Source organism: Enterococcus lemanii (assembly GCF_016909125.1).
GTDB lineage: Bacteria > Bacillota > Bacilli > Lactobacillales > Enterococcaceae > Enterococcus_I > Enterococcus_I lemanii.
In genome coordinates this window covers 1-48,491 of sequence record NZ_JAFBFD010000022.1, presented here as the reverse complement: position 1 = coordinate 48,491, position 48,491 = coordinate 1, and the positions used below count along the sequence as shown (strand labels likewise).

General features: G+C 35.8%; 37 protein-coding genes, 14 tRNA genes, 1 rRNA gene, 1 pseudogene, 1 CRISPR repeat array and 1 riboswitch. Of the genes and pseudogenes, 8 read left to right on the top strand and 45 right to left on the bottom strand.

What is annotated here, in order from left to right:
• Positions 1-412: 412 nt before the first annotated feature.
• A CRISPR array of direct repeats spans positions 413-777; the repeat unit is 36 nt; unit sequence GTTTTGGAAGCATTCAAATCAACATGACTCTAAAAC.
• A gap of 126 nt (positions 778-903) precedes the next feature.
• From csn2 to der, 6 genes are all read right to left on the bottom strand, one after another.
• Positions 904-1,566: a type II-A CRISPR-associated protein Csn2 gene (csn2, locus tag JOD14_RS07635; RefSeq protein WP_204654236.1), complete on the bottom strand. Its 663-nt coding sequence runs from the start codon at positions 1,564-1,566 to the stop codon at positions 904-906.
• Positions 1,553-1,897, bottom strand: coding sequence for a CRISPR-associated endonuclease Cas2 (gene cas2, locus JOD14_RS07630; protein WP_204654235.1), 345 nt, complete (start codon positions 1,895-1,897; stop codon positions 1,553-1,555). The genes csn2 and cas2 overlap by 14 nt, the downstream gene beginning before the upstream one ends.
• A complete protein-coding gene (gene cas1, locus JOD14_RS07625; RefSeq protein ID WP_204654234.1) occupies positions 1,894-2,760 on the bottom strand; it encodes a type II CRISPR-associated endonuclease Cas1 in 867 nt (288 codons plus the stop codon). The genes cas2 and cas1 overlap by 4 nt, the downstream gene beginning before the upstream one ends.
• Before the next feature lie 2 nt (positions 2,761-2,762).
• Positions 2,763-6,785, bottom strand: a complete 4,023-nt coding sequence (gene cas9 / locus JOD14_RS07620) for a type II CRISPR RNA-guided endonuclease Cas9 (protein ID WP_204654233.1) — start codon at positions 6,783-6,785, stop codon at positions 2,763-2,765.
• A 307-nt stretch (positions 6,786-7,092) separates the two neighbouring features.
• Complete coding sequence (locus JOD14_RS07615; protein WP_204654232.1) at positions 7,093-7,368, bottom strand: HU family DNA-binding protein; 276 nt, start codon at positions 7,366-7,368, stop codon at positions 7,093-7,095.
• A gap of 217 nt (positions 7,369-7,585) precedes the next feature.
• The gene (der, locus tag JOD14_RS07610; RefSeq protein ID WP_204654231.1) at positions 7,586-8,896 is read right to left on the bottom strand and encodes a ribosome biogenesis GTPase Der; all 1,311 of its coding nucleotides are present in this window, start codon (positions 8,894-8,896) and stop codon (positions 7,586-7,588) included.
• A 296-nt stretch (positions 8,897-9,192) separates the two neighbouring features.
• On the opposite strand from der, the gene JOD14_RS07605 reads away from it, so the two are divergent.
• The gene (locus JOD14_RS07605; RefSeq protein WP_204654230.1) at positions 9,193-10,890 is read left to right on the top strand and encodes a methyl-accepting chemotaxis protein; all 1,698 of its coding nucleotides are present in this window, start codon (positions 9,193-9,195) and stop codon (positions 10,888-10,890) included.
• A gap of 33 nt (positions 10,891-10,923) precedes the next feature.
• Here the strand turns inward: JOD14_RS07605 and rpsA are convergent, their stop codons facing one another.
• From rpsA to JOD14_RS07580, 5 genes are all read right to left on the bottom strand, one after another.
• Positions 10,924-12,129, bottom strand: coding sequence for a 30S ribosomal protein S1 (rpsA, locus tag JOD14_RS07600; RefSeq protein WP_204654229.1), 1,206 nt, complete (start codon positions 12,127-12,129; stop codon positions 10,924-10,926).
• Positions 12,130-12,285: 156 nt separating this feature from the next.
• Positions 12,286-12,966 (bottom strand): (d)CMP kinase, encoded by a 681-nt coding sequence (gene cmk, locus JOD14_RS07595; protein WP_204654228.1) that lies wholly within the window; start codon positions 12,964-12,966, stop codon positions 12,286-12,288.
• Positions 12,967-13,026: 60 nt separating this feature from the next.
• Positions 13,027-13,590 (bottom strand): SAG1386/EF1546 family surface-associated protein, encoded by a 564-nt coding sequence (locus tag JOD14_RS07590; RefSeq protein ID WP_204654227.1) that lies wholly within the window; start codon positions 13,588-13,590, stop codon positions 13,027-13,029.
• Between the two features lie 80 nt (positions 13,591-13,670).
• Positions 13,671-15,053, bottom strand: coding sequence for a RecQ family ATP-dependent DNA helicase (locus tag JOD14_RS07585; protein ID WP_204654226.1), 1,383 nt, complete (start codon positions 15,051-15,053; stop codon positions 13,671-13,673).
• A complete protein-coding gene (locus JOD14_RS07580; protein ID WP_204654225.1) occupies positions 15,047-16,057 on the bottom strand; it encodes a helix-turn-helix domain-containing protein in 1,011 nt (336 codons plus the stop codon). The genes JOD14_RS07585 and JOD14_RS07580 overlap by 7 nt, the downstream gene beginning before the upstream one ends.
• Positions 16,058-16,088: 31 nt before the next feature.
• Between JOD14_RS07580 and JOD14_RS07575 the strand changes: the two genes are divergently transcribed.
• Complete coding sequence (locus JOD14_RS07575; protein WP_204654224.1) at positions 16,089-16,313, top strand: ferredoxin; 225 nt, start codon at positions 16,089-16,091, stop codon at positions 16,311-16,313.
• A gap of 96 nt (positions 16,314-16,409) precedes the next feature.
• Here the strand turns inward: JOD14_RS07575 and JOD14_RS07570 are convergent, their stop codons facing one another.
• The 14 genes and pseudogenes from JOD14_RS07570 to JOD14_RS07505 all read right to left on the bottom strand — a co-directional run bounded on the left by JOD14_RS07570 (position 16,410) and on the right by JOD14_RS07505 (position 30,209).
• Entirely contained in the window at positions 16,410-17,003 is a 594-nt protein-coding gene (locus tag JOD14_RS07570) for an ECF transporter S component (protein ID WP_204654223.1), read from the bottom strand.
• A gap of 164 nt (positions 17,004-17,167) precedes the next feature.
• Positions 17,168-17,296, bottom strand: a riboswitch (FMN riboswitch).
• Positions 17,297-17,360: 64 nt separating this feature from the next.
• A complete protein-coding gene (locus JOD14_RS07565; protein ID WP_204654222.1) occupies positions 17,361-18,092 on the bottom strand; it encodes a pseudouridine synthase in 732 nt (243 codons plus the stop codon).
• A 31-nt stretch (positions 18,093-18,123) separates the two neighbouring features.
• Positions 18,124-18,699: an SMC-Scp complex subunit ScpB gene (scpB, locus tag JOD14_RS07560; RefSeq protein WP_204654221.1), complete on the bottom strand. Its 576-nt coding sequence runs from the start codon at positions 18,697-18,699 to the stop codon at positions 18,124-18,126.
• Complete coding sequence (locus JOD14_RS07555; RefSeq protein ID WP_204654220.1) at positions 18,700-19,449, bottom strand: segregation/condensation protein A; 750 nt, start codon at positions 19,447-19,449, stop codon at positions 18,700-18,702. It lies immediately after the preceding gene.
• Positions 19,450-19,465: 16 nt separating this feature from the next.
• Entirely contained in the window at positions 19,466-20,356 is an 891-nt protein-coding gene (gene xerD / locus JOD14_RS07550) for a site-specific tyrosine recombinase XerD (RefSeq protein WP_204654219.1), read from the bottom strand.
• An 83-nt stretch (positions 20,357-20,439) separates the two neighbouring features.
• Positions 20,440-20,906: pseudogene (gene fur, locus JOD14_RS07545) on the bottom strand (ferric iron uptake transcriptional regulator).
• An 84-nt stretch (positions 20,907-20,990) separates the two neighbouring features.
• Positions 20,991-21,857 carry a CvfB family protein gene (locus tag JOD14_RS07540; RefSeq protein WP_204654218.1) on the bottom strand — a complete coding sequence of 289 codons (867 nt, stop codon included), beginning with the start codon at positions 21,855-21,857 and terminating at the stop codon, positions 20,991-20,993.
• Positions 21,858-21,882: 25 nt separating this feature from the next.
• The gene (locus JOD14_RS07535; protein WP_204654217.1) at positions 21,883-22,206 is read right to left on the bottom strand and encodes an AzlD domain-containing protein; all 324 of its coding nucleotides are present in this window, start codon (positions 22,204-22,206) and stop codon (positions 21,883-21,885) included.
• Positions 22,199-22,903 carry an AzlC family ABC transporter permease gene (locus JOD14_RS07530; protein WP_204654216.1) on the bottom strand — a complete coding sequence of 235 codons (705 nt, stop codon included), beginning with the start codon at positions 22,901-22,903 and terminating at the stop codon, positions 22,199-22,201. Before JOD14_RS07530 ends, JOD14_RS07535 begins: the two co-directional genes overlap by 8 nt.
• Positions 22,904-22,979: 76 nt before the next feature.
• Entirely contained in the window at positions 22,980-24,983 is a 2,004-nt protein-coding gene (locus JOD14_RS13550) for a cell division site-positioning protein MapZ family protein (protein WP_204654215.1), read from the bottom strand.
• 288 nt (positions 24,984-25,271) lie between these two features.
• Complete coding sequence (rpoD, locus tag JOD14_RS07520; RefSeq protein WP_204654214.1) at positions 25,272-26,381, bottom strand: RNA polymerase sigma factor RpoD; 1,110 nt, start codon at positions 26,379-26,381, stop codon at positions 25,272-25,274.
• 34 nt (positions 26,382-26,415) lie between these two features.
• A complete protein-coding gene (dnaG, locus tag JOD14_RS07515; protein WP_204654213.1) occupies positions 26,416-28,260 on the bottom strand; it encodes a DNA primase in 1,845 nt (614 codons plus the stop codon).
• 177 nt (positions 28,261-28,437) lie between these two features.
• Positions 28,438-29,076 carry a lysozyme family protein gene (locus JOD14_RS07510; RefSeq protein ID WP_204654212.1) on the bottom strand — a complete coding sequence of 213 codons (639 nt, stop codon included), beginning with the start codon at positions 29,074-29,076 and terminating at the stop codon, positions 28,438-28,440.
• A 128-nt stretch (positions 29,077-29,204) separates the two neighbouring features.
• The gene (locus tag JOD14_RS07505) at positions 29,205-30,209 is read right to left on the bottom strand and encodes a nucleoid-associated protein (protein ID WP_204654211.1); all 1,005 of its coding nucleotides are present in this window, start codon (positions 30,207-30,209) and stop codon (positions 29,205-29,207) included.
• Between the two features lie 196 nt (positions 30,210-30,405).
• Here JOD14_RS07505 and JOD14_RS07500 point away from each other — a divergent pair, with 196 nt between their 5' ends.
• The 5 genes from JOD14_RS07500 to JOD14_RS07480 all read left to right on the top strand — a co-directional run bounded on the left by JOD14_RS07500 (position 30,406) and on the right by JOD14_RS07480 (position 33,807).
• Positions 30,406-31,032, top strand: coding sequence for an NfeD family protein (locus JOD14_RS07500; RefSeq protein WP_204654210.1), 627 nt, complete (start codon positions 30,406-30,408; stop codon positions 31,030-31,032).
• Entirely contained in the window at positions 31,032-32,030 is a 999-nt protein-coding gene (floA, locus tag JOD14_RS07495; RefSeq protein WP_204654209.1) for a flotillin-like protein FloA, read from the top strand. Before JOD14_RS07500 ends, floA begins: the two co-directional genes overlap by 1 nt.
• 5 nt (positions 32,031-32,035) lie before the next feature.
• Positions 32,036-32,500: a hypothetical protein gene (locus tag JOD14_RS07490; protein WP_204654208.1), complete on the top strand. Its 465-nt coding sequence runs from the start codon at positions 32,036-32,038 to the stop codon at positions 32,498-32,500.
• Between the two features lie 94 nt (positions 32,501-32,594).
• Positions 32,595-32,867 carry a hypothetical protein gene (locus JOD14_RS07485; RefSeq protein WP_204654207.1) on the top strand — a complete coding sequence of 91 codons (273 nt, stop codon included), beginning with the start codon at positions 32,595-32,597 and terminating at the stop codon, positions 32,865-32,867.
• 271 nt (positions 32,868-33,138) lie between these two features.
• The gene (locus JOD14_RS07480; protein ID WP_204654206.1) at positions 33,139-33,807 is read left to right on the top strand and encodes a hypothetical protein; all 669 of its coding nucleotides are present in this window, start codon (positions 33,139-33,141) and stop codon (positions 33,805-33,807) included.
• Positions 33,808-33,886: 79 nt separating this feature from the next.
• On the opposite strand, the gene JOD14_RS07475 is transcribed toward JOD14_RS07480, so the two are convergent.
• Positions 33,887-36,322, bottom strand: coding sequence for a hydroxymethylglutaryl-CoA reductase, degradative (locus JOD14_RS07475; RefSeq protein WP_204654205.1), 2,436 nt, complete (start codon positions 36,320-36,322; stop codon positions 33,887-33,889).
• A 180-nt stretch (positions 36,323-36,502) separates the two neighbouring features.
• On the opposite strand from JOD14_RS07475, the gene JOD14_RS07470 reads away from it, so the two are divergent.
• Positions 36,503-37,657 carry a hydroxymethylglutaryl-CoA synthase gene (locus JOD14_RS07470; RefSeq protein WP_204654204.1) on the top strand — a complete coding sequence of 385 codons (1,155 nt, stop codon included), beginning with the start codon at positions 36,503-36,505 and terminating at the stop codon, positions 37,655-37,657.
• Between the two features lie 51 nt (positions 37,658-37,708).
• On the opposite strand, the gene JOD14_RS07465 is transcribed toward JOD14_RS07470, so the two are convergent.
• The 19 genes from JOD14_RS07465 to rrf all read right to left on the bottom strand — a co-directional run.
• Positions 37,709-39,718 (bottom strand): KUP/HAK/KT family potassium transporter, encoded by a 2,010-nt coding sequence (locus JOD14_RS07465; RefSeq protein ID WP_239576138.1) that lies wholly within the window; start codon positions 39,716-39,718, stop codon positions 37,709-37,711.
• Between the two features lie 228 nt (positions 39,719-39,946).
• A complete protein-coding gene (locus tag JOD14_RS13545) occupies positions 39,947-45,244 on the bottom strand; it encodes a rhamnogalacturonan lyase family protein (RefSeq protein WP_204654203.1) in 5,298 nt (1,765 codons plus the stop codon).
• A gap of 65 nt (positions 45,245-45,309) precedes the next feature.
• Positions 45,310-45,966: a hypothetical protein gene (locus JOD14_RS07455; protein WP_204654202.1), complete on the bottom strand. Its 657-nt coding sequence runs from the start codon at positions 45,964-45,966 to the stop codon at positions 45,310-45,312.
• 7 nt (positions 45,967-45,973) lie between these two features.
• On the bottom strand, positions 45,974-46,459 hold the full coding sequence (locus tag JOD14_RS07450) for a signal peptidase I (protein WP_338031681.1): 486 nt from the start codon (positions 46,457-46,459) through the stop codon (positions 45,974-45,976).
• 621 nt (positions 46,460-47,080) lie between these two features.
• A tRNA-Gln gene (locus JOD14_RS07445) sits at positions 47,081-47,152 on the bottom strand.
• Positions 47,153-47,159: 7 nt separating this feature from the next.
• Positions 47,160-47,232 (bottom strand) — tRNA-His (locus JOD14_RS07440).
• Positions 47,233-47,298: 66 nt separating this feature from the next.
• Positions 47,299-47,383 (bottom strand) — tRNA-Leu (locus tag JOD14_RS07435).
• A gap of 18 nt (positions 47,384-47,401) precedes the next feature.
• Positions 47,402-47,472: transfer RNA gene (locus JOD14_RS07430), tRNA-Cys, on the bottom strand.
• Positions 47,473-47,487: 15 nt separating this feature from the next.
• Positions 47,488-47,559, bottom strand: a tRNA-Gln gene (locus JOD14_RS07425).
• Positions 47,560-47,569: 10 nt separating this feature from the next.
• Positions 47,570-47,642, bottom strand: a tRNA-His gene (locus JOD14_RS07420).
• A 2-nt stretch (positions 47,643-47,644) separates the two neighbouring features.
• Positions 47,645-47,718: transfer RNA gene (locus tag JOD14_RS07415), tRNA-Trp, on the bottom strand.
• A gap of 17 nt (positions 47,719-47,735) precedes the next feature.
• Positions 47,736-47,816 (bottom strand) — tRNA-Tyr (locus JOD14_RS07410).
• 4 nt (positions 47,817-47,820) lie between these two features.
• Positions 47,821-47,893, bottom strand: a tRNA-Phe gene (locus JOD14_RS07405).
• Positions 47,894-47,925: 32 nt separating this feature from the next.
• A tRNA-Asp gene (locus JOD14_RS07400) sits at positions 47,926-47,999 on the bottom strand.
• Between the two features lie 2 nt (positions 48,000-48,001).
• Positions 48,002-48,074: transfer RNA gene (locus JOD14_RS07395), tRNA-Val, on the bottom strand.
• A gap of 14 nt (positions 48,075-48,088) precedes the next feature.
• Positions 48,089-48,160: transfer RNA gene (locus JOD14_RS07390), tRNA-Glu, on the bottom strand.
• Positions 48,161-48,172: 12 nt separating this feature from the next.
• Positions 48,173-48,261 (bottom strand) — tRNA-Ser (locus JOD14_RS07385).
• 48 nt (positions 48,262-48,309) lie between these two features.
• Positions 48,310-48,383, bottom strand: a tRNA-Asn gene (locus tag JOD14_RS07380).
• Positions 48,384-48,396: 13 nt separating this feature from the next.
• Positions 48,397-48,491: ribosomal RNA gene (gene rrf, locus JOD14_RS07375) — 5S ribosomal RNA — on the bottom strand; the annotation flags it as partial.

Here is a 48,491-nt window from a genome sequence, read left to right as displayed (position 1 = left end):
GTGGCCGCTAGATTTGTTCATCACGCAAGAAATATTCAAATTAAACTTGCGACCTCGCATGTTTTTCAGAACAGTTTTTGGAAAATAATGAGGAACATTCAGCAGATGCGGTTGTATTCCTACTAGCAAAATGACCTTCTCCCTATGAAAAAAAATCGTTTTTAGCACCAAGGGGGGAGTCTGTCTATTTTTGGCCATTCTACGCAGAAATTTTTCTTTACTACTCAATTTTCTTGTATCTTTTCTCTATTTTCTTTTAAAAGTTTTATTTTTTTATGTTCAAGGGTCAAAACGAGTCATTTTGACCCTTGGATTGTTCTTTTTCTAAAAGTATGAATAATTCAGGATTTTTAGTAGTGTTTAAATTAACATGGCTCTAAAACATTAACTGTTTCCAAAATGGAAAGAGTTCGTTTTTAGCGCATTAAAATGAACATGACTCTAAAACGGTAGTAAGATCAAACTTCCTTCTTTCATGTTTTGGAAGCATTCAAATCAACATGACTCTAAAACGCTAAAGCTAACTCAAATTCGGTAAACGAGGTTTTGGAAGCATTCAAATCAACATGACTCTAAAACGGCGCAGAAGATTGACGGCATCGCGGTCCAGTTTTGGAAGCATTCAAATCAACATGACTCTAAAACCCGTTTTGATGAAAAGACATATAGTATTCGGTTTTGGAAGCATTCAAATCAACATGACTCTAAAACTGCTAGTATGATTATAACCACTCAACTATAGTTTTGGAAGCATTCAAATCAACATGACTCTAAAACCTCGTAGATTTTTTTGAGATTTCGTAATCGCATCATTCGCCCATAGCAAAGCTTCAGATTTTCTGCTTCCTTTTCATAAAATAATATAATTGTTATTTAATTTTCAAAGAACATCAATTTATATTATTACTCCTCTGGAACAAACAAAAAATAATCTTTATCTAGCGCATATTGTCTAAAATCATAAACGCTTTTCGGTTCAATAAATAACACATCGACGTTTAATAAAGAAATAAAATCCAACAACTCGCTTACTTCTGCTTTTGAAAAATAGGAGCATACGTTAATAAAAACTAATAATGTTTTTTTGTATAAATATTTATATACCTGGACAATCTCAAGGCTTTTTTCAAATAAAGTTTTATAACTTGTTTGCACTTTAACCTCGTACATTTTAAAAAAGTTATACATCGTTAAATCTGAACAACTTAAGTTTAACTCATGATTAAGTAATTCCATAGATAGAATTTCATTTAATTGTAACGAAATTTGCTCAATTTCTGATTTTAGTTGTGGATTATCATTAATTTGCTTTTCTAAATCACTATAAATTGATTTTAACATACTAGAAGAATTAAAAGTATAATTCATGATATCTGTTATGACCATCAACTGACTTTCTTTAATTTTTATAAATTTATTATTATAAAACTTTATCTCTCCATCTTCTTCATATTCAAATATACTTTGCGCTACTTTTGAAAATATATTCGGATCTTCTAATACTAGAATTGTTCCTTTATTCAAAGAAACAGATTGATCTAGTAATTCAAAATTAAGATTCATCATCCATCTCCTCTCCTAAAAAAATAATTCTTTTATCTGAATTAGCAATACAATCATCTCTTACACCATTTAAATAAATCATTCGAGCAAATTGTTTCTCAGTTACTGTTAATAATGTAATATTGCCCTTTTTAGGATTATTTCCATTTAGACGGTCTATCATCGCTTTATTCGCACTATCATTCAGTAATAGCTTACTGTAAACCGAGAATTGATGCATAATAAAGCCTTCGCTTAGTAAAAAACGTCGAAATTTTCGATATGCTTTTCTTTCGTCAGCAGTTTCAGTCGGCATATCAAACATTAATAACATTCTCATGTATCGATAACTCATAGCCTAAAAATAGGTATTCTTTCTTTTTCATTATTTAAAGCTTTTATTACTTTTTTGGTATAGTCGCTGACAATATTTGTTAAATACATTTCTTTTTTTCCATAAATATATCGATTATCGAATAATGAAAACAATGCACGCTTCATTATTGTAAAGGATTTATTCTTATTATCATAAATAATTTGATCTACTAATGGTCGAAATGGTTCCATAATATCACTAGCAAAATTAAACTCATTGAATTGATTGGCATGTTTCAATCCAAGTTGTGTCACACAACCTGTTCGAACGATTTCTCTAGCAAACATGCTTAGAATCAACGTGTAACCATAATTTAATCCTGCATTAATATCATTTTGATGTTCTCTAGAAAAATCGTTACCAAACAACGTATTAAAATATATTCTAGCAGCATGCCCTTCTCGATTCGTCGGGTCATAAAGTTCTAATTCTTCATGTAAAACAACTAAAGAATAAGCTTTTTCATCGAATACTCTTTGGTTTAAATGTAATCTTTGATTGGTTATTTTTTGAGAAATGATTTCTGTCCAAACAAACATTTTTCGATCTTGGGGCCAAGAAATCTGTCGTGATAGTTGTAAACTACTATCATGTTTGGCATAAAAAGGCAATAACTTTCCGATGGGCAAACGTTTATCGTCACAAAATAAAATTAAAATGTTTTCATCAATTAATCGTTTAATTAGCATCGTTGTAATTGTGATGTCCGTTGTCTCTAACAATAATACATCGATTTCAGACAAATGAATTTGTACCGTTTCAGCAGCATTTTTAAAAATTAAATGATTGTTTAAATAAGATAATTTAGAGTGTGTGTTTACAACTACTGTTCGCCATCCCATAATTATTCTCCTAACTTTATTCTCGTTTCATAAAGCCCGGTAATTGACTGATAGATAACATCTGCTTGCCAGAGTTCACTTATATTGTTATAACGACTTCTTGAAATATTCTCTCCGAAAAACTTGAAATCAGCTGGTGCGCCTCTAAAGGTAAACGTCAACAAATTGATCATCGACTCAGCAATTATTTTAGGGTCGCTATTTTTATTTTTCTCATAAAGTACTTTTATTTTTTGTAAATTTTTATCTGCTAGTATATACTCTTGTGAAAAATCCACAATATAGGTTAACACATCTGCAAATTGTGTCACGTGTTCGTTTACATAATCGTAACTTGTTTTACTGGCTATCTCATCATAATGCTTTGCGTGATAAAGAAGGGTTGTTAAATGAGCAGGCAATACGAATTGATTGGCTTTTTGTGCTTCCGACCCACCCGATAAAAACCTTCTTCGCCCATTGTCAAATGAGTACAATGAAAATTTTGGTAAAATTGCCTTTACTTTTGGATTTCGGTATCCCTTACTCATTAAGTAATCTGTAGAATTTTTTTCAAAAGCCACTTGATCCATTATCGGAATTCCAATAATTATTTTAGTTGGTTTATTATTTTTCCCTTTTTCATAAGTAAATGCAACGTTATAAGCAAATGTCGGTGTGTTGAAACCTCCATATTTTAGTGGATCTAAATTATTTTTCCGACGAATCAATTTCTTGGATTCACCTTTCGGCAAAATTGTTTCATTTGAAAAACTTCCCTTTTGGACTTCTACTTTTTTGACAATATTCATTTGATTGTAACTTAAAACTTGTTTAATTTTAGCTAAATCTTTTTCTTTATTCCACAGAATTTCACCATTTTGATTAACAATTGGGGTATTACTTGTAAAAAATCGCATAATGTTAGAATAAAATTCTTTTTTTGCTGTTGCCTTATTTTCTCGGTGAGAATTAAAATGTTGGTATTCACCATAAACTAGTTCGGGTTTTAATTTAGGATAAACTGCTAGTAATGTTTTAGCAACAACTGCGTTTAAATACGCGTCATGCGCATGATGATAGTCATTTACTTCTCGAACTTTATGAATAGAAAAGTCTTTTCTAAAACGACTAACTAATGAAGATTTTAAGGTAACAATCCCGACTGAGCGAGCAACTTCATTCTCTTGGTTCACTTTTTTATTAAAGCGGGCATCTAATATTTGTGCGACGTGTTTCGTAATTTGTCTTGTTTCAACTAACTGACGTTTAATAAAGTTTGCTTTATCGTCTTCAGTTAATCCTCCTCTCAAACTTTTTGTTAAATTATCATACTTCCGCTGACTAATTAATTTAGATTCTTTTAGTTTTTTCCAGTAAGGCTCCATCTTTTTAACAACATCAATACTTGGTACATCATCTAATTTCCCTCTATTTAAAGTCGAGCTCACTAAAACCATATTATCCAAAGAGTTATCTGTAATAAAACTTTGTGGAATAATGTGGTCTATATCGTACGATGAGAGAAAATGAATATCTAAATCATCACCGGTATACATATCTTTACCATTTTGTAAATAATATAAATATAAACGATCCGTTTGTAAGTCTTTAGCGTCAACTGGATATTGTTTTAAAAGACTACTTCCTAATTCTTTAATTGCTTCTTCTAAATTTTTCAAACGAGTTTTTGCGTTTGCTTTTCCTTGTTGGGTTGTTTGATTTTCTCGAGCCATCTCTATCACGATATTTTCAGGAAGGTACCCCATAATTGCAATGATTTCATCTACTATTTTAATGCTTTGTAAAATTCCCTTTTTTATTGCTGGACTTCCAGGTAATTCTCTTACAATTTCTACTAAATCGGTCTCTATCTCAATTTTTTGTGCTCCTTGTATAATTTCCTTAAATGATAAATCATCATCGTTAATCAATTGCATAAAATTACGATTTCTATTGTTACTTACATCATCATCATTTATTAAATAATCTAAAATTGTTTTGTTGGTACGTTTATCTCGGATACCATAAATTAATTTAGCTGAAAGTCGTCCCCATCCCGTATATTTTTTTCTTGATAATTCTTTAATAATATTTGGAGAAAGTCGTTCTTTATATTTTTCTAATTGCTTTGAAATCATTTTACGGTCTTCAAATATTGTTATTATTTTTATTATTTCTTCTAGTAATTCTACATTTGAATTATCTTCGAGGATTGCTTCCATTCCATTAACTTTCTTCAAATCATGATAAGTTCCATAATTCGCATTAAACGATTCTTCAATACCATTGATTGTTGGATTTTGAAGATGATACTCATTTTTTAAAAAGTTTTGTAGTTTAACTTTCGTTATTTTTCTTTCAACTTTAAATAATTTATTGAAAATGGCTTCTTTTTCAAAACTAGAAAAGTTATTTACTTTCCCTTGATCATCAATATAAGTAACTTTTGTTAATTCATTAAAAATCATATATTTTTGATAAATCAAGCTATTTTTTGGTAACACCTTTTCCTTTGGTAAATAAGTATCGCGATTCGTCATTCTTTCAATAAATGCAGTTGCCGAAGCTTCATAATCTACTACTTTTTTTATATTCAAAGGGGTAATTTCATCCTCTGTTTTTCGAACAAGCCAAGAAAAATCGCTTTGGTTGTTTTTATCCAACGGCCCAATATAATACGGAATACGAAATTTAAATAACTCTATAATTTCTTGTTTATTTTTAGCCAACAATGGATAGTGCTGGGCTTGATTCGTCAAAATTGCCTCTAGCTCCGATTGATGTATTTGTCTAGGTATCACGCCGTTATCAAAAGTACGTTGCTTTCTTAAAAAATCTTCTTGCTCTATTTTTTGAATAAAATATTCAGACTGAGGTTGATTAATCAAAAGTTTTTTTAAATAGTCATAAAAATCACTTTGTTTAGTTTTACCATCAATATAACCAGCATAACCATTCTTTTCTTTATCTGAAAAGATATTGTAATACTCATCAGGTAAATAAATTTTTATCCATTTTTTTAATTTTTGCAAATCTACTTGGTGGTTCTCATACCGATCAATCATCGATGCAGATAATTTTGCATTTGTTCCTTTATCTTCAACCGTTAAAATTCCACCTAATACAATTGCATCATATAAGTTTTTTGCGTCAGAAAAGATTTCCAAGTATTCTTCGCCAATTATTTCTAACAACTCAGCAATATCTTCCTCATAAGATTCTTTTGGAATTTCTAGATCAAATTTATCAGTTAAATCAAAAATCTTCTTAAAATTGACTTTTAAACCGAAGATTAACTTTAAATATTGTCCAAAAACACCGTTATTTTTTTCACCTGGAAACAAGGCTAAGACTGCCTCTACTTTTCTTGTGCGTGATATTTTTTCTTTTGTAATATTTTCAATAGAAATATTATCATTTAGCGCACCAATTAAACTACCATCACCTTGGAAACAAAATACTTTATTATATGTTTGGATGAAGGTGGAGAATAATTCGTCAATCGAATGCGATGAATCTGCTAAGTTACCCTCAATTAAAAAATGACCTCTAAATTTAAGTATGTGCGCACAAGCTAAATAAACCAAACGCAAGTCTGCCTTTTCATCGATATCAACTAACTTCTTCCTTAAGTGATAAATTGTAGGATAATTATGATTATAAATTACTTCTTCCTCTACCGTTCCAAAAATAGGATACTTAGAGTTTCGTTTTTCATCCTCTACTAAAAAACTATCTTCTAACCGATGGAAAAAGTTTGAATCTGTTTCATTCATTTCTTCAGAAAAAAGGGATTGCAATTTTTCTAATCGGTTGTGACGCCTTTCGTATCTTCTTCGCGTCGTTCTTTTTAGCCTCCGCGCTTCAGCTGTTGTACCTTCTTCAAATAACCTTACTCCCCAAAAGTTTTTCTTCATTGTCTTTTTAGGCGTATTACCAAAAACTTTCATTTTCTTTGATACAAGATTATAGTCATCATAGACTACTGCATACCCTACCGAGTTTGTCCCAATATCAAGTCCTATCGTGTAATTTTTCTTCATTGCAATCCTCCTATTTTCATTTAATATATATAACGCTTGCATTTTTAATGGTATCTGTTAAAATGAATTTGTTGGTAGCATTCAAATCAACATGGCAAGTTAAAATAAGGTTAATCCGTAATCAACTTTTTAAGTGGCACTGTCTCGGTGCTTTTTTTTCGTTCTTTTTTACACTCTTTTGTTGAAGCGCTTACTTATTGATAAAATTATAACATATATTCTTTTTAATTGAATCTTTTTCACATTTATTCATACAAAAAGCCCTTGTTACTACAAATTTTTGTAATAACAAGGGCTTTTAACTGTCTTATTTAACAGCGTCTTTCAATGCTTTACCTGGTTTGAATGCAGGTACTTTGCTTGCAGGAATTTGAATCTCTTCACCAGTTTGAGGGTTACGTCCTTTACGTTCTGCGCGAGTACGTACTTCGAAGTTACCAAAACCGATCAATTGAACTTTTTCACCGTTAGCTAAAGCTTCTTGAATTGTTGAAAATACAGCATCAACTGCTGCAGTTGCATCTTTTTTAGTTAAGCTAGTCGCTGCTGCAACTTTCTCGATTAATTCTGCTTTGTTTGCCATGGATGGTTTCACCTCCTGAATTATGTTTTGATGTCTCACATCATTACAAAAATTGAGTGGTCCAATTTTTGTAATAAATATTGACTGAACCCAGCAATATTCTGATATAACGTTATCACATGAACCTTATAATATCAAGGGTTTTCGCTATTTTTGCACTTTTTTTTTCGATTTAATTATTTCCTTTGTCAAAGCGTAAAAAGTATGGTAAAATCTATTATTTTCTTCTACGTGGAATAATTCGAATTGGTGTTCCTTCAAATGTAAAAGCGTTACGAATTTGATTTTCTAAGAAGCGCGAATAAGAAAAGTGCATTAACTCTTCTTCATTCACAAAAATGACAAAGGTTGGCGGTTTTACAGCTACTTGAGTGGCATAAAAAATCTTCAAACGACGGCCTTTATCTGTTGGAGTAGGGTTAATTGCCACTGCATCCATAATCACATCATTTAAGAGGGCTGAAGGAATACGCATATTTTGATTCATGCTAACTTCTTCAATTATTTCAGGTAACTTATTTAAGCGTTGTTTAGTGAGCGCTGAAACAAAGATAATTGGAGCATAATCTAAATACTGGAACTCATCTCGGATTTCTTCTTCAAATTCCTTCATCGTATTCGTATCTTTTTTAACCATATCCCACTTGTTTACGACAATAACCATCCCACGACCTGCTTCATGGGCATAGCCTGCAATTCTTTTATCTTGTTCACGAATCCCTTCTTCGCCGTTAATTACAAATAAAACGACATCTGAACGTTCAATTGCACGCATCGCACGCATCACGCTGTATTTTTCGGTACTCTCATAGACTTTCCCGCGTTTACGCATTCCAGCAGTGTCAATCATGGTAAATTTCTGACCACTTTCGCTAACAAACTGAGTGTCAATCGCATCACGTGTCGTACCTTCAATATCAGATACAATGACTCTTTCTTCACCTAAAATCGCATTAATTAAAGAAGATTTTCCGACGTTTGGACGACCAATTAAACTAAATTTAATAACGCCTTCTTCTTCTGGTTCGATTTCGGTACTAAAATGCTTCACTGCTTCATCTAAAACATCCCCTAGACCTAACCCGTGACTTCCAGAGACTGGATACGGTTCGCCTAAACCAAGTGAATAAAACTCATAAATTTCTGCCCGCATTTCTGGGTTATCAACTTTGTTTACTGCTAGGATGACCGGTTTTTTACTTCTGTGTAAAATACGGGCAACTAATTCATCAGCGTCGGTAATTCCTTCTTGGCCACTGCCGACAAAAATGATCACGTCTGCTTCTTCAATCGCAATTTCTGCTTGGTGCTTAATTTGCTCCATGAATGGCTCATCGCCTAAATCAATTCCACCTGTGTCAATAATACTAAATTCCTTGCCTAACCACTCACCAGTGGCATAAATACGGTCTCGGGTTACGCCAGGTGTATCTTCGACGATCGAAATTCGTTCACCAGCAATTCGATTGAATAAGGTCGATTTCCCTACGTTTGGACGTCCGACGATTGCAATTGTTGGATTTGCCATAATTTTCCTCCATTGTACTTTTGTACTTTTATTTTCGATTTACTGTTTGATTATTAGTCTTCACTAGTTTTACAAACTTTCAACTTACCTAGTTTAACGAATCAAAAGCTATCTTGCAAGTTTTTCGCCAAAAAGCTTCTGAAAAAAATAAATATAATGTGCAATTAATCACAATATATCTTGAATAATATCTTTTTCTACCGATATATAAACTATAACTATTATTTATAATTTCACACCAAAAGGAGTCGACAAATTATAAATCGAGTTATTTAAATCTAAAATGAGGTGTAAAAATGGGAAAAATCTTTGTGTTCAAAAGTGTAAAAGCCAAAATGTTGATGGGTTTTTCAATTGTCTTATCTTTAATTTTCTTTATCTCAGCTTACATATTTTTTATATTGTCAGCAAGCAATGGTACCGTCAATAATGTTTTAAATAAGGAGCTCCCCTTATTAATTGCAGATGAGCAGTTGGTTATTAATCTTCATAGTCGGGTGAGTTCTGCACGTGCCTATGTGTTATCAAACAACCCCAAAGACAAAGAACAATTTATGCTCGATTCAGAAGCTGCAGAAGTGATTCAAAATCAAATTTCAGCTTTAAATACTTCTGAAGAATTCACAAAATTAAAAGAAGATACAATTGATTGGCGAAACGCCGTTATCAATCAAGTTTTTTCAGAAATGAATAACAATAACGTCACCTTAGCAAGCGAGAATTTACTAAAATTAGAAACACAAGTCCAAGATTTAATTACGCGCTACAATGACACCGCGGTTAACCGTGAAAACCATATTATCGACTTAGAAAAAAATATTTTACGCGATGGAAAAACAACTTTAATTGTCATGAGCACGACTAGTATCATCGTTATTATTTTGGGAATTGGCGTAGCTCTTCTAACTGCTCGCTCAATTGTAACGCCTTTGCAAGTCGTTACCAAACGAATGGGATTCATCGCACAAGGGAAACTAAATCTTCCTGAATTAGAAAATCCTTATAGAGATGAAATTGGTCAGTTGATCGACTCGACCAATCAAATGACTGCTTCGACGCGCCATTTATTAAACGAAATCAATCAAGTCTCTCATACCGTTACCCATCAAAGTGATGATCTGACTCACTCTTCTATAGAAGTAACACAAGCTAGTGAACAAGTAGCTACTATAACAGAAGAATTAGCCTCAGGCGCTGAACTACTGGCGCGCAATGCATCAAATTTAACGAATACGATGCTTTCGTTTACAGAAAAAATTAACGAAGCCAATACAGAAGGTCAATACATCCAAAATTCATTCCATGAAATTCTTACTTTAACGCAACAAGGGATTGACTTGATGAACGCTTCGACAAAACAAATGAGTTTTATTGACGAAGTCGTACACGCATCAGTAGATAGAGTAAGCAAACTAAATAAAGACACGGAAGAAATCTCACAACTTGTTTCCGTTATTCAAGAAGTCGCTACCCAAACAAACTTACTAGCGTTAAATGCAGCGATTGAAGCAGCTCGAGCAGGAGAACATGGGAAAGGTTTTGCTGTGGTCGCAGAAGAAGTGCGCAGTTTAGCAGAACAATCGTCTAAACATGTCGTTAATATTACTGAAATTGTTGGACGAATTCAAAACGAGACGAGCAATGTTTCTGATTCCTTAAAAGAAAGTTATACTGAAGTTGAAAACGGTTCAAATCAAATCCAGTCAACCAATCAAACTTTTTCATATATTACGCAAGCTGTGACAGAAATGGTTGAAAGAATTAATCACGTTTCAGACAACCTTACAAATATTTCAAACGATACTTCTATTATTAATGAATCGGTTGAAGAAATTGCGGCGACTGCACAAGAGTCAGCAGCAAGTGTTGAGGAAACTTCTGCTTCAACAGAACAAACAAACGCTGCTATGCAAGAAGTTGCGGCAAGCTCTGAAGAACTTGCGAAATTGGCAGAACAGCTAAACGCTCTCGTTAATCAATTTGAAATTGCATAGAAAAAGACGACTGAGAAATCAGTCGTCCTTTTTTTATTCTTGTTCTTTTAATAAATCGCCTAAAATATCGCCCATTGTAAAACCTGTTGATTCTTCAGGCATTACAAAAGTTTCTTCGACTTCTTTAACCACTTCTGCTTCAGGTTTTTCTTCTAAAGCTTTAATACTTAAAGCAATACGGTGTTCTGTAGGATTCACCTCTAGAACCTTCACTTTAACTTGATCGCCTTCTTGCAGCACTTCATGTGGTGTCGCGATATGTTTGTGAGAAATTTGTGAAATATGAACTAACCCTTCAACACCTGGGAATACTTCGACAAATGCGCCAAAACTCGTTAGGCGTTTGACCGTGCCATCTAAAACTGAATCAACAGCTGCTTTTTCTTCAATATTTGTCCACGGTCCAGGCAATGTATCTTTAATAGATAAAGAAACACGCTCTGTCGTCGGATCAACAGATAAAATCGCAACTTGAACTTTATCACCAACTTTTAAGACATCGCTTGGTTTTGCAATATGCGCATGTGAAATTTCTGATACGTGCACAAGGCCGTCCACGCCGCCTAAATCAACGAATGCGCCAAAGTCAGTTAAACGAGCAACGGTTCCCTCTACTTGATCGCCTTCTTTAAGCGTAGCAAGTAAAGCATCACGTTTTTCAAGTTTTTCAGCTTCAACCACTGCTTTATGAGATAAAATTAAACGATTTTCTGAAGGTTCGATTTCAACAATTTTGAAGGTCATTGTTTTGCCTTTATAACTTTCGAAATCTTCTACGAAATGGTCTTCAACCATTGATGCTGGGACAAAGCCACGAACGCCACAGTCAACAACTAAACCACCTTTTACAACATTCGTTACAGGTGCTTCAATAATTTTACCTGCATGGAAGTCTTTTTCGATGTCTTCCCAAACTTTTTTCGCATCTAAGCGACGTTTTGAAAGTAGGTAGCTTCCATTTTCTTTGTCTTTACCGATGGTGGTAATTACTACTAAATCAAGGATATCACCAATTTTTACCAATTCGCTAATTTCTTCTACTGGTAAAGTTGATAATTCTTTTGCTGGAACAACACCTTCTACACCAGCTCCTTCAATTCCCACGATGACTTGCTTGTCTTCAATTGCTAAAACTTCTCCTTTAACAATATCGCCAACATTCACCTCTTTGAAATTGCTTAAAGCAGCTTCCATTGTTTCGTTCCCTAATTCTACGTGCTCTTTGTCAAATTCTGTCATGACGAGTGTCCTCCTCTACCCAACATTCATTTATTAACAACTACTATTACTAGTTTATGCTATTCTAATGAAAAAATAAAGCGATTTCTCATATTTTCATTAAAAAAGCCTGTTTTCCTATAAAATACTAGGAGAAACAAGGCTTTTTTTATTTGACTATGCAAGATTCTTTATTTTTTCGGATACAATTTGTTTGATACATTGAACGACTTCGGTAATTGATAAACCGGTCGTATCCACTTTGATTGCATCTTGCGCTTGTTTCAAAGGCGAAACAACGCGTGTTGAATCTAAATAATCGCGTTGTTCGATTTCTTTTTTTAATGTTTCAAAATCTGTTCTTATTCCTTTTGAAAGGTTTTCTTTGTAGCGGCGTTCTGCTCTTTCATCAACACTAGCTACTAAAAAGATCTTTACTTCAGCAGTTGGTAAAACGGCTGTACCAATGTCGCGGCCATCCATCACAACGCCACCATTTTCAGCAATTTTTTGTTGCATCTCAACTAGTTTATGTCGAACTTTTGCCCAAGCAGAAACTTCTGAAACGCCATTTGTAACGTCTGGTTGGCGAATGGCTTGTGTCACTTCTTCTTCGCCTGCAAATACCTTCTGACCAGATGCTGTTTGCTCAAAGGTAATTGGATAGGTATTAATTAAATCAACTAAACCTGCTTCATCTGAAAAAGCAATCTTTTTTTGAATAGCTAAATAAGTAATGGTCCGGTACATTGAACCGGTATCGGTATAAATATAGCCATAGTCATTCGCTAAGATCTTAGCGACAGTGCTTTTGCCTGATGAAGCCGGGCCATCGATTGCGATGTTTACTTTTTGCATGGTGGTTCCCCTTATCTAACTTAATCTCTTTACGTGAAAAAAAACCGCCGAAACGGTTTTTTAGCGAATTCTTACACTTTGACCCGGGTCAAAATGGAAATTGTTCTCGTTCATACCATTTAAACGATATAATTCTTCTACTGAGATCCCCGCACGACTAGCGATTGCATTGGGACCTTCACCAGCAAGAACTTCAATATATTCAGCAGTGTCGTTATTTTCTGTTGGGCTTTGATTGTTTTGGTTTGCGTCAACATTTTGCGGCTCTGTTGATTCCTCAAATTCCGGCTCACTTACTGATGCTGAACTTTCTTCAGCTGTTGAATGACTCTCTGAAGACTCTGTTGAACTTGATTCAATGGTACTGCTAATTGTTGTTGTTGGAGTTGTTTCTTTTGGTGTCACTGGTTTGTTTTTTTGGAATAGAACCCAGGCACCGGCACTAATCGGGATCGCAGCAATTAAGAAAATTAAAATTAACACCGTTGTTAAAAACTTTGTGTTGCTTTTCTTTTTATTTCTTTTCCCTGAGCGAGTGTATTCTTCACCCTCATCATAAATTGGCTGTTCCCATGGTTCATTTACTTCATTTTGGTCTTGATAATCTTTATTTCTTCTGCTCAAAATTCAAACCTCCTAGTATTCCTTCAGTAGCATTATACCACAGGAAACTTGCTTATGTCTTAATATTTTACTAAGGTTTTTCAGTCTGAAAACATTTTTTTCAAAATCTTTTGCCAATTTTCTAGATTTTTTTCATTCTTCTTTTCTTTAATTGGCATATCTGGTAAATTCGCCTGATGATAATCACAACAGTTGGCTTCTTCTTCGACGATTTCCCCTAAGCAATTCATTAAATATTGGCGGCGGCAAGTTGAACAGGTGACGTAATCGTGCATCTGTTTTAATTTAGAAGCTTTTAATGATTCGTTTTCCTTTAGTGTTTTTAAAAAGACTTCTGAGCCTTCTAGTAACGCTTGTTGGTGCCATTTTTTTGACAAATCATCGCCCAATTCGATTTGATCGTCTGCCAGTTTCATTTCAAGCATTTGGCGATTTTCTCGATTCATTTGTTGAAAATAATAATGAACTTTTTCATCACCTGCTTGATAAAGTAAAATCGCATAGCTTTGTAATTGGTCTCGTCCTGCTCGCCCGATTTCTTGTAAATAATTTTCAATCGTATCAGATAAGTCATAATGAATCACGTAGCGAACGTCTTTTTTATCAATGCCCATTCCAAAAGCATTGGTCGCAATTAAAAATTGGAGCTTGCCACTTTGAAATTGGTATTGTAACATGGAGCGTTGCTGATAGTTCAGTCCACCATGATAGTAAGCGACCGTATATTGCTCTTTTAAGAGTTGATAGAGTTCTTCGACTTGTTTTCGAGTCGCACAATAAATAATTGTCGCACCTGTAATTTTAGGTAATAATGCTTGAAGCGTTACTTTTTTATTCGTCGTTTCTTTCACAAAAAGGGCGATATTTTTTCGATTCGCAGATTCACGAAAGATTGCATGTGTCGGGTGTAAAAGTTGTTGCTTTATATCTTTTTCGACTTCCTCTGTAGCGGTTGCGGTTAGAGCTAAAGTTAATGGGTTACCCAAAATCTGCTTTGCTTGCTGAATATTTCGATATTCTGGTCGAAAATCAATTCCCCATTGTGAAATACAGTGGGCTTCATCTACGACTAGTAGTGCAAGCTTGGTTTGTTTTAAAGCAGCTAAAACAGCGGGTTGTTGCAACATTTCTGGACTTATAAATAAAAACTTATAATAAGCCAGGTAATCAAGGACATATTGTTTTTCAAAACTATTTAAAGTGGAATTTAAAGCCGTCACCTTTTTCTCGCCATTTTTTTGTAAAGAACGAACTTGGTCTTCCATTAAAGAAATTAAAGGAGAAATCACAACAACTAAACCTGGCGTTAAATAACCCATTAGCTGATAGCATAAACTTTTCCCTGTGCCCGTTGGTAAAATTCCAAATGTGTCATGTCCTTGAAGGAGCGATTCAATAATTTCTTTTTGATTCGGGCGGAAAGTCTCATAGCCAAAATATTTTTTTAATGCTTTTTCTAACATACTTTCCCTCGTTTCATTTGAATTTGATACAATCGTAATTCAAAAAATGAAATATTTTCTGATAAGGCGAGTTCTTTATACGCATATTCCCAAGAATTTTCCGGTAAATTAGCTAGCAATTGATAGGCAGTAGGCGTTAAGAATTGCGAGTAAGGAAACGTTTCATCCATGAGTGCCCACTCTAACAAGTGGTCGTTTAATGTGCTTTGCTTTATTTGACGTTGTTGACCGATTTGCTCAAGGGTTAACCCTTTTTTGTATAGGCGTTTTGTTTGTAACGCACTTTGGTTTTTATTCTCTTGTAAAATTGGGGCAATAAATTGAGCCATTAAGAAAGTTGGCTGGTTTTCTAGTACTTTAAAAAATGGATGAAGCCTCGCTGAAATTGCTAAGCGCGTCCAAGGCTGCCCCTGTTGTTCTTCAGGGAGCAATTGAAAAAAGACTGCGCCACTCGTTTGATAACCATTAAAGCTCCGTGCGATAAAATTGGCCGTATCATTGGGTAATTCGCTTAAAAGCATTTGAAGTTCTTCATAGATTGTCTGACGCAAATTACTATGGTGTTGTTTTACAAAAAAACGCGTACGATTTAAGTAATAGGGCGAATTTTCTAAAGGGAGGTACGCTTTACTCTTGCCATAGTAGGACGCTACTTGAACTAAAAATTGGATTAAACGCCAAGTCTGCGCTTCTTTTTTTCCATAATTAAAATAATCGATTTGATCAAAAAAAAGAATTTCTGATTGGTCTACTTCTAATTGGGCACGGTAACGCAATTCACCACTTTGTATTTTTTCAAGTTTCCCTTGAATCATTAGTTGCTCTAAAATTCGCCTATAATCCTCTTCTTTCAATTCAGGAAAGCTACCAAAAACAGGCAGTAGATCATTAAAAAAGGCATAACTTAAAATCGAAGTGCTTCGGCGACCAACGAGGATATGATACGTGGTCGTTGGCTTTAACTTGTGCTTTCGTTGAAATAAAGCTAAAATAATTGTATCCATCAAATCCTCCTATGAGAAAGTAGTGATTTTTTTGACTCAACTTTGTAAAATTGTTCCCGAACGTTGTATTGCATGTGGACTTTGCAATGTCTATGCTCCCCAAATTTTTGATTACGATGAAGAAGGAATTGTTTTATTTACCCAAAATAAAAAGGCTCATCAACAGTTTATTCAAAATGAGCAAAAAGAACAAGTCTTGCTTGCCTATAAAAAGTGTCCAACGCGGGCTATTTTATTAGAAGACCTTTCTTCTTAAGATACGAAAATACTTGATTTTTTGATCAATAGATTTTAATTTATTAAACAAAAAATAGCCTCTTTCATTTGAAGGAGGCTATTTTTTACTGTCTGATTAAAATGTTTGGTGATGACTAATTTGTTTTTTTCTAGCTAACCATGGAAGTAGTTTTGCGTGTAAAACAAGGAAAACAGCACTGACCAAGGTCCCTTTTAATAAGTTAAATGGTAAAATCCCAATAACAACATAATTTGCTAGTGACATACCTAAAAATTGGTCTGCTGTCACGCCAAAAAAGGTTAGATATAGCGGTGTAATCACAAAGTAGTTGGCAATCGCCATTACAATACTCATCGCTAAAACACCGTTAATTATTCCAAAAATTTTATTTGTTTTTCCGTGGTCTTTACGGAAAAAATAATAAATTGGTAAGGTAAAAGTAGTAGTTGCTATAAAACTTGCAACGTCCCCAACTAAGTTTTGTGGGGAAAGTCCCGTTAAAGTAGTGTGCAAAAGCGAACGTAAAAAGGCTGTTGCAACGCCGGCGAAAGGACCAAATAAAAACATGCTCAGTAAAACAGGGATATCGCTGAAATCAACCTTTAAAAAAGGAAAGAGTGGTAAAATTGGAAAGGAAACAAATTGCATAACCAGCCCCATTGCAGCAAACATCGAGATTGAAACCATTTTTTGTACTTTGTTGTTCATTGTAAAATCCTCCTAGTGTTTAGGAATCATCTTCATGAGGATTTGTTTTGCTTAACATTCGTCTTAGCCTCGTTTTGAATAAAAAACATTCAAAAAAAGTACCCTATTTCTCCACAGGGAAAAATAGGGTACTTGGTTAACAAAAATTAAGCAACTCAAATACGCCCTATCTTCTTCCATCCAGACTATACTGTCGGTATCGGAATTGCACCGATTCAACTTTTATTCCAAGGAACAAAAGGTCGTGGACTATTACCACCGGTCGGGAATTACACCCTGCCCTGAAGACGAACCTTATATTTTTTTTACAACCTTATTATAACTGCTTTTGTGAAAAAAGCAACTAATTTGTTTTATTTATTTTTTCTTAACTTTTTTTGCTAGTTCTAAAAGTTGACTAACTTCTTTTTTATTCAGCTCTCGATATTCGCCTGGTCGAAGTCCTGCTAAAGTTAAATGACCATATTTTTCACGTTTTAATTTCTGAACAGGAAGGCCGACTGCTTGTAACATATTTTTAACTTGGTGGTTTTTCCCTTCATGAATCGTTAACTCGACAATGCTTGTTTGTGATTTAGCGTCATTAGATAAGATATTGAATTTAGCGGGTGCCATTTTCACTCCTTCATGACGAATTCCTCGGGTAAGTGGTAACAGCTGCTTATTTTCAGCTTTTCCTTTGACTTTAGCTACATAAACTTTATCGACTTCATATTTGGGATGCGTCAATTTTTGCGAAAAATTGCCATCATTTGTTAACAGTAATAATCCCGAAGTATCATAATCCAGACGTCCAACTGGGTAAATTCGTTTCGTCACATTTGGGAAATAATCGATGACAACTTTGCGGTTCTTATCATCAGATACTGCTGAAATAACCCCGCGTGGTTTGTAAAATAAATAATAAACAGGTTCTTCTTGGTAAATCGGTACATTATCGACTTCAATTTGATCTTTTTCACTGACTTGTGTACCTAATTGTTGAATGACTTGCCCATTGACTTTTACTCGACCAGCTAAAATATATTCTTCGGCTTTGCGTCTAGAGGCGATACCTGCGTGCGCAATCACTTTTTGTAATCTTTCCATTTATGAGATTCCTCAATTCTTTCTTGTATTATCATTCTTCGATTTGATTCAAACGATCAAAGAATAAATCAGTTGGTAAATCATCGGTTAAATCGGCTTCCATTTGTTGAATATCGGGTAATTCTTCCAACGATTTTAAACCAAAATAATCCATAAAATAAGGCGTTGTACGGTATAAAATCGGGCGTCCCGGTCCTTCTACGCGACCGCCTTCTTCAATTAACTGCAATGCACTAAGTCGTTGCAGTGCACCTGACGCCTTAACGCCGCGAATTTCTTCAATTTCAATCCGTGTGATTGGTTGTTTGTATGCAACAATTGCTAATGTCTCAATGGCTGCTTGAGAGAGCCGATTAGACATCGGCGACTGAGCATAACGTTTTAACAAAGGCGCACAATCCTTTTTGGTTGTCAAAATAAACTGATTGCCGACTTCAAGAATTTGTAAAGCACGTGTCTCGTCTTCGTGGTAACTTTGATTTAGTTCTTGAATTAAGGGATAAACTTGAGCCGTTGGTAACTCGAGTAAGTAACCTAGTTCTTCAAGCATCACTCCTTCACTTCCGACTACAAATAAAACGGCCTCTAATTCACTAATTTTTTTCATCTAAACACCTACTTTATAAAGCATCATTTCATGTTGGTTATCGATTTGTTCAACTCTTATTTCTTGTTTTTTCATTAATTCAAGTAAAGCTAAAAAAGTGAGAACTATTTCTGTTTTTGTATAATGAATAAGTAACTTTGATAACGGTAAGCCTTGGTCTTTGCTGATGTGGGCCAGTGTTTTTTTTACCCATTGCATTTTTTCTTCAATGGTAGTCTCTTCTGCTGTAATGGTTGTTTGGCTTGGTTGCGCAAATTTTCTTTTTTCTAATAGCGAATGAAAAGCTAAAAATAAATCAATCGTTGTTAGTTGATTTTCTTTTAAGGTGGGGATTTCTTCACTTTTATACGCCTCTACATTCATAGGCTCTTTTGAATAATAATTTTGACGTTCTTCGGCTTTTTCAACTAAACAATCCGCCGCATACTTGTATTTTCGATACTCCAATAGTTGTGTAACTAGCGCTTCTCGAGGATCTTCTTCGTATGCCTCTTCTAGATCATCGTATTCAAAATCATTCGTCGGTAGGAGCATTTGACTTTTAATTGCCATTAGCGTTGCTGCCATCACTAAATATTCCCCCGCCAAGCTAAGCTCAAACTCTTTCATCGCACGAATATAGTGCATGTATTGATCCGTCACTTGTGCAATCGGTATATCATAGATGTCTAATTCTAGTTTTTGAATTAAGTGTAGCAGTAAGTCTAGTGGCCCCTCAAAAACAGCTAATTTGATTTGGATTTCTTGCATAAATTCTCCTTTAATTCTAAGCTCTTGGAAAATATTGTTTGTATACATCCGTCATACGCTTTTTGGTAATATGTGTATAAATTTGAGTTGTAGAAATATCAGCATGGCCTAATAACTCTTGGACCGTTCTTAAGTCCGCACCATTTTCTAGTAAATGGGTCGCAAAGCTGTGACGCAACGTATGAGGGGTAACATTTTTATTGATCCCCGCTAGCTGTACTAATGCTTTTAGATTTTTCCAAATGCCTTGGCGAGTCAAGCCTTTCCCTCGTTGATTCACAAACAAATGGGTTTCCCCAGGCTGTTTTGCGACTAGTAACGGTCTGGCTTCTTCTAAATAGCATTCTAACCATTGAATCGCTAAATCACCTAAAGGCACAATTCTTTCTTTATCGCCTTTTCCAATTGTTTGTAACAATCCCATACTTAAATGCAAATCTTTTAATTCTAAGCTAATTAACTCACTTACCCTCAATCCCGTTGCATATAAAACTTCTAAAATTGCTCGATCACGAATTCCGAGTATTTCTTGTGTATTTGGTGTTTCGATCAAGCGTTCCACTTCTTTTAAACTTAACGTATCTGGTAGCCGCTGTGATTTTTTAGGCATTTCGATATGTTGCATCGGATTATGATCTGTAAAACGTTCTTGTCGCAAAAATTGATGAAATTGGCGTAAACTTGTAATCATTCGTGTAATCGTTGCTGAAGATTTCTTTTCATCTTTTAATTCTTGTAAAAAATCAAGAACTGTTAAGCGTTCCACGGCTTGCCAAGTGGTCACCTTTTGTTTTGTTAAAAAAACCAAATACCGTTCTAAATCTCTTTGATAATTGCTTCGCGTGTTTTCTGCTAATCCACGCTCAATTGTTACATAGTGTAAGTAGTCGGTAATTTCTTCTTTCATCTAATCCCCCACTTCTAGCACCTTATCATACCAAATTTTACAGCGTTCGAACAGTTCCGAACACTAAAAAAACCAAATTGACTTTACTTAGCCAATTCGGTTTTTCCATTTTTTTGACATTCTTGGCAAATTCCATGGAAAGTCAAGCGATGATCCTTCACCAAAAAATGGTACTTCGATTCAACAATCCTTCAACTTCACCTAGCAGATCTTCTTCAATTTCTTCAATACAGCCACAATCTAAGCACAATAAATGATGATGAAAATGTGTTGCCCCTTCTTTGCGTAAGTCATATCGGGCAACGCCGTCATCAAAGCTAATTTTGTCAACAATTTTAATATCGGTCAAAATCTCAAGTGTTCGATAAACCGTTGCTAACCCAATATCTGCATTTTTTTGTTTTACAAAAAAATAAATTTCTTCTGCGGATAAATGATCTTTTTCATTTTCTAATAAGACCAAAAGTGTGACTTCCCTTTGCGGGGTTAGTTTAAATCCAGATTCATGGAGTTGTTTTTTCGTTTTTTTCAACGCTTCTTGAATGTTCATTTTCCCCCACCTTTTTATAATAATTCTAAACTAGCTTTTTTCTACTTAAGAACTATTATAAAGTAGATAGGCTAATTTAACAAGTTAGTCGTTTGTCTTTTTTATCAAACGAGTGATGCCATCTTTTTGCTCAATCAAACGTTGCTTCATCAAATTCCCAAGAGCTCGTTTAAATTGACCTTTGCTAATGCCAAACATTTGTTCAATTTCAGCTGGTGTTGATTTATCTGTGTAGGCCATTTCATTTTGGGGTGCTCGGTTTAAAAAGGCTAAAATCATCGCGGCATCGTCTCCAATTGCTTCATGCGCACGAGGTTTTAAAGAAACATTTAAAACACCATCTGGGCGAACACCTATTACGCGACCGGTTACTTTCTCTCCTAAACGCGGCTCTTGATAACGTTCTGATGGATGCACAAAAGCAATATAATGGTCCTCTGTTAATAAATAACTACCTGCTAATTTCAAACGAAAGGCTGTTCCAGAAATATCTTTGTTTAACAATGCTTCATTCCCAGGTTTGCTCAAGGCTTTAAAGTATTTCTCGTCGGCAATGGTTCCCCATAGTCGGTCTTTTTCATCGACTTTTAAAGCAATCATTAGTTGATCGCCTTTTTTTGGCCATAATTCACGCATAATAGGTAATTCATCAAGGGAAACAGCAACATCTTTATCTGGTAACCCTATATTAACAAAGACACCTAAATCTCTTCTTGTATCCGTCACTTCTCCAAATGCATAGTGGTCTTTGCGACTTTGCGGGAAATTGGTGGTCATACGAAATTCTTGTTTTTGATTTTGATAACCAAAACCTTCAACCATCTCTCCTACTGCGTGGGTCCCTTCTGTTTTATCTAACTTAAAAGTAATGCCATTTTTTTGCACAAAATAGGCTTGGTCATTTTCATCAATGATCATTCCTTTAAAAATAGATGCAATTAATTCATTCATTTACATTCCTCTTTCTTTTCTCGTTTTACCAAATAAGGCGGATAATGGCAATCGCAATAATCCCCGTTGTGACAATTTTCATTAAATCTTTTGTATAATAGCCAACGAACGCCGTTGGAACACAAGCCAATGTTTCTTGTATTTTTAATTTTGGTAGTGCTTGATTTTCTGTATAAAGCAAGCTTTGCATAAGTAACGCCGCTAAGATGCATAGTGGCAAATAGTCCAAAAATTGACGAAACTTTGGCGAAAAATTGACTTTACGTAAAAAAGCAAATGGTAAAATTCTAGGAAACCAAGTCACTAAACCACTTGCTACAATTAATAATAAATAACTTTTATCAGACATTACTCAGCCCTCCTACGATAGACCCAAGCAAAGTAGCACCAATCACAGCAACTTCAGGTGTCGTCCACCACGTTAGAAGATAAACACTCACTAAAACGGTGGTTAAAACTAAGAGTGTTTTTTTTGTTTGGCGTTTCATTTCGACTTCGGCTTGAAATAAGAAAAGGCCTAAAAACATTGCAACTAAAGCAAAATCTAAACCAAATGTCTCAGGATTCGTTACAAACCGACCAAAAACGCCTCCTAAAACGGTGGCTACAATCCATACTAGATAAGCCAGTAAATTTAACCCATTCATCCAAGCCAAGCTAATTGGACGATTTTGTCGTAAGTAAGTTGTGAGTACACCGTAAGATTCATCGGTTAGCAAGGTACCAACACCAATATTACCTAACAATGAATACTTTTGAAAATAGGGTGAGACGGATAAACTCATGAGTAAATGTCGTAAATTAACAAAAAAAACAGTAGCAACAATGGATGAAAAAGGGGCTTGAATTGCTAACATCCCACAGATGATAAATTGCGCGCTTCCTGCATAAACAATCAAAGACATCAAAAAGATTTGCCAAACAGATAGCCCAATCCCTTTTCCTACTACTCCCATCGCAAAGCCTATCCCTAAATAACCAAAGATCGTTGGTACACACGCGCGTACGCCATCCATAAAGGTTGGCTGTTTTTCAATCTTTTCCAATAAAAAACCCCCTTATTTTCTGATAGTTTATTGAAACTATCATACCGAAAATAAGGGCGACACTCAAGTTTTATTCTTAACCATTACCATTTCCTTTATAAAAGCCGGTCTTGGCGTTGACTGTCACTAAATAATAGGGCATTTCACTTTGTGGTATCCCTTTTAATAAACTCGATTGATTACTTGTTGCGTATAAATGATAGTAACCTTCACCATTTTCAATTCGAACAGGCTCTAAAATAAAACCACCTGCAACAACATATCCTTTATTTATGACCGAAGTAATAAACGCATCATACACACCTGGTGCCCATTGCCAAGCTGGATTATTGCCATCCGCTAAGTCACTTGGACGAGTAGAAATAATTGGTTGATGGTTACGATTGGTCGGTGTATTCGGGCTTAGTATTTCTTGCCCTTCATTTTGGGTAAGAGCTAGACTTGCTTGTTGTTGTGCGGCAGCTGCTTCTTCCTCTGCTTTCTTTTGTGCAGCGAGTTGTTTTTCTTTTTCGGCTGCCTCATAAGCAGTAAGCGCCTCTTCTACTGGCTGTAACTCTACCAACAAGGCTTCTTTCATCGGGCTTTCAAATAGTTGCTCGACTTCTTTTTGCGCGCTTACCAGTGTTTCTTTGTTGAACTGATCGGTTAACTGACCTTCTTTGACTGTTTCGCTTATTCTTTCGACGGCATCCCGCGCACTTTGTACTTGTTGATACTCAATTTTTGCTCGTTGCAATGCTTCATTGACTAATTCTGCAAAGGGCGTTGTTTCGTTTAATAAACTTGTAACAACTGGGGTTTCATCTTTTATGTGAACATCCTTCATTAACTCGTCACCCACAACGATTGGTTGCGTAAAGTATTGGTTTACCGTTTCAATCAGGGTCGCTTTTTGATAGGTAGTTGCACTCAGATTTTCTAAAGCGGGATAAGCTTCTTCTGTTTGATATTTTTTTAATGCTTGCCTGATTTCTTTGACTTCACTTGATGTGACACCAGGTTTTAAAAACTCTTGTTTATTATCTAAAAAGAGTTGGTTCAGTTGCGTTTCTAGCTCGCCAAGTTCTTCTTTTGTTTGTAAAGCAATCGCTTGTGCTGCTTGGGCTTTGGCTTGATAATCCGAGTATAGCCACCAACTACCGGCTGCCAAAAGGACACCTGCGATACCAATAATGTAAAAAGGCTTTTTACTTTTAGAAGGCGGCAATTTTTTTATTGCTGCTGGTTCGGTAAATTTTGTTTGCATTTGTGTTTCTTCTGTTACTTGTTCGGATTGTTCGATTTTTTGCTCATGTTGCTTAATCAAGGCCACTGCTTTTTCCGCTTCACTTAACTCAGAGGCAGTGTCATTTATTCTTTCCTTTGGTAGTGCTTCTTCAAGTGATACTTGGCGTTGGTTTAAAGCAAGAGCTTCATCTACCACTTCTTCAACAGTCTCTTTCGCAACGGCTGTACTTGAAAGATTCGCTTGACTGGCGACTTCGGCAGACTCACTAACAACGAATTCTTCAGGCGTAATTTGTGCTTCATCGGCAACTAAATGATCACTTGTTTGTTCATCAGCTACTTCATTTACCTGCGCTACAACATCTTCTTCTACTAAGTTTTCGATTTCTAACGCTTCAAAAGAACGGACATTTGGCTCATCTGCTTCAGGCATGGTCTCTTTTTGTTGCTGACTTTCAATTGCTGCAATTAACTCCTCTTCGTCAGCCCCTTCTTTGTGACGACGAATATACGCAGATAAAATCGGATTCTCTTCAAATGGTTCTTCGATTGCTTCTTTCATAATTGGTTCAATCGGCTTGCCTTTTTCTTTGATGAAAATAGAGGATTCAATCTCTTTTGTTGGCATGTCATCTTCCATCGTCTCATGAAAATGTTCGATAACGGAACCTAAAGGAACTTCTTCAAAATTTGACCAATTGATATCATCGTTCGTCATTTCTACGTGATTATTCTCTTCTTGACTATCAGTTTCTTGTTTTAAATTTTCTTTGTTTAATTCTGACCCACAATTCGGACAAACAAGTTGATCTTGGATGGGCTCAAAATCACAATAAGGACATTTTTTTATCACTAATTTGACTCCTTTATGTTTCTAAAGTTCAATCTACCACAATTTAAAAGGTTTACCAAGCAAAATTCGATTACGTTTTTATTAAAATTATTTATTTTTATACAACGACGAACCAAATCGCTGTTTATTTCACAAAAAATGCTCTCATTTGGTTTAATTTAGAAGTGCTTATTTCTAATGCTAACAAGAAATTTATTATCCTTTGCCGTTGACTTCGTTAAAAGCATCGAACGCTTTCATTCTCGGGCTCAAAAAAGAAAACGACTCAAAAAAGTCGCTTTCCTCATTTTATTCTAAAAAGTCTTTTAATTGTTTTGAGCGAGATGGGTGGCGCAATTTACGTAACGCTTTGGCTTCGATTTGACGAATCCGTTCACGCGTCACACCAAAAACTTTCCCTACTTCTTCTAATGTTCTTGTTCTACCGTCGTCAATCCCAAAACGTAAACGTAAAACATTTTCTTCACGATCGGTTAAAGTATCTAAGACATCTTCTAATTGTTCTTTTAACAACTCATAAGCAGCATGTTCTGCAGGGCTTGTCGCGTCCTGGTCTTCGATGAAATCTCCTAAATGAGAATCATCTTCTTCACCAATTGGCGTTTCCAAAGAGACCGGCTCTTGTGCAATTTTTAAAATCTCACGAACTTTTTCAGTTGGTAAGTCCATCTCTGCTCCAATTTCTTCAGGCGTTGGTTCGCGTCCTAAGTCTTGTAGCAATTGACGTTGAATCCGAATTAATTTATTAATTGTTTCTACCATATGCACTGGGATACGAATCGTTCTAGCCTGGTCAGCAATCGCACGCGTAATCGCTTGACGAATCCACCATGTCGCATACGTTGAAAACTTGAACCCTTTACGGTAATCAAATTTTTCAACAGCTTTCATTAATCCCATATTTCCTTCTTGAATTAAATCTAAAAATTGCATGCCACGACCAACATATCTTTTAGCAATACTTACTACTAAACGCAAGTTCGCTTCAGCTAAGCGCTGTTTAGCTTCTTGATCGCCTTCTTCAATCTTTAAAGCTAGCGCCACTTCTTCTTCCGCATTCAATAAAGCCACACGTCCGATTTCTTTTAAGTACATGCGAACAGGATCATTGATTTTCACGCCGGTTGGTGCAGATAAATCTTCATGGGCTGCACTTTCTTTTGCCTCTTTTTCGTCTTTTTTCAAGCTAAAGACAGAAGGCTCCCCTTTTTCATCGACGACACTGATACCAGCGTCTTCAATTTTTTGAATTAGTTTTTCCATCGCTTCTGCATCTAAAGCATAAGGCGTTGCTAATTGGTTCGATAATTCATCATAAATAATTTGACCTTTGATTTTGTTTTCTCTAATAAACTCCGCCACTGCTTTATCATAAGGTAATTTTGTTTCTTCTGACATGAGAGAGATCCCCCTTTTTTAAAATAAATTTCGACTACTGCACTTTTTTTAAATATTTCGTTAAATTCAGAATCTCTACAGCTAGCTCTAATTCGCGTTGTTGATTCCCCATTTGACTGGCCATTTGTTGTTCCAATTTTTTTTGTTGAATTTCTTCTTGAACGCTGGCGTTTTGAATGACTTTTAACAAATCACGAAGCTCTTGATCGCTACTTTCTTCAGGAACTTTTAAATTCTCAATTTGAGCAACTAAATAACGTAAATTTTCATCTTGAAGAAAATCAAAAAACTTTGCAATTTCAAAAGAAGACTCAATGGCTATATACGTATCAAAGAGCACGTATAACTCTTGGTATTGTTCTTTAGGAAAACTAATATCAAGGTTTTTAAAACGTTGATTAAAGCCTTCTTCATGAAACAAACGATATAACAAAACCTCTTGCGCTTTCTCTACTTGGGTTTTTCGCCGATTTTGCATCGGCATAATCGGTTGTGCAATCACAACTTCTGGTCCTGGTTCTTGTTGTTTTTCTCGTCGTTGTACACGGTGTTGCTGCTTCAATTGCCGAAATTGTTGTTGAAGCACCTCACGACTCACTTGAAATTCCGTTGAAAGTTGCGTTAAATAACGATCTTGTTCAATCAATGAATCGACTTCGACTAATTCTAATAATAGAATCTCTAAATATTCCAGCTGTTCTTTTTCATTGGATAAATTTCGATTCATTCGATGATACGCTTGTTTAAACGAAAAAATTGTTTCCCGGCCGTGATTCGCTAAATTTACAAAAGCTTCTTGTCCATATTTACGAATGTAGTCATCTGGATCCAGACGTTCAGGAAAACTCAGGACACTTAATTCTAAACGACTCGTCTCTTTTAATAATTCAATCCCACGATTGGTTGCTTCAATCCCAGCGGAGTCACCATCATAACTAAAAACGAGCTGTTTCGTAATTTTTTCAATCATTTGAACTTGCTGTTGTGTTAAGCTGGTCCCCATCGAAGCGATCCCATTTTTCACCCCTGCTTGCCAGGCGGCCAAAACATCCATGAAGCCCTCAAATAAATAAACTTCACTTTCTTTTCGAATAATGCTACGGGCCTTATCAAAGTTAAACAAAACTTCTCGTTTGTTAAAAATCGCTGTTTCAGGTGAGTTTAGATATTTTGCCTGATTCTCACTTGAAGTATCTGGTAAATCTAACCATCGACCCGAAAACCCAATCGTTTTTCCTTGTGCATTACGAATTGGAAAAACCACACGTTGATAAAAGCGATCCAGTAACTGACCATCTTCTCTTTCGACAAACAAGCCAGACGAAGCAAAATGTTCTTTAGGTAGTTTTTCATTTAAAAAAACCTTCTCTAAAAATTCGCGTTGAATCGGTGCAAAACCAATTTGAAATTCAACGATGGTTTCTTCTGTTAAGCCCCGTTCAAGTAGATAATCCAACGCAACTTGCCCAGCAGTGGTGTGCATCAATAAGTGGTGATAAATCTCAGCTGCTTTTTCGTGAAGAACGATTAGTTGGTTGGTCGCTGTGGTTGACGTTTTTTCTTCAATGTGATTAAAAAACTTTTCTTCAACAGGAATTCCCTCTAGTTCAGCAACTCGTAAAACAGCTGCATGAAAAGGCAATCCTTCGATTTCTTCAATAAAACGAAAAACATTCCCACCACGTCCACAGCCAAAGCAATGATAGAATTGCTTGTCTTCAGCAACGGAAAAGGAAGGCGACTTCTCATTATGAAAGGGGCACAACCCCACATAATTTTTACCACCCGATTTTTTTAGTTGAACATATTGCCCAATAATTTCAACAATATTCGTCCGACTCCGAATCTCATCAATCACTTGGGTAGGAATTCTAGCCAAGTACGTTCACCTCCTGCAGATTATCTTAAGAAGGCTGTCTATATCGGAAAAAAAACGCACTAATCGAAATCAGCGCGATTTGAAAGTAGACAGTTTTTCACATGTTTCATTGTAGCACAATTTAAGAAATTTTCAAGTCTTTTGCATTATAGTTTTCACAAACAAAAGCGCTCGTCTTTATTGCAGAAAAAACTGAAAAAACTTCACTTTTAATTGATTCCAAGCAACAATATCTGCATAAAATAAATTCCCACCATTATGATATAAATAACCACCATTATAAATCAATGACGGAATCTTTATATAACGATACTGCGCTTGTGTCGTGTTCCCTAAAAAAGGAGCAAGCACATCTCGTGAATATTCCTCTGCTAAAGGAATGTCATTTTTCCCGCCACGATTGGCTATATAATAAATATAATCTAACCCAAAATTATAGGCTTGAATGGCAGTAGCTAAATCCACCTTTTCTTCCTCCGCCAGTGCCAACGATTCTGCTAAATAAGCAACCCCTTGATTAATACTTTCTTGTGTGCCCTGAATAAAACCAACTTCACCAAAAGCACTCTCTGAACTTTGCATCGGATCTGAGCCTTGTCCTTTTGTTTCTGTATAAATAATAGCCAAAACTAAATCATGGTAGGCCGTCAGCCCATATGTTTGAGTTGCCTGGCGTACTTCTTGTTCTAGTTGAGTAACTTGTCGATAAATTCGATAATTTTTATAAAAAAGATAACTTCCTAGTATTAGGAATAGTAATAAGAAAAATTGCAAACTTTTTTTTAAGAAACGTCTTTTTTTTCGTCTTTTTCGCATCGCCTTCCCCCTCATATCATCGATTAAAAACTAAAAGCCATTTGCTTAAATTTGGTGTTGGTCATTAAAGTTACTTTACTACATCATGATTTGCTTTGTATCAAAAACAAGCAAATCATGAGAAAAGCTTAAAGTTTGTTCACAATATCTTCTACATTTTTGATTGTTACAGAAAGCGTACCATCGGGATTGTTGATAAATTCAATGAGGTCAGGATTACGATACACCTCTAAAGGAACAATCAATTCAATTCCGTTAGAGAGTTTTAACTTCTGTTTACCAAATTTCTTCTCAGAAATTTCTTTGACCTCTTTTACTAACGGTGCTTGTGTGTGCACACCTTTTTCGGCAACTTCTTCTTGAAATGCTAATTTAGCTGAAATATTTTCTTTAAAAACTTTTTCGGCAATTTCGGTTGTATCTAAGTATCCTGAATCTTCAATCGTTTCAAAAACCGCCTCTTGGACGTTAGCTAACACATCGAATGTTGGTGTTTCAAATTTTTCACTCATTTTTTTAGCCACTTTTTTTATCACTCGAATATTTTCATCTAAAGAAGGTAACGGCACCGACTCAATGACTTCCGTGGAAAAATAAAAACGTTTTTCTCCAGAAAAGACTTGTTTCATCTCGACTAATTCATAGGTCAAATTCGTTAAGTTTATGGTAATCCCTTCATCGGCTTTTTGTGTTTTGCCACCTAAAATTGCTCGGTTTAAAATTAATTTGTTCAATAAGCCTTGATCTACCATTTCAGTAAAATGCGTATACTCTTCTTTGTACTTCACTCGAAACCAAGCAAGTTGTTCTTTAGCATCTTCCTCGTATAAAACAACAAAAACGTCACTATTTGGCGCTTCTTCACTTTCTTTGTAAACTTGATACCAATGACCAACAAGTAATTCACTAAAAGCAATAAAGTCTTTCGCCACTTTTGGCAGCATTTCAGCAACTGGGGAGGCTGGAGCTAAGGTACCTGTTTTCGTTTGCGCACTTGATATTTTTTGAATTTTTTTGGTTAAATATTCACGAATATAGTCATTCGTTAAATCCAGTTCGACTTGAGAGTAAACCGGATCACCGACCTCTCGATCAATTAGATGCATGACTGCTTTTTTTAAATAAATGTCCATTTTATTTCTCCTTTTTTATGCTTTACCTGTTTCTATCAAACCATTGACGGCATGTTCTATTATACTCAAATTCGTGTGTTTTGAAATATTGAATCCTAAAATCACTTTGCCAAAGTCGCCGCAAATCAAATGACATCAAGGTCATAAGATGTTATCATTAATAATAGAAACACCAAAAAAAGAGGAGGAGGTTTTGATGGAAGGTTTATTATTAGCAGCGGGATTTATTGGCTTAGTCATCGCTTTGCTTAGCCCGTGGACAAAAACGGGGATTTTACTTGCCTTAACAAGTTTTTATTTTTATTTAGACGTATTAGCAATCGAAGAATGGATTCCTTTTGCTTTATTTACTTTGGGAATCTTGCTTATTATCTTTGAATTTCTCATTCCTGATTTTGGTTTTGTCGGTATTTTAGGTGGAATTTTACTTTTTTTAGGCTTATACTATACGACTGGCAATTTCTTTTGGGCGATTCGCGATATGAGTATGGCGATTATTAGTTCTGCTGCAGTTGTGATTTTTTTAATTCGCAGCCAATACGCAACGAGTCGACTCTCTCGCTTTGTGCTACACACGAATCTAGACGTCGATAACACCATTGTTATGGAAGAAAATCCCCTTGAGTTAGTCCCTGGATTAAGCGGGGTTGCCCAAACCCCCTTACGACCTTCAGGAAAAGCAACTTTTGGCAAAAAAGACAGCCCACTTTATGATGTTTTAAGTGCAGATGGCTTTATTGCTTCTGGTTCTTTTATTGTCATTGAAAAAATCGAAGGTAGCAAAATTTGGGTAAGAAATTTAAAAATGGAAGGTGATTATTAATGGCTTATATCCCTGTCGCAAGTGTGATTAGCGTGGTGATTCTCGCATCAGTTGTACTATTTATTTTGGCATTGTTCTTACGTTTTGTGCCTGTTGGTTTGTGGATTACCGCTTATTTTTCTGGCGTAAAAGTCAGTATCGGAACTTTAATCGGGATGCGTCTTAGACGGGTGAATCCCTCGCATATTATTCAACCACTGATTAAAGCAACAAAGGCTGGTCTCATCCTTTCAACAAATGAACTAGAGGCCCACTATTTGGCAGGTGGGAATGTTAACCGTGTCATTGACGCACTAATTGCTTCTCAACGCGCGAATATTGATTTGGTCTTTGAAAAAGCAGCGGCCATTGATTTAGCTGGTCGTGATGTGTTTGAAGCCGTTCAAGTTTCTGTTAATCCAAAAGTGATTGAAACACCAAATATCGCTGCCGTAGCCAAAAACGGAATTGAAATTATCGTTAAAGCCAAAGTAACTGTTCGAGCAAATATCGAACGATTAGTCGGTGGTGCTGGTGAAGATACTATTATTGCCCGTGTGGGTGAAGGAATTGTAACCACGGTCGGCTCTTCTGAAAAACACGAAGAAGTTTTAGAAAATCCTGATTTAATTTCAACGACTGTTTTAAATAAAGGGTTAGATTCAGGAACGGCTTTTGAAATCCTATCGATTGATATTGCGGATGTGGATGTTGGTCGTAATATTGGTGCGCAACTTCAAACGGATCAAGCAGAAGCGGATAAGAAAATTGCTCAAGCGAAGGCGGAAGAACGTCGCTCAATGGCGATTGCCGAAGAACAAGAAATGCGTGCACAAGTCCAACGTATGCGCGCCAAAGTCGTTGAATCTGAAGCCGAAGTACCCTTAGCGATGGCTGAAGCTCTGCGAACAGGTAAACTTGGTGTCATGGACTATTACAAAATGCAAAACGTTGATGCAGATACAAAAATGCGTGCTTCGATTTCAAATCAAGCAAATCCTGCAAAAGAAAACGAGTGATTTAAATGGAAATTTTGACCGTTCTTTCACTTTTTTTTGAATTATTGGTTGATTTCTTACCATTTATTCTCATTATTATGATTACAACCAGTCTAAAAAAGATTGCACAAAATCAAAAAAAGAGCGCTGCTAAAGTGGTCGCACAAAAAAAACAAGAAACAGACGACCTTGTCAAAAGAGGCAAGAATTTGTCAGAAGTTTCCAAAGGGGAGCATCCTCAAACGAGCTTCGTTTCTAAAAAGAAACAGACGACCTTGACTCAAAGAAGAAATCAGTCAAGATCGCTAGAAAAACAACCGGTTGAACGCCCGTCAAGTGCTTCCACCCTCGTTCCACCAGTTGCTACACAAAAAATAACACCGCAGCCAATACCAGCGCCTCACGAAAAACCGGTATTAGCGGCCGACACATTAGTGCAAGCAATGATTTACAAAGAAATTTTAGATAAACCTTTAGCCTTGCGCGACTAATTGTTATAGTAAACAGGCGGATGAATTTTTTCATTCGTCTGTTTTTGAGTTATTCTCTGAATTTTATTATTTTCATGAATGGAGTGAGTAATCGATGGATCCTTTAACGAGACTTGATCATTTATCGCCAAAAATCCGAATCGCCCTTAGTTCTGATTTTATTTTTTTAGTTTTTCCTGATAAAGTGCAACATTTCCCGGCACGTAACTTTGGTCCAAAAGAAACAAAGCAAGCCTTACATGAACGCCTTGGTCAGAATTATAAATTGACGACTTGGCAAGGTTGTGTCGTTGCCTACTCAGCTGTGCCAGAAATCATTGCAATTTTACCTCGTTTTAATAAAATTGCAGAACTTCAAGACCTTTGAATTCTTAGTCTTTTTTCATTTTATTTACCATCTTCTAACTTTTCAAGACTTTTTCATGAAAATGACTTTCATTCTTGTTGTTTTTTGCATATAATCAAAAAGGATTGAATGGGAAATTTTGCCTAAGTAATACTTGGCACTTGCCCCTCTCGTTAAACAAAATCTATGCTATTTAGGTATTTTTTTTTTTGCAAATAGTACGGATGAATTCAAAAAGAAAGGAGCGAAGAAACGTAAATCCAGCAATTTACGATTCTTCACAATTTGAACAATGAAAAAGAAAAAACTGGCTAAGTTAAAACAACAATTTAGACCTTCTTTTAAAAATGCACAACAAATGCTTTTAACAGAAATGGAAAAACAAGCGCTCATTTTATTTGAGATGCCTATTAAAGCCTATATTAAACCGACTAACCAACAAGAGGTTGCTTTAGAATATTTAGGACAAACAACACGTGATTCCATCGTCACGATGCCTATAGACGAAAACTTCATAAATCTTATCAAGCAAATTCAAGCACTTGAAAAAGGGGTTTTAGAACGCTCTAGTAAAAATCTTATCACCGATGTCGCGAGTTATTGGTTAAGTGAGCCGCAAACAACGGTGAAAGAAAATAGTAAAACCGAAGATAAAAAACAAGTCGAACCGTTACTTGAGACCGTAACAACCGACATTGACGACACGGATAACTCCACCCCTGAAGCAGATGCCCTTGCCCTTTTTAAAGAACAAATGGCTGCCTTTCCTAAATTTTTTGTCGTTGAAGAAACAGGTACGATAAAATTAATAGAAAAAACGGCAAAAGAAGAGCGTCTTTTAGCAACCATTTCGAGTGTTACGCCCAATACATTTACGATTGAAACAGCGCTTGAAAGAAAGTATAAATTAAAATTAGAAGTCATTCCATTAATTGAAGCTTTTGCCAAAACAATCGCTTAATTTATTAAAATTTTGAACCCCTCTAGGAAGATCATCACTCCTAGAGGGGTTCTCGTTGTGTTTTTCGTAACTTTATAAGCTACTGACGTATGGCTTGTAATATTTTACGTGCATTTTTTTCATTCATCACTTGGTCTTTTAATGCACTTGCGACTTGTTGAACTTCTAGTCCTTGAGCACCAACTGATAAAGCAAGTGAACGTGCTTGCAAGGCCATGTGCCCTTGTTGAATCCCTTCAGATACTAGTGCCCGTAATGCTGCCAAATTTTGAGCTAAGCCAACTGCTGCCGTAATTTGGGCAAGTTTGGTGGCACTATCAATTTGTAATAAATCGAGGGCTGCTTGAGCTTTCGGTAAAACACGAGTCGCTCCACCTACACTTCCTAAAGCAAGTGGAATTGTTAATTCTCCTTTTAAGCCTTCTGGAACAACCGTCCAAGTGCTTAATCCTTCATATTTACCGTGGCGTGCTGCATAAGCATGAATACTGGCAGAAACTGCTCGAGTATCATTTCCTGTCGCTAAAACAAGTGCTTCAATTCCATTCATGATTCCTTTGTTATTTGTTGTTGCTCGATAAGGATCAAGTTTAGCAAATAAAGAAGCGTGCGCTATTTTTTCAGCTATTTCTTTGCCTTTACTCGGATCTTTTTCTTTCGATAATTGTTCAAATGAGATCAAACAAGTGGTCGTCACGAGGGATTCTGTTGCATAATTACTTAGAATACTAAATAAGATTTCTTCTGAAAACCACTCGCGCAGTAAATTTGCGACACCTTCTAAAATCGTATTTAATATATTCGCACCCATTGCATCTTTTGTATCAACAATTAAATCAACTGAAACGTAAGACGGTGACTCTTTAAACAAACGCACTTCTAACGCCTTTACCCCACCACCACGCTGAATAATTGATGGATAAACTTCGGCAGCACGTTCAAAAATCGCTGCTTGTTTTAATTCAATTTGTTTTTTTAATGCTTGACTGTCTTGAACATTCATTAAGACAATTTGCCCACGTAAATACTTTTCTGGCATGGTACTTGTAAACCCACCATTTGCTAACGCCATTTTCGCTCCGTTACTACAAGCAGCTACTACGGAAGGTTCTTCTGTTGCTAAAGGAATCACATAATCTGTTTGATTTATTTTAAAATTTAAAGCGACACCTAGCGGCAACGAAAAATCACTGATTTGATTTTCAATTAAATGATTCGCTATTTCTTCAGATAATCCATTTTCAGCAAAAGTTTCTTTTGTTTCTTTCGTAATTTTTCCTTGTTGAAAGAGCCTTTCTCGGCGTTCCTTAGGTGCTAACTGGTAAAATTTCTTTTCCGATTCAAATGAATATTTCGGCCTTTCTAACAGGATCGCTAAACCTAATCCCCCTCCAACACAAAGAGAAGCGACTGCAAATCGTCCATTCACACGTTGCAATTGATTCAGTGCGGTCGTAACAATTCTTGCGCCACTTGCTCCTATCGGATGTCCTAAAGAAATACCGCCTCCTGCCATATTCACCTTACTTGAATCAAGGCCTAATTGTTGCTCAACGACTAAAGAAGTTGTCGCAAAAGCTTCATTAATTTCAAAAGCATCAATTTGCTCTTTAGTCAGTTGATTTCTCTCTAGTAATTTAGTAATGGCAGTGATTGGTGAAATTCCCATAATGCTTGGTTCAATCCCTATTTCAACAATATCTTTTATCGTTGCTAAATAAGGTAGATTATTATTTTCAGCAAATTCTTTTGAGGCCAATAAAACAACAGAAGCCCCATCATTAACCGTTGAAGCATTACCTGCTGTGACTTGCCCTTCTTCTTTAAAAACTGGGTTTAAAGTAGCCAACTTCTCTAAACTTGAATGTTTCCGAACGCCTTCATCTTGCATCACTAGGTTGCCTTCGTTATCTAAAACAGGGACAATCTCTGCATCAAACCAACCATTTTCTTGCGCTCGTGCTGCTTTTAAATGCGAATTCAACGCAAATTCATCGGCTGCTGTTCGTAAAACATTGTATTGTTCAGCAACATTCTCAGCCGTTAATCCCATATGTTTCCCACTAAAAGCATCGGTCAGGCCATCGTGAACCATAATTGGATTGGGTTGCGAATAACTACCAGTTTCTTTATTAAAATAACTATAATAAGGCGCTTGACTCATGCTTTCTGTCCCACCAGCGAGTACCACTTGTGCTTTCCCAAGTTGAATCGCTTGCTGAGCCAATGCCAACGCTTTTAACCCTGAACCACAAACTTCATTTACCGTCATTGCCGGAATTTCGACTGCTAGGCCACTTTTTAACGCAATTTGGCGCGCAGGATTTTGACCAACTCCAGCTTGTAAAACATTTCCAAAAATAACTTCATCTATTTTATCTTCAAATGACGAATGGCGTTCTAAAAGCGCCTTCGTTACGACAACGCCTAAATCTACTGCACTTAAGTGACTGAGTTTCCCTCGAAATTTCCCGATTGGCGTTCTTAAAGCATCAATAATTACAACGTCTTTCACGTAGTCACACCTCCTATTGAACTATATCATTCTTCTTATAAAAAAAAAATAGACTTTTGCTTGAAAAATCCCCTTCATTACAATTTTAAAACAAAGTTTAAAATCTAAACAATTATTCCCCACAAATAACAAAAATATGGTAAATTTAAGGATACAGAGTTTTAGAAGGAGAATGACACAATGAATGTTGGTATTGATAAAATAAATTTTTATGTTCCACCTTATTATGTAAATATGGTCGAACTTGCACAAGCGCGAGCGGTTGATCCTAACAAGTTTTTAATTGGGATTGGTCAAAGCGAAATGGCCGTCAGCCCAAAAACACAAGATATCGTAACTTTTGCCACAAATGCTGCAAAAGAGATGTTAACAAAAGAAGATTTAGCATCCATTGACATGATAATTGTTGGAACTGAATCAAGCATTGACGAATCCAAGGCTTCAGCCGTCGTTTTACATCGACTTTTAGGTATCCAACCTTTTGCCCGATCTTTTGAAATTAAAGAAGCTTGCTACGGAGCAACTGCAGGCGTACAAATGGCTAAAAACCACGTTGCTTTAAACCCAAATAGTAAAGTCCTTGTCATTGCTTCAGATGTTGCTAGATATGGACTAAAATCTGGAGGCGAACCGACTCAAGGCGCCGGAGCCGTCGCAATACTTATTAGTCAAAATCCTCGTTTGCTTGTTTTAGAAGAAGAAAATCTCTCTTTCACCCAAGATATTTACGACTTTTGGCGCCCCATTGGATATGATTATCCTTTAGTTGATGGACCTTTATCAAATGAAACATATGTACAAGCATTTCAAAAAGTTTGGCAAGAATATCAAAAACGTTATGAACGAACACTCAAAGATTTTTCAGCTTTTTCCTTCCATATACCCTATACTAAAATGGGGAAAAAAGCCTTGTTGTCAATTTTAGAAACAGAAACAAGCGAAGAACAAACGCGCTTACTCGAACAATATGAAGCCAGCATTTGTTACAGTCGTCGGGTTGGCAATCTTTATACCGGTTCACTTTATTTAGGATTCATTTCTTTACTTGAGAATTCAAAGACCTTAAAAGAAGGGGATCGAATTGGTTTCTTTAGTTATGGATCAGGTTCTGTCGCCGAATTATTTAGTGGAAAATTAGTTAAAAATTACCACGAACACTTAAATACACAAGACCATCAAAAGTTACTTAATCAAAGACAAGCACTTTCGATTCGTGAATATGAGCAAATGTTTGAAGATTCTTTGGATATTCACCAATCGGCTACTTTTGCAGACCCAACCCCCTACAGTATTATAAAAATCGAAAACACAATCCGAGAATACCGCGAAAGCTAAAGTAAAAACCGACGAGCTAGAAAAGCTCTGTCGGTTTTTGCTTTAGCTAAATTAGCTCCGTTCAATTAAGTGTGTTTTCTTTGGTTTTCCAATGACTAAAGGAACTTTTTCTCGTCTTGTTTCACTATATTCAAGTCCAAACCATTTTTCAGGCGTCGTCGTGTGTCGTTTAATAAATAATTTTGTACCGATTATTTGACGCTCCCAGTAAGTTAATTCAGTATTATTTGAAAGGACTTCTTCAATTAATACAAATTTAAAGTCGCCTACTTCACGACCAGGCGTAATGGAATACCGTTGTGGTTGTTTGGCTAAACGGCCATCTTTCATCAAGTCATGAATAATTTGACGAATATAAACATTTACTTCTTGATTTACACGAAAACCTAAAAAAAGTTTTACTTTTACAATAAAGTCCGTTCCCATTGTGTCTACACTAAATTCTTTTGTAAAAGGCTCGTCGGTCACGACTACGTTAATAAACCAATAAACCTTCGCTCGTTTTGGCTGTTTATCTAAAATTGAATATAAGAATTGCCGTCCAATCATATCGCCTTCTAATTTCGGCACTAAAAATACAACATTCGTTTGAAATAATGGAATTGAGTCATCTTGGTGTAATGCAGTTAACTGAGGTAACATGTCACGCAAACTAACTTCTTCTGCTTCACGCTCTTGAATCGCATTGCTCCGTTCCCAAATCACCATCACCAACAAGATAACCAGTGCCATAAAGACCGCTACAAAGCCACCATGAAAGAATTTTGCCGCACTTGAGAGGAAGAATATAAACTCAATAATCCCAAAGAATAACGTCACACAAAGTGAAAAAAATTTGTTATGTTTTGTTTGGATTAAATAAAAGTACAATAAAAAAGTCGTCATTAACATCGTCACAGTAATTGAAAGACCATAAGCCGCTTCCATTTTCGAAGAAGTTCTAAAAGTTAAAACAACTAAAGAGCAAGAAAACCATAATATAAGATTTACGGTCGGAATATACATCTGGCCAATTGAAACACCAGGATACAAGATATTCAATCTTGGCAAAAGTTTTAACTTCATCGCTTCAGAAACAAGTGTAAACGATCCAGATAGTAATGCTTGTGAGGCAATCACTGCTGCAATTGTCGCAAAAGCAACACCAACAACTAGCCAGCCATCGGGTAAAATTTTAAAAAACGGATTTAAATGCTCGCCTACATAACTATTAGGCATGTGAACAGCTCTTGTTAACCACGCTGCTTGACCTAAATAATTTAGTAGCAAACAAATTTTTACATAAGGCCAACTCACATGAATATTGGTTTTTCCAACATGCCCCATGTCTGAGTACAAAGCTTCTGCCCCAGTTGTTGCTAAGAAAATATTTCCCAAAATTAAAACACCTAAACGATTATTGGGATTTAATAATAATTTAAAGGCGTAGACTGGATTAAATGCACGAATCACACTTAAATCTTCCACAAAGTTTAATACGCCAACAACTCCCAAAAAAGTAAACCAAAAAAACATAATGGGACCAAATGCTTTGCCGACAAAATCTGTTCCAAACCTTTGCAAACCAAATAAAAACAATAGGATGAGCAAAGTAATCATTACGATAATATTTTGGTTCATTCCAAATGCTTCATAAAAGGCCGGAATCCCCCTTAGTCCTTCTATTGCTGTCGTAACCGTCACAGCTGGCGTCAATACCCCATCAGCTAATAAAGCAGCACCACCAATCATTGCTGGAATAATTAAAAATTTACCTTGCTTGCGGACTAGCGTATACAAAGAAAAAATCCCACCTTCTCCATGGTTATCCGCATTTAATGCAATTAGTACATACTTAATGGTTGTCAGTAACGTCAATGTCCAAAAAATTAGCGAAACAGTTCCTAATATAAAGCTCTCATCTAACGTTGAAAGCCCCCCATTCCCCTCAACAATCGCTTTCATTACATATAAAGGACTCGTGCCAATATCACCATATACGACTCCCATCGCTACTAACAAACCGGCTATAGAAAGCTTGCTTTTCTTATTCATTTTTTTGGCGCCCCCTAATTTTTTCATCCTAAAAAAACCCCTTTAGAACATGGTTTTTTTATTTATTTTTTGCCAATGGATGTATTATCGCCATTATCATATTTAAGGTCAACAAGAAAAATCAAATCGAAAATTAAAAATTCATTTAAAAAGTTGATAATTACAAATAAGAAATAAAAAAAGTGAATAAAACTTGTTCAATAACAAGTTTTATTCACTTATAGTATCTTTAAATTCTTAAGACGATTTTTCTCTTTACTTTGTTACTCGTAATGTAAAGCTTGCTGAAACACCTGAATTCGTTGTTACAGTAATTTTAGTCGTTCCATCTTTCACAGCTGTAATTAAGCCATTTTCATCAATTGTTGCAAACTCGTTACGACTTGATTCAAATACTAATCCTGTCAAATCAGCATTTACTGGTGTTGCCGTTGCTTCTAATTGGAGTGTTTTTCCTTTTTTCAAAGTTTTAATACCAGAAAAGTTTAAAGTAAGTTTCTCTACAGGTTTTGAATCAGCAGTTTTAATTGAAACAGACTTAGACAAGTAAGAGGTACGGCCGTTCACTTTTGAAGAAACAGCATATTGGTAATTTGTATTTGAAAGTGCTGTTTTATCCTCGTATACATAGCCTGTTGCCGTTTTGGTTAATTGATCGTTCGTTAAATCAGCGATAATTGTCTTTTCCTCTTTATCTTTTTCCCAACGCCAAATTTGATATCCTTCAATATCGTGGCCATTTACACCATCAGAAGCTTCTGTAAAGTTTACAGCAACTACAGAATTTACTTGTTCAAGAGAAACGTCTGCTGTAATCACACCTTCACTTAATAAATAGCTAGTATGTGGCGGTTGATTGTATGAAGTATTTTGCCATGCTAAACTTTCTCTATATTGTAAATCTTCTAATAAAGTTGGAATTACATAATCTGTTGGGATTGTGGTAGAATAAATTCTAACTTTACTATTATCATCAGCTACTCTTAAAACCATTTCTTCACGCCAATCCCCAAATAAGTCTCCAGAAATTCCTGGATTTCCTTTTGTACCATTAGAAGTATATGCTTCTGAACTATCAAATAAAGTATTTTGTTTTTTATTTTCATAATCCCATTTATAGATGCCTGTTGATACTGGAACATATCCTTCTTTTTCATTAAACACATGGTCTTGAATTTCTCTTAATAGATCCCCATCCCAGTACATTAAACCATTTGCAGCAGGATTTCTATCAGATAATTTTACTAAATTATCTAAAGTTGAAGTTGTTGCATACACTGCGCCCTTATTCGAATTCCAGCTTGGATTACCATCTTCTGGATTAAATTCGGCTGGAGCAATTGACCAAAATTCAGCACCAGGTGACGTCGGGTCAATATCAGATGCAGCACCACGTCCTGTATCGCGACCAGTATTATAAGCCATTAATTCTTCTCCAGTCGCTGCATCAGAAACGACCACATGGTATTTAGCACTTGCATTTTCTTTTACAGACATCAATTCTAACCCATCCCGTTCAGGTAACCAATCTCCTAAATGCATGGCATCTCCATGTCCTAATTTAGTATTATAAAGAACTGTACCGTCATGATCAAAAGTAATAGAGCCAAAAAGAATTTCGTCTTTACCGTCATTATCAACGTCCGCAATACTCAAATTATGGTTTCCTTGGCCCTCAAACTCTTTTCCTGCTACATCTGAATCGAATTTCCATTTGATTCTTAAACTATCACCAATACCATCATCATCTGTATCTGCTAAATAATAAGCTGTTAAAGCTGTCCTAGTATAATATCCTCTTGCCATTACAGCATATGGTGCTTCACCATCTAAATAAGCTGTACCAGCCAAGAATCGATCCACTCGATTTCCATAACTATCTCCCCAAGCGCTTACATTTCCTCTTGCTGGCTCATAGCTAGTTGTTCCAACGATAGTTCCGTCTTCACCATTAAACATTGTGAAGTATTCTGGGCCCTCTAATATGTAACCAGAGCTATTGCGATAATCATGTTTTTCGCTAATTTTATTTGTTGGTAAATTAGCTGCATTGGTTGCTCCTACATATCCAGTTTCCGTTAAACCTATATCTGTTCCATCGCTACTTTTATAAGTTGTTGTTCCATCTGCTGTCTTAACAGCAATTTCAGCTCGTCCATCACCATCATAATCCCAAACCTGAAATTGAGTATAATGAGCACCGGAACGAATATTGACACCTAAATCAATCCGCCATAATAATTTTACATCTCCTGTACCAAAATCGATGTCATAACCATCTAAAAATGTTGTTCCTGTATAGCCACTTTTAGAATTATCTTGCCCACCAGCATCCCATTTGACAACTAACTCCAGTTGCCCATCGCCATCGAGGTCACCCACAGACATATCGTTTGCAGTGTAACTAACTACATTTCCATTTGGCATTTGTTGATCTTCAGGTTTATACAATTGTAATTCTAAATATTGATTATTCCATGTTTTCGTTTCGATTATATTTAATCCTAATTCTAGATCATTTGCACCAACTACTTTATAAATATCTTCGCTAGTGCCGCCTTCATCAATCCAATTGGTATCGATAATTTTTGAAGCAATTAATTTTTCTCCACGATAAACATCGTATGTATTTCCTTTTGGATCTTTTGTAAAACTTCTCCATGAAAGATACACGCCGTTTGAATACTCGTTCCCTTTTTCATCAGTTGCTGAAACAACTGTTTCACCGCCTTTGTTACCAGATAAATTAATGGCCGTAACACCACGATCAGTTAGCGTTTCAGCTGCTGTGGCGACAGGTTTACCTTCTAATGGCTCCACTGCCAATTGCTCAGATATTTCGCTAACCCCTCCACTACTTTTCCCTTGTACTTGATAATAGTAAGTATGATTTGCTAATAGCGATTGGTCAGAATCTGTATAAGTTGGTTCAGATACTGTGGCAATATTTACAAACCCACTATCTGATTTGTTTGATCGATAGACAATATACTCATTTGCTCGTTCATCTTGATCCCAAATCAAAGTCTTTTCAAAATCTTTAGCCACTGTTGCTACTAGATTCGTTGGTTTTTTTGGTATCTCAGCTGAATTATCAAGTGCTTCAACAATTACATGATTGCTTTTAGCTGTTTCTGTCCCATCAGCCATGACAGCTGTCATATAGTATTGATAGATTTCTCCAATTGGTGCTATCATTGAGCGACAAGCTAATTCGTTAGACTCATATTCTTCAGCAGTAAAAGATTTAATTTCTTTAAAAATTTGATCTGTGTCAGATTTCCCATAAATGCGATAAGATACAGCACCTTCGACAGGGTTAAAGCCTATTAAAAAAGATAACTGATTCCCTTCTATATTTTTTTCAGATACCGAAAAACCACTTGGAGCTAATAGAATTGGTGTAATCTCAACACCATTAAAGTAAGGATTGGGTCCAACAATTCCAACATTTAATTGACCATCCTCTACATTAATATCAGTCGTTAATGATCCTAAAGATTGTCGGATTGAAATACTCCCAACTGATTTACCTTCCATTATAAATCCAGATTTAATTGTTGAAGTACCTGATAATAAATCACCAGCATAGACTGTCACTTCGTATGTTCCATTTGGTAAATCAACTAAAAATTCACCTTCTGAAAGTGTGAAATCTTCTGCCATTTCATTAGCTACTTCATTACCACTATTATTTCGATAACGCCCATTACTCATTTCTTTTTTAAATCCATAACCACGTTCCTTTGAATAAATTGTATCGTTATTGACCCCTGTCCACCCTTTTAAAGTTGGAGAATTTTTCCAATTAATATCAAATGAGTATTCAGATTCTTTCGTAGAAACTTTAATTTTATCAGAAACTTCGCTTAATCCCTTATCATTATAGGCTGCAACTGCATAAACATAAGATTTACCTTTTTCAACTTTTTTATCTGTAAAAGTAGACGTAATTGAAACGGCATAACGAGAAGCTTCCGTAAAATCTATTTCTTCAATTGATAAATCATCTTTTAATTCTTGGCGATAAATATAATATAATTCTGCACTGTTAACTGAATTCCATGACAAGGTTGCACTAGTTGCACCTGAGGAAACTAATTTTAAATTTTCAACTTTCTCAGGAACATCTGTACTTTCTAAAAAAACGACCCGTTCAATCAGGCTATTAACAGATGTTTGTATTTTTTCATTTAAAGCGGTAACATCAATGTCTGTAATTTCTTGAGCAACACATTGGGCGAATTTCAATGCTCCATAATATTGTAAATGAGTGCTATCTGTTGCTCCATTTATATACGCACCCTCGTATTCACCTGGATTCACGTGTAAAAAGAATGACTTAGCACCTTCTATTCCAAATTGATTTGATAGTTCGATGGATGCTTTACTTAAATCAACTAATGGTAAATTTTGAGCATCCGCCATACTCCTCATAACGTCACCATATGCTTTAAAATCTTCTTTAAATCCATTTTCATTATAGCTATATCTAGTAACCGGGGTTACCAGAACCGGGGTTGCTCCTCTTTGTAATGCACCATCTACGTACATCTGCATCCAATATTCGAAATCATCTATTGAAACAAATCTGTTTGGACGTGAGGCTGTTGCATCATTATGTCCAAATTGTACTAGCAAAAAGTCACCCGGTTTTATATCATCTAATAATTCATCTAATTTCCCTTCTTGAATGAACGATTTCGAACTACGTCCCCCTATTGCACGATTTTCAATAATTGCATTACTTGATTCATAAATTTCTGATTGTGAATAAGAAGCACCAACCGCTTCACGTTGCTCAATTTTATCTCCAAAGAAGTTCCATAATGTTTCACCCCAACCTGTTTGAGGAGCATAATAGGTGTCATAAGTTTGTACGGTTGAGTCTGATGCTAAGTATATCGTCGGCTTAATACCTGCTTCTTTTTTTTCAGAATTTTTAATTTCAATTGATTTAACAAAAACTGATTTTTCTTTAGCTTCTTCTTCACTTTTAGCTGATGACGGATTAAAAAATTTCAAATCTAAAAGACCATCAATTAAGCTTGTAGAGAAATTTGCCTCTACTTCTTGTCCTGAAGGAACAGCTAGTTCGTTTATCTTGGTTATTTCTTCTGATTCTATAATTGCTTGATAATCTTCTTTTGTTGGATTTATTAATTTTATCGTCACATCGTATTCATTTGGTTGTAATTGTACAGCCAAGCCAGTGGTATTTTCATAACGAAAAACCCCATATCCCGTTGATTCTGTTTCTGTCCAAACCTTATTAGTAAACTCAAGGCCATTTTCTATTTCTTTAACGTAAGTCGAACCTGGAACAGTTTCTAAAATACGATCATAATAAACATTATTTATCCATCCTTTCGCAGGTGATGGATAGTTATAATCCATTAATCCATAACCAGCTTTGTCACTATAAATATTTTTTATTGTGATATCTGAGCCAAATTGATAAGAATTAATTTCATTTTCAGCATTTACCTTAGTGGTACCTATAGAAAGTAATAATCCACCCATTAATAAATACTTATTTAACTTATTACCCACATGTTTCACTCCTCAAGTAATATATTTATTTTATTAAATAATTCGATGGTAAATAACTTAAAAGCCTATTGTTTTCTCCCCATTACATCAAACAAGTATTGTTTTGCTTGGCTTATCCCTCTATTTGAAATACTTTCGTTACTCATTTCAATCAAGTCATCCAAATTAACACCAAACTCCGATAGAGCTGCATCTTCTAATGCTTGAACGGCATTAGTTGCTATATTAAAGTTTACTTCTGATCCCATAAATGTATTATCGATAACCTCACCATTTAATAAACCTTCAATCTCTATTTGCATATTTGACTTAGGTTCCATTAATAAATATATATTATTTTTTGCATCCTTAAACCAAAGAACTCCTGAATCCCAATCTTCATAAATTCCATTTTCAGGAGTTACTTCAAAAATAACTGCCTCTTCAGGAATAGGAACAAAACTAGTTGAAAATTTATATTTTATTTGTGAATCATTCTCAATTTTCACTAGCGAATGTAAACTTCCTGTATTGGAAATAGTTCCTACTGTATCAACCGTTAATCCTGGTTCTAAAGCGACCCCGTCTTCTCCTAAATCGTCAAGAGCAAATTCCACACCTAGTTCCCCAAAAGAAAAATTTAAAGAATCTGAATCCGTTGCAGTAAACCAAGCATAAGTTGAACCAATAGATAACGTTGTTAATGCTGAAGCTGTAAACAATAGTTTGTGTATTTTTTTCATGTACAATTCACCCTTCTATATGTTTAAAATTTATTAACTGGCTAATAAGACTATAGACTAAGTTTAATGACAAGAGTGTCAATAAAAATGCTAATTTTCCTCTTATATGCTGCATTTTCTGAAGAATTATTCCTATTTTTGGGATAAAAAATAAGACTTTTCCTTGAATATCTCTAGTATTCACTAAATTATTATCGATTAATTGATTCGCGTCCCCTTTAGTTTGAAATAAGTATTCATTATTTTTTTTGATTTTTTTTGTTATCCTATGTGTAACAGTTTCATCAGATGCAAAAAAACTAATCACATCTCCTTCTTTTAATTTATCAGGTTTTACTTTTCTTGTAATCACTATTGAACCTGCAGGTATCTTATCTGCCATACTATTGGTTAAAACAACTTTTATTGAGTAATCAGAAAGAATACCTGTATATTGTCGGACATATGGTACTAAAAGTGTTACTGGCATAAAAAATATTATTAAACTTAAAATAGCTCTTTTGATATACTGAAAAAATTTACTATCTCTTTTATTATTTATATATATCCACCATCTTTCTCCTTTTCTGCCTGTCTTAGCTACTCACATTTTTCTTGAACACTTCGTAAAAACGCTTACATAATTACCTTTTAGCAACAAGATAAATCAAAACTCTATCCACTACCTCCTTCATTTAATTTATTAAACAAAAATTGGTCAAGTTGTTGCCGATATAACCAATCTTTCACATTATTAACCATATCAAAAAGAGAAGTATAAAAATAGAAGCTTTTTTTTACTTTCTTACCATTTTTTTACTTTTAAGTATAAATATTCATTCCCTTAGTCATAAAAATCTATTTCTTTTAAAATTTTGGCAAACAAACTATCTTAAATTAAAACGAATATCATATTGCTAACATCAACTAATTTATAAGCGGTCATTAATCACATCGATATAATTTCACACTAAACTCCCACTCTTATAATTAAGATGAAGTTTAGAGCAGCAACTAGGTGAATATAGTGCTTGGCAATCATAAAAAAATACCTATTATAGAAAAGTGTTTTTCTATAATAGGTATTTTAAATTTTTCTCTCTATTATTAAATAGGAATAACTTTATTCATAAAACTGGGGTAGCTGGATTCGAACCAACGCATGAGGGAGTCAAAGTCCCTTGCCTTACCGCTTGGCTATACCCCAAAAAAAAGGCGAATGATGGGGATCGAACCCACGAGTGCCGGAGCCACAATCCGGTGCGTTAACCACTTCGCCACAATCGCCATGTTTGCTATTATAATAATTATTTCGCACAAAAAAATAGGGACATTAGAAAATGTCTCTAATTATACCGGCGGCCGGGATCGAACCGGCACGCCCTCAACGGGCACTGGATTTTGAGTCCAGCGCGTCTGCCAATTCCGCCACGCCGGCATTAAATTTATTGTACTAAGGCGGTAACCGGATTTGAACCGGTGATGAAGGTTTTGCAGACCTCTGCCTTACCACTTGGCTATACCGCCATTATTATAATAAAACTGGGGTAGCTGGATTCGAACCAACGCATGAGGGAGTCAAAGTCCCTTGCCTTACCGCTTGGCTATACCCCAAAAAAAAAAAGGCGAATGATGGGAATCGAACCCACGAATGCCGGAGCCACAATCCGGTGCGTTAACCACTTCGCCACAATCGCCATGGCAGGGGTAGCAGGAATCGAACCCACACCAACGGTTTTGGAGACCGTTGTTCTACCTTTAAACTATACCCCTATTAAAAATTATAAAAATGGAGGAGAGTGGATTCGAACCACTGAACCCTAAGGAACGGATTTACAGTCCGTCGCGTTTAGCCACTTCGCTACTCCTCCATAATGGCGCGAGACGGAATCGAACCGCCGACACATGGAGCTTCAATCCATTGCTCTACCAACTGAGCTACCGAGCCAACTATGAGTTTTTATTTAATTTTAAATAAAACGGTCTGGACGGGACTCGAACCCGCGACCTCCTGCGTGACAGGCAGGCATTCTAACCAACTGAACTACCAAACCAATGGGGGTTAACGGGTTCGAACCGCTGACCCTCTGCTTGTAAGGCAGATGCTCTCCCAGCTGAGCTAAACCCCCAATATTTAAAGCTATGATCCGTACGGGATTCGAACCCGTGATACCGCCGTGAAAGGGCGGTGTCTTAACCACTTGACCAACGGACCTTTATTTAAGAACGGAGAGTAAGGGATTTGAACCCTTGAGACAGTGTTCACCATCTACATGATTTCCAATCATGCTCCTTCGGCCACTCGGACAACTCTCCAGGCGTGTAGAAGCTTTTTACTCTTCTTTTTCTCGAATTTAATGAGAACTCCGGCAGTAGGACTCGAACCTACGACATCATGATTAACAGTCATGCGCTACTACCAACTGAGCTATGCCGGAATAATATAATACAGCGTGGCGACGTCCTGCTCTCACAAAGGGAAACCCTTCACTACAATCGGCGCTAAGAAGCTTAACTTCTGTGTTCGGCATGGGTACAGGTGTATC

Coding starts and splice junctions, on each gene's coding strand:
- csn2 (WP_204654236.1), bottom strand. CDS start 1,566: ATGATGAATCTTAATTTTGAATTACTAGATCAATCTGTTTCTTTGAAT.
- cas2 (WP_204654235.1), bottom strand. CDS start 1,897: ATGAGTTATCGATACATGAGAATGTTATTAATGTTTGATATGCCGACT.
- cas1 (WP_204654234.1), bottom strand. CDS start 2,760: ATGGGATGGCGAACAGTAGTTGTAAACACACACTCTAAATTATCTTAT.
- cas9 (WP_204654233.1), bottom strand. CDS start 6,785: ATGAAGAAAAATTACACGATAGGACTTGATATTGGGACAAACTCGGTA.
- JOD14_RS07615 (WP_204654232.1), bottom strand. CDS start 7,368: ATGGCAAACAAAGCAGAATTAATCGAGAAAGTTGCAGCAGCGACTAGC.
- der (WP_204654231.1), bottom strand. CDS start 8,896: ATGGCAAATCCAACAATTGCAATCGTCGGACGTCCAAACGTAGGGAAA.
- JOD14_RS07605 (WP_204654230.1), top strand. CDS start 9,193: ATGGGAAAAATCTTTGTGTTCAAAAGTGTAAAAGCCAAAATGTTGATG.
- rpsA (WP_204654229.1), bottom strand. CDS start 12,129: ATGACAGAATTTGACAAAGAGCACGTAGAATTAGGGAACGAAACAATG.
- cmk (WP_204654228.1), bottom strand. CDS start 12,966: ATGCAAAAAGTAAACATCGCAATCGATGGCCCGGCTTCATCAGGCAAA.
- JOD14_RS07585 (WP_204654226.1), bottom strand. CDS start 15,053: ATGTTAGAAAAAGCATTAAAAAAATATTTTGGCTATGAGACTTTCCGC.
- JOD14_RS07580 (WP_204654225.1), bottom strand. CDS start 16,057: ATGGATACAATTATTTTAGCTTTATTTCAACGAAAGCACAAGTTAAAG.
- JOD14_RS07570 (WP_204654223.1), bottom strand. CDS start 17,003: ATGAACAACAAAGTACAAAAAATGGTTTCAATCTCGATGTTTGCTGCA.
- JOD14_RS07565 (WP_204654222.1), bottom strand. CDS start 18,092: ATGGAAAGATTACAAAAAGTGATTGCGCACGCAGGTATCGCCTCTAGA.
- scpB (WP_204654221.1), bottom strand. CDS start 18,699: ATGAAAAAAATTAGTGAATTAGAGGCCGTTTTATTTGTAGTCGGAAGT.
- JOD14_RS07555 (WP_204654220.1), bottom strand. CDS start 19,449: ATGCAAGAAATCCAAATCAAATTAGCTGTTTTTGAGGGGCCACTAGAC.
- xerD (WP_204654219.1), bottom strand. CDS start 20,356: ATGAAAGAAGAAATTACCGACTACTTACACTATGTAACAATTGAGCGT.
- JOD14_RS07540 (WP_204654218.1), bottom strand. CDS start 21,857: ATGAATGAATTAATTGCATCTATTTTTAAAGGAATGATCATTGATGAA.
- JOD14_RS07535 (WP_204654217.1), bottom strand. CDS start 22,206: ATGTCTGATAAAAGTTATTTATTATTAATTGTAGCAAGTGGTTTAGTG.
- rpoD (WP_204654214.1), bottom strand. CDS start 26,381: ATGTCAGAAGAAACAAAATTACCTTATGATAAAGCAGTGGCGGAGTTT.
- JOD14_RS07510 (WP_204654212.1), bottom strand. CDS start 29,076: ATGCGAAAAAGACGAAAAAAAAGACGTTTCTTAAAAAAAAGTTTGCAA.
- JOD14_RS07505 (WP_204654211.1), bottom strand. CDS start 30,209: ATGGACATTTATTTAAAAAAAGCAGTCATGCATCTAATTGATCGAGAG.
- JOD14_RS07500 (WP_204654210.1), top strand. CDS start 30,406: ATGGAAGGTTTATTATTAGCAGCGGGATTTATTGGCTTAGTCATCGCT.
- floA (WP_204654209.1), top strand. CDS start 31,032: ATGGCTTATATCCCTGTCGCAAGTGTGATTAGCGTGGTGATTCTCGCA.
- JOD14_RS07490 (WP_204654208.1), top strand. CDS start 32,036: ATGGAAATTTTGACCGTTCTTTCACTTTTTTTTGAATTATTGGTTGAT.
- JOD14_RS07485 (WP_204654207.1), top strand. CDS start 32,595: ATGGATCCTTTAACGAGACTTGATCATTTATCGCCAAAAATCCGAATC.
- JOD14_RS07480 (WP_204654206.1), top strand. CDS start 33,139: ATGAAAAAGAAAAAACTGGCTAAGTTAAAACAACAATTTAGACCTTCT.
- JOD14_RS07470 (WP_204654204.1), top strand. CDS start 36,503: ATGAATGTTGGTATTGATAAAATAAATTTTTATGTTCCACCTTATTAT.
- JOD14_RS07465 (WP_239576138.1), bottom strand. CDS start 39,718: ATGAAAAAATTAGGGGGCGCCAAAAAAATGAATAAGAAAAGCAAGCTT.
- JOD14_RS07455 (WP_204654202.1), bottom strand. CDS start 45,966: ATGAAAAAAATACACAAACTATTGTTTACAGCTTCAGCATTAACAACG.